This window comes from Sutcliffiella halmapala (genome assembly GCF_002019665.1).
GTDB classification, from domain to species: Bacteria; Bacillota; Bacilli; order Bacillales; family Bacillaceae_I; genus Sutcliffiella_A; species Sutcliffiella_A halmapala.
In genome coordinates, this window is record NZ_KV917375.1 from 2,317,890 (window position 1) to 2,375,560 (window position 57,671).

Genomic DNA, 57,671 nt, shown 5'->3' on the forward strand with positions numbered 1-57,671 from the left:
TAACGATAAGGGCGTGATCGTGCCCTGAACTCGAGAATATAGTGATTATGGGTAACGATAAAGGCGTGATCGTGTCCTGAACTCGAGAATATAGTGATTATGGGTAACGATAGAGACGTGATCGTGCCCTGAACTCGAGAATATAGTGATTATGGGTAACGATAGAGGCGTGATCGTGCCCTGAACTTGAGAATATAGTGATTATGGGTAACGATAGAGGCGTAATCGTGCCCTGAACTTGAGAATATAGTGATTATGGGTAACGATAGAGGCGTGATCTTACCCTAAACTCGAGAATATAGTAATTATGGGTAACGATAAGGGCGTGATCGTGCCCTGAACTCGGGAATATAGTGATTATGGGTAACGATAAAGGCGTGATCGTGTCCTGAACTCGAGAATATAGTGATTATGGGTAACGATAGAGGCGTGATCGGATAAAGTCCATATAATTGTGTAAATAGAAAGGTCACCATCATGACCCGTGGTGTTACAATGTTTTCGACCAAGAAAACTACACGCACGGAGGACATGATGATGACCCAAATCAATATTACTATAAATTTAGAAGATCTCAAAGAGAAAATCGAAAAAAGCGCTTTAGAATCACCTGTAAAAGCATCCCTTTCCCTTATTTTAAATTCTTTGATGGAAAAAGAAAGAGATGAGTACATCAACGCACTCTCTCATGAGAGAACTGAAGAACGCCGATCCTATCGGAATGGGTATTATGAGCGTGAGTTGATTACGGGAGCTGGTTCTCTAAAACTTAGAGTTCCTCGTACACGAGATGGGGAATTTTCTACCACTGTCTTTCAAAAATATGCACGCTGCGAACAGGCTCTTATTCTTTCCATGATTGAAATGGTGGTAAATGGGGTTTCTACACGAAAGGTAACGAAAATTGTAGAAGAGCTGTGTGGGAAAAGTGTGTCTAAATCTCTCGTTTCCAATTTAACCAAAACACTTGATCCTATCATCAACGAATGGAGAAACCGTCCATTAAACACGTTTTACTACCCTTATGTTTACGTGGACGCTCTATATATCAAGGTTCGGGAAAACCAAAAGGTGGTGTCTAAAAGTGTTCATATTGCTTGTGGGGTGAACCAAAACGGGCATAGAGAAATCATTGGCTTGAAAGTTAATCACTCGGAATCCACTGAAAGCTGGTCTAATTTCTTTGAGTACCTAAAATCTAGAGGACTTCAATCTCCTAAAATGGTGATCTCTGATGCCCATGCTGGTTTGGTTTCTTCCATTCAAACATCATTCTTAGGAACCTCTTGGCAGAGATGTGTGGTCCATTTCTTAAGGAACATCATGGACACCCTCCCTAAAAAGACAACAGAAGCTCGACAAGAGCTTAAAGACATGTTTCAGAACTCGGATATCAAACTTGTAAGAGAGATGAAAGCCCGTTTTGTGGAAAAGTACCAAGACACAAAGGGCTTCAGTAAAGCTATTAATAAACTAGAGGATGGGTTTGAGGACGCTATTCAATTTCATTCACAACCAGTTCAACACCATAAGAACCTACGTACCACTAACATGTTAGAACGTGTTAACAGAGAAATACGTAGAAGAGAACGAGTCATTCAGATTTTCCCTAATGAACAATCTGCCAATCGAATCATTGGAGCCGTTTTAATGAATATAGAAGCAGACTGGAATAAGCATAACATCCCCTATCTAAAAGATATCAAGCCTAATTAACCCTAAAAGATAGTGGTTAAGCCTAATTTCAAATTGACATCGAGCCTCTGTGGGCATGATGAAAAGCCAGGAAGCCAGGTTTCTTAAACCTGGCCTGCCCACGCAGGCTATCATGCCCACCTCTCGATGTAAATTCGAAATACGTATCGCTCACCTAATCTTATTTATTGTCTTGTCGAAACTCATTGTTGACACTTTTACACAATAATATGGACTTGACTCGTGATCGTGCCCTGAACTCGTGAATTCAGTGATTTCAAGCAACGATCGTAGCACGACCGTGTTCCCATTAACCATTCTCTTCTCAAATAAATGAGAACTACTATCCCCCTAACTATACCCTATACCCTCCACCAACTACACCCCCTTATTTTTTTCCATCTATTAATCTCGAAAATCGGTATTTTCTCACAACCTTGTCTATATAGTAATAGTAATGGGACTACTATCTACTTAATGAGATGAAGGTAAGGAGGGGAAAGTATTGCTTCATATTGTCGCATGTATTAAGCAGGTACCGGATACGAAGGTTATCAAAATGAATCCAAGAACAAACACAATGGACCGCTCAAGTGCACCAGCCATTTTAAATCCATATGACGCACATGCAGTAGAAGAGGCGGTACGAATTAAAGATAAATATGGTGGAACAGTATCAGTTGTAACGATGGGGCCACCTCCAGCAGTAAAGGCAATAAGAAAGTGTATCGAAATTGGAGCAGATGAGGGATATATGATTTCGGACCGCGCGTTTGCAGGTGCCGATACATTAGCTACGAGCTATGCGCTTACGAAAGCGCTTCATAAAATAGGCGAGATTAAACCAATCGATTTAATCATTTGCGGAAAAATGACGATTGACGGCGATACCGGCCAGGTTGGACCGGGAATAGCAAGACGCCTTGATATACCTCCGCTTACGTCTGTGAACAAAGTAGTAGAAATAAATAAAGAGGAAGCATATATGGTTGTCCACCGAAAATTGGAAGATGGCTATGAAGTAATCCAAACTAGCCTACCTTGTTTATTATCCGTCGAAAAGGAAATTAATGAGGTGCCATATTCCTCGTTTCCTAACATGCTAAAGGGAGCAAGATATCAGCCTCATATTTGGTCCGTTAATGATTTAGCAGATATTGATCGAAAACAACTAGGACTAAAGGGTTCGCCAACAATCGTCGCAAAGGTTTGGGCACCACCTAAACCAGAAGGAGGAAAGCTGTTAGAAGGAGATACACAAGAACAAGTAAAACAAATTCTTTCTATTGTTTTAGAAAAGAAAGAGCTTTTTGAAGAAAAGAGGGGATCGGAGTGAACTTCGAGGATTACCGGGGAGTCTGGGTATTTATTGAAGAAAAAGAGGGAAAGATTGCTCCTGTTTCGTTGGAATTACTAGGTGCTGGAAGAAAGCTTGCTGACAAACGTGGCGTAGAGCTGGCTGGGGTACTTATAGGAGAAGGGGTTATAGACTTATCAAAAACTGTTTTTGAATATGGAGCAGATATTGTTTACGTCTATGACCAACCAATCTTTAAGCTTTATCGGACAGAGTCATTTATGAAAGCGCTACTCCATTGTAGTGAGAAATTTAAGCCGGAAATGATTTTATACGGAGCAACTTCAACTGGAAAAGATTTAGCTAGTGCAGTTGCAACCGATCTCCCTACAGGACTGACTGCTGATACGACCGAATTAGATGTCGAAGAGGATACAGGTCTTTTACTAGCAAGCCGACCAGCCTTTGGTGGAAACATTATGGCAACGATATTATGTAAAAAATATCGCCCGCAAATGGCGACGGTCCGCCCGAAAGTCATGAAAGCCCTCGATCCTGTTGCGGGGAGAACGGGTAGCTTAATAGAAGAGACGATTGATTTAAAAGAAGAAGACATGCGGACAAAGGTGTTAAAAATTGTTCGAGAAGCGACGAAAAAAATTCGAATTGATGAAGCGGACATAGTGGTAGCAGGTGGTAAAGGGCTAGGGAGTGCGGATGGCTTTCAACTGATCCACCAACTAGCAGATGCATTAGGTGGAGTAGTAGGTGCTAGTCGAGATGTCGTAGAAGCAGGGTGGGTGGAACATCATTATCAAGTCGGACAAACTGGCGTAACCGTCACACCTAAGCTTTATTTTGCCATCGGAATATCGGGTGCCATCCAACACATCGTTGGGATGAAAAATTCCGGACTCATTATCGCTATCAATAAGGATCCAGAAGCAGCTATCTTTCAGTCCTGTCATTACGGGATAGTTGGAGATGCCTTTGAAATTATTCCATTACTAGTTCAAGAATTTAAGAGAGAACTAGCTAGAGAGGAGGTTAATCATGTCAGAGAAGTTTGATTGTATCGTCGTTGGAGCTGGACCTGCTGGAATCTCCTGTGCGTATGAATTAGCGAAGGGAGGTGCGAAGGTGTTGCTTTTGGAACGAGGAGAATATCCCGGGTCCAAAAATGTCATGGGTGGAGTCCTATATCGCAAAATGATGGAGGACATTGTCCCAGATTTCCACAAGGAAGCACCACTCGAGCGTCCCATCGTAGAACAACGGTTCATGATGATGGATAAGGAATCGGCGGTAACCGCGGGGTATAAGGGCTTAGAGTGGGCACAGGAACCTTATAACAATTTCACAGTACTGCGAGCAAAGTTTGATCAATGGTTTGCGGGAAAAGCAGTGGAGCAAGGGGCGTTACTTGTTAATGAGACGGTTGTTCTCGAGTGTATCGTCGAGGACGGAAAAGTGGTCGGAGTAAGGACGGACCGGCCAGATGGAGAAGTGTATGCCGATGTTGTTGTATTAGCTGATGGCGTAAATTCGCTGTTAGGAAAATCCCTAGGTTTTCATAAAGAATATCGACCAGATGAAGTCGCACTTGCTACGATGGAAATTATCAAGCTTGATAGTAAGACAATTGAAGAACGGTTTAATTTAGAAAAAAACCAAGGCTGTACGATAGAGCTTTTTGGTGATGCAACGAAAGGCATATTAGGCACGGGTTTTCTTTATACGAATAAAGATACATTAAGTATTGGTGTTGGGACACTTCTTTCTGGACTAATTGAGCATAAAATAAGACCATACGAACTTTTAGAGTATGTGAAAAATCATCCTATGGTACGGCCGTATCTTGCGGGAGGAGAGCCTGTTGAGTATTTAGCTCATCTAATTCCAGAAGGCGGACTAAAATCAATGGGGAAAATAGTTGGCAATGGCGTGGTGGTAGTTGGTGATGCCGCCCAGCTTGTAAATGCAATCCATCGTGAAGGTTCAAACCTTGCGATGACTTCAGGAAGACTTGCTGCAGAAACAATCCTCTCGGCTAAAGAACAGGAAGATTTTTCAGAAAAAACATTAGATCAGTATCGAGTTAATTTAATGAAGAGCTTCGTCGGACAGGATATGAAGAAATACAAAGATTCCACCCATCACTTTAATAAATTCCCGCAATACTTTGGCCAATACATTCCGATGGTGAACCGGGCCGCAAGTCAAATGTTCACCGTTGATGGTCAATCGAAATGGGAGAAACAAAAGAAAATCTGGAAGGATTTAGGTTCACCAAAAGAAAAACTCAAACTAGCTCGAGATGCCTATCGAGCGTGGAAGGTGATGAAGTAATGAGTGAACAAAAGAAGGGTCAGTCCATCGAAGAAAAACAGTATCTTGTTCGATTCAATGCAGATACGAAATCACATCTCCATGTCTTAGATGAAGATATCTGTTTGACGAAATGTCCAGATAAAATATGTACAATATTTTGTCCGGCGGAAATTTACAAATGGGAAGAAATTCGAATGCATGTTGGGTACGAGGGCTGTCACGAATGTGGAAGCTGTCGCATCGGCTGTCCACACCAGAATATAAAGTGGGATTACCCAAAAGGCGGGCACGGTATCGTATTCCGATTAGCTTAGTAGGCTTGGAGCTTATCATTTTGATAGGCTTTTTTTTGTGAAGAATCAAATTAAGTTTGTCCGGTACTTGAAATATCGCGGGAAAATAAAAAAAGTTAAAAGGCAAGGTGAATTAATAATGAAGCGCAGTTTAGGGGGATTTGAAGAAAGAGATCTTATATGTATTCTTTGTACACTGTTTCACATAGACCTGCAAAAAGAAAAACGGAAACTGTTTTTCTTTTTTAAGCGAATTAACCGGCAATAGTGAATAATTGACCTTGGCTGGCGATTTTTTCTACTTCTGAAGTGAAATCAATGGCTTCTTCGATAGATAAGAAAAATGAAGAGACATATAGTGGATACTTGTAATCAAAGCCCCCATTGATTTCTGCTGGAAAAACAACTACTTGCCAATGATAATAATCTTCACCTAAATTCATTTCACGTCCCTCTAAAGCAATTAACCAGTGACTATAGTGATCACAGCACTCAACCTCTGTAACCTTTTCTAAAAAAATTAACAAATCATCTTTATTAATTGGTACGAGTGACTTTGGGTAAAATTCCCCGAAATTAGGGGTGTCTCTCATGTACATCGCTCCTTTATGAATATGGGTAGTAAGCGTTTACGATAAAAGGTAGCAAAATAAGTATTTGTAGTATTAATATATGTATGAACGGTTTAAATATTTTGTATTTTTAGAAAATTAATAAAAAAATACAAAGAAAAAGTCGCATTATTAAATGCGACTTACGAGAATCTATTATTTCTGGTGGAAAAAATCAGAAAATGCCTTGATCACTTCAATACCTTGAAAGGCAAATAAACTCAATGAAGTAAATGAGAAAAAGCATATCGCAATTATTCGGAATAAAAGCATTTATTGTCTCCTCCTTTTTGTTAAATGATTAACATGTGAGGTGATCAATAAGTGAATTCATATAATTCCCCTGGTAAAATATGGTCACTAAATAATGTGAGTAGGATGGCAACTGCTCTTCCTCCACAGAATTATTAGTTGAATAGAAGGGGATTTGTACGGAAGCTGCTATGTTTGAGCTAAAGCCATGTAATGTATTATCTGAGCCGTCATTGGTACCTTTTTTTTCGTAATCGATAAAAAGGGAATTCTCTACTACAGCGAGAATCTTATAAGGATGAGAAATATCATGTAAGTGGAACGGTGTGGAAGCTATTAAAATAGCAAAAGCTAAAATATAGTTTATTAGCTTCATCTTACCACGCTCCTCTTTAAAAATATGTTATTCCTATCTTAAAGCATGAAGAACACGATGAAAAGAATAATTTTTAATCTATTTAAAAATTATAAGGAGGTATGGGTAATGAATCAAACAAAAAGGTTAAGTGAAATTGAAGTTCTCGAAAAAGAAATTATTGAAAAAAAGAAACTTCTTGCTGAGTTAAGAAAAGAGGTTGCGGGAGCACCTGTTGAAAATTATCGATTTTTATCCACAAATAACAAGCAAGTTAGTTTACTACAATTATTTGAAGAAAAAGACGAATTAATTGTTGTACATAATATGGGGAAAAGCTGCTCGTATTGTACGATGTGGGCAGATGGTTTTAACAGTGTATATCACCATATACGGAGGAAAGCAGCATTTGTTGTTTCCAGCCCTGATAGCCCAGAAGTACAAGAGGATTTTGCCGCAGAACGAAGATGGACGTTTCCCATGGTTTCCACGCAGGAAACAACATTTAAGGAGGATACTGGATTTAAGCTGGAGGGCCTATATTATCCTGGCGTTTCCGTATTTACAAAAGATGCGCAAGGGAATATTTCTCATCATACTAAAACCTTTTTTGGTCCTGGAGACGATTTTTGTTCTGTCTGGTCATTTTTTGATTTACTCCCATCTGGATACGAAGAATACCGTCCAAGTAAAAAGATAAATCTTGCATCATCATTTCAACTGACAAATAATATTGCAGTCCAAGTAAAGGATTATGAAAATGCAGTCCAATTTTATAAAGAAACGCTTGGAATGACCTTAGTACAATCCAAGGAATCTGAAACAAAATTCAGCTTGAATGGAACCAACTTTTTTATTGAGAATAGCCAAGGTCCAGAAAATAAAGTATTCTTTGAATTTGCTGTAGAGGATATCAACAAGGTAAAGGAAACGCTACTAAACAATCAATGTAAAATAACAAAGGAATATAGTGAAAAAAGCATTATGATTCAAGATCCATACGGTTTAAACTTCCATCTATTTGAAGTGAATTAATGATACTGGAAGGAGGGGCTTTTCTTAGGAATCGCTCCTTTTTTTTGTTATACTGGGCTAAATGAATATTGAATGTAAGTAATATAGAAAGCTAAGGAGTACAACTACAATATGAAATTAATCTCTTGGAATGTAAATGGAATACGGGCATGTGTGAAAAAGGGCTTTATGGAATATTTTCAACAAATGGACGCAGATATATTCTGTATTCAAGAAACAAAGTTACAAGAAGGTCAGATAGAACTTGATTTTCCAGAGTATCACCAGTATTGGAATTATGCAGTGAAAAAGGGGTATTCAGGAACAGCGGTTTTTACAAAAGTAAAGCCGCTTCATGTTACATATGGTCTGGATATGGAAGATAAAGAAAGAAGAGAGCCTGAAGGTAGAATCATAACGTTAGAGTTCGATAACTTCTTCTTAGTCAATGTGTATACCCCAAACTCACAGCGGGATTTAGCTCGATTGGATTTTAGGTTAGATTGGGAAGACCGATTTCTGGCTTATATCCAGTCATTAGATGAAGTGAAGCCTGTTATCTTATGTGGAGATTTAAATGTAGCCCATACAGAAATTGATTTGAAAAATCCTAAAGCAAATCGAAACAACTCTGGTTTCACGGAAGAAGAACGTGGAAAAATGACTCGAATGCTTGGAGCTGGTTTCATTGACACGTTTCGTCATTTTTACCCTAATCAAATTGAAAAATACACATGGTGGTCTTATATGAATAAAGTCCGTGAACGAAATATAGGGTGGCGTATTGATTATTTTATTGTATCGAAAAGTTGGCAAGATAAATTAGTTGGTGCAGCGATTCACGCTGAAATTCTTGGCAGTGATCATTGTCCGATTTTACTAGAAATTAAAAAGTAATGGTTGATGGAGGTGCTCGGATGAAAGTTTTAATAGACGAAAAAATTGTGAATCGTCATGAAGTAAGGGTGGATATTGAAGACCGAGGTTATCAATTTGGTGATGGTGTATATGAAGTAATTAATGTGTACGATGGTGTACCTTTTACATTAAGAGAGCATATCGCACGTTTGTATCGTAGTGCAACGGAGATTGGACTGTTAATAAATGTAGAGCCGGAAAAACTTATGCATGATATCCTCCGTGTTATTCAAGCTAATGATATGAAAAATGGTGGACTTTATTTGCAATTTTCACGAGGTGTAGCACCTAGAACACATCAATACCAGACAGATATTAAACCGCTTCTTGTTGCTTATCCTCTTCCATATAAAGAGATGACACACGCGCAAGCTATCGGGGTCCCTGCTATTACGAAGGAAGATCTACGTTGGCTTCGTTGTGATATAAAAAGCTTAAATCTTTTATACAATGTCATGATGAAGCAAAAGGCATTCGAAGTAGGGGCTTTTGAAGCGATATTGATACGAGATGATGTAGTAACAGAAGGGACCTCATCGAATGTTTTTATGGTGAAAAATAAAATCATATATACCCATCCTGTAAATAATCTAATTTTAAATGGAATAACAAGAACAAAGTTGTTACAGCTCTTTCAAGAGAACGGATGGGATTATAAGGAACAAACCTTTACAAAACAAGAATTGTTCGATGCAGACGAAGTATTTGTGACGTCGACTACCAGCGAAGTCGTACCGGTAATCTCTATAGATGGAGTAGCCGTAAATACAGGGAAACCTGGAAGTTTAACAAAAGAAATCCAGTTAGCATTTTCGGAAATGGTGAAAAAAGAAACAACACAAAAAGCGTAAGGGGAATTATCCCTCTTACGTTTTTTCTTTGCTATTTTATAACAGAAATTTTTCAAACCTTCACGTGCGTAGGAGCCATTCCCATCCATTTTTTAAACATCCGGTTGAAATAGGATTGATCACAATATCCTAGATACTCCGATACTTCGCGTATGGTCATGTTGGTAGTATGAAGGAGGTTCCAAGCAGTATTGATTCTTGTTTGATGTAAATATTGGATAGGAGTTACTCCTAATACTTCTTTGAAAATAACCGTTGCGTAATTTTTTGAAACATCAGCTAGATCAGCTAATTCTTCAATCGTAATATTCCTCCGATAGTTATAAAGAATATATTCTTGGATTTTGCGAACGGCTCTTTCTTTAATAGGAGAGGTATGCCATTCTTCTTTTTCTTGGGCAATGATGATTAGTAACTCTGATAAAATTGTATGGGATAACTCTTTGTAGTAGCAACGCTGACTTAACCATTGAATATATAAAAAAGCTAATCTCTGCTCATAGTAGGCTGCTTTTCTAGGTTTAAAACGAATTAATTCTTCCTTGTTATTGGAGAAAAGTGGTAGATGGTTATCCTTTGAAAAAACAACGGTATATTTTTTATGTGAAATCTCAGGGTGATTCGTCCAAGATCTTTCAAGTTCAGCTGGAATATATACCAGCTCGCCTTTGACTAAGTGGAAATGGTTCTCACCTACATGATAGATAACAGTACCTTCTGTAACAAATACCAATGTTGAGTAACCGCTTGCTCTCTCTATATCCCAGTTAGGCTCCACGTCATGAAATACCCCATTAATTGTTAGCATACTACCACTCTCCTAAAAAAATCGATGAATCATCCAAATAACGATATTTTGTCTATTTCGTTATTTTACGGTATATTTTAATATAAATATAGCATCAACATATTTGAAGTGCGAGTTGATGTGATGAATAATAATGGAAATTAACATGAACCTATCAGTGAATTGTACAAATTGGAAAATCATTTACCATGGAAGGGGTAAGAGAATGACCACTATTACGGATGTATATAATCAATTACCATTAAATGTGAAGAACTTTTTTGATCGCCAATATAAGGATTCTTATCTTTTGTTTGAAGCCTCACGTAATGAGCGTACAGGTTTGTATGCAGATGCGTATTTTACTTTAGGTGAAAACCCCGATTTTCGTTGCTCGATTGCCGCTACTGGTGTCGGATTAATAAGCCTTTGTGTCGCCGATATGGAAGGTTGGGATGACAAAGCAGCTGAAAAAGCGCTTGTTACGATGCGTGGGGTTTCTGGAGAAATTGAAGGTTGCCAAGTTGCAAGAGAAGAGAAAACCGGATTTTATGCTCATTTTGTGGACATGGAAACCGGGGAAAACCTCAATTCAGAATTCTCGACTATCGACACGACTTTATTATTAACAGGAGCTTTATTTGCTGGTCAACACTTCTCCGACAACAAACCAGAAATTGCAGAGATGGCCAACAAACTTCTAAAATCCATTGATTGGAGTATCGTGGTTGCTGATAAAGAAACAGGTGTCATTAATATGATTGCAAAGGATGGCGAGGGAATCGCGCCACTACCAGCTTATAATGAGTATGTAATGGTCTCTTATCTTGCGTTATTAGGACAACCCGAAAACGAAGATATCCAAGCACTTTGGAATAATAACTTTGCAGAAGATAAAATTAGCCAGCTACCACAAGAAGATTTCCGCGGACTTTCGGTATTGAATGATCGTCCTGGGACGTTTTTATCTTCTTTTGTACAACAGTTTCCGTTCTTTCTAGTTCCAGAATATGCAGAAAGCCCAACATACTTAGAGTACTATAAAAATGCTTGTTTGGCAGATCGATTCAAGTGGAAAGAATTACATGATGTACCTTCTTATGTATGGGGCTATGGTGCGGGTCCAAATGACGGTCTGTTTGGTGGATATCACGCTGATAAAATAAACAATGCTCCTCATGATATTGCATCTTCCTATATCATTGGAGGATTCCTACCGGTATATCCTGCAGGTATTTATGATTTATACGCTCAATATAAACTTCATATCCCATACGATGTTTACACGAACAATGCCGATAAAGAAGACGAAGCAAAATTCCGCGCGGCATATAAGTATGGCTTACACCGCTTCTCTTGGTGGCATTTGGAACAACCCAATCGTTGGTATCCAACGAAGGTTACCTTAATAGACTGGAGTTCGATGTTATATGGCTTAGCAGGATTTAAGCATGGAATGTCGTTTTTTACAGAAAGACTGCCACGGGTGACTAGTGTAGTTAAATCTAAATAAATAATCAAGAGGCTGGGACAAAAGAATATTAGTTAAAGAAAAATACGAACTATTATGCGAAATTCTAAGTAGAGTTTTGCATTAGTTCGTATTTTTTTAGTTTGATTGTTTAACAGATTCTTTATATTGAGGCTCTCTTTAGGTTAAATTGTTAGTAAATGAAGCTGGGAATTTAATTTATGTCCCAGCCTCTTTCCTTTTTTCTAGACAAAAGTTGTTGAACATGATATTTTTTGGGGATACACCTACATTTATTTTTGAAAATGCAGGTATTTGTAATCGTAAGAAGAGATTAGGAGGAATACATAATGAATACATTTAAACAGACGATGGAAAAGTATGCAGAACTAGCGGTAAAAGTTGGGGTGAATATTCAACCTGGCCAAACACTTATTGTAAACGCTGACATTGCAGCTGCACCATATGTAAGACTTGTTACCAAAAAAGCATATGAGGCTGGTGCGAAGCTTGTCCAAATTGAATGGACGGATGAAACAGTAACTAGAATTCGCTTTGATCATGCATCTGATGAATCCTTTGAATACTTTCCAACTTGGCGAGCAGAAATGCTGGAAAAAGCCTATTTAGAAGGAGCAGCATTACTTGCTATCACCTCATTAAATCCAGACCTATTAAAAGGTGTCGATGCTCAAAAGATTGCTAATCTGCAAAAGGTATCTGGAGAGGCGATGAAGAATGCACGTAAACTCACGATGGCGGATAAAGTAAGTTGGTCTATCGTTGCCGTTCCATCTAAAGGCTGGGCTGCAAAAGTATTCCCGGATTTAGAGGAAAAAGAACAAGAAGAAAAGTTATGGGAGGCAATCTTTCATGCCACACGTGCAAATTTAGAGGATCCAGTCAAAGCTTGGAATGAGCATAAAGAAAATTTAAGTGAGAAAGTTGACTTCTTAAATGGGCATCATTTTAAAGCTTTACATTATCAGGCTGAAGGAACCGATTTAACGATCGAATTGGCGGAAAAGCACGTATGGATTGGTCCAGAAAGCATCAATGACAAGGGTGTAACCTTCATCGCCAATATGCCGACAGAAGAAGTGTTTACGACCCCATTAAAAACTGGTGTCAACGGAACAGTAAAAAGCTCTAAGCCGTTGAATTATGGTGGAAACCTAATCAATAACTTTTCATTAACTTTTGAAAATGGCCGAATTGTTAGTATTGAAGCTGAAGAAGGTTATGATACGTTACAAAAGCTAATAGAAACGGATGAAGGTTCCCATTACTTAGGGGAAGTTGCCCTTGTACCGCACGATTCACCGATATCAAATACAAATCTAATTTTCTACAACACATTATTTGACGAAAACGCCTCCCATCACCTTGCGATTGGCAACGCCTATGCATTTGCTTTAAAAGGCGGAAAAGAAATGACAGACGAAGAACTTGAAGCAGCAGGAGCAAACTCGAGTATTACACATGTTGACTTTATGATTGGATCAAGCGAAATGGATATCGATGGGCTTACGAAAGACGGGGAACGAGTACCGTTATTTAGAAATGGTAACTGGGCGAAGTAATTTCTGCGAATTGACACTACATTTTTTGTAGTGTCAATTTTTTATTTGAATTATATGTAGAGGAACGTAAAAAACTTGATTTTTTTCACGAGGCAAAATTAACAAAATGAGTAGTGAAAGAACAGATAATAGGTGCAGAAAGTCCACAGAGTTATTTAATAGAAGTATCGGACCTCATAAAAAATACGATGCCTGCCCATACGTAGTACAGGTACGTTGCATAATGTGTATAGTAGTCTATGTGAAGGAGGGAATCACATGTCAGGTGGAGGATACGGTGGAGGCTTTGCGTTAATTGTTGTTCTTTTCATCATTCTAATTATCGCTGGAGCAGGTGCTTTGAGATAATAGTAGGATAGTACAAAGACGGTTGGGGAAAAATCCAACCGTCTTTTTTTGTTGAGGGGTACCCTGGTTTTGGAAATAGGTAGGTTATCTGTTAAACTCCCTGATGATTTCCGTACCAGGCGTTTGCTTTCCACGGTCACGGGTGGTCTTGGAAGCTTCCTCAGTGGGCTATGTGCATGCGAGGTTTCGGTCTAATAGCTCGAGATGAGATGATACCCTATAATCTGAAAAAGCCGAATTCTATGACTTCAGAGTGCCTGTCTGAGGACACAGAATTGGAATGAGGCGAAATGCAAGCCCTCAGAGTGTTTGTCTGAGTTTATGGAATTGGAAAGATCACGGAATTAGAAAAAGACGAAATTCATGTCGTTTGGTCAATTTATTTTATAAGCAGATAATTATTTTAATTTTCTACTTCATGATAATATGTTTTCTAAACTAACTGGTTACATAAAAAAGGAGAAATGATATGAAACAAGTAATAATAGATGCGCTTGAAGAATTAAGGGAAGATTTATATGAGATAAGTACCATTATTGGAGAAAATCCTGAATTAGGGCACGAGGAATTTAAAGCTGCTTCCATACTTACGAGAAAACTAGAAGAGTATGGATTTAATGTGAAGGTAGGGATATGTGAATTACCAACCGCTTTTGAAGCGATATTTGATAGTGGAAAACCAGGTCCTACAGTTGGAATTATGAGTGAATATGATGCTTTACCGGAGCTTGGACATGCATGTGGTCATAATCTAATTGGAACGATGGGGGTAGCAGCAGGTATTGCGGTTAGCAAAATACTTCCTACTACTGGTGGAAAAGTAGTCGTTTACGGAACACCGGCAGAAGAAACTAAAGGTGGAAAAGTTACTATGGCAGAGGAAGGCGTATTTGATCATCTTGATGTAGCGATGATGGTTCATCCTTTGCATTCTTATGTGAAAAGTGGTTCCTCGCTGGCGATGGATGCTATTCAATTTGAGTTTTTCGGCAAGCCAGCTCATGCTGCTGCAAATCCTCAAGACGGGATTAACGCTTTAGATGCAGTTCTCCAAACATTTAACGGCATTAATGCTTTACGACAACATGTAACGTCTGATACAAGAATACACGGAATTATTAAGGAAGGCGGTACAGCAGCAAATGTTGTTCCCGAATATGCCGTAGCACAATTCTATGTTAGAGCAAAGTCTAGAAGCTATGTGAATGAAGTCGTGCAAAAAGTAAGGGCTATCGCCGAGGGAGCCGCATTAATGACAGGTGCATCTATGAAAATGTCTAACTATGAATTATCCTACGATAACATGGTGACAAATAATACATTATCTGATGTTTTCACTGATTCACTTATAGAATTAGGTGTAGAAGCAAATGAAATAACAGAATCAAAAGATGGTTCTGGTTCACTGGACATGGGCAATGTTAGTCTTGTGGTTCCTTCTATCCATCCATATATAAAAATTTGTAACGAGCTGTATAGTTGCCATACAAAGGAATTTCGTGATGCTGCTCTTAGTGAGCAAGGGAAAGATGCAATGATATTAGGTGCAAAAGCAATGGGGTTAGCGTCACTTCGTATCCTAACAGAACCAGATACATTGACGAAAATTAAAGAAGAGTTTTCTTTAGTAAAATAGAGAAATCTTCAAAAGGAAGGGGCATCCATAAAAAAATGAATGATATAAATAATAATATACCGCTGTCTGTTCTAGACTTGGCACCAATAGTTGAAGGAAGCAATGCACAACAAGCATTCAAAAATAGTGTAGAACTTGCCCAACATGTAGAAAAGCTTGGCTATCAACGTTATTGGTTAGCTGAACATCATAATATGACAGGCATAGCAAGCTCAGCGACATCTGTTGTAATTGGCCATATTGCTGGAGAAACATCCACTATTCGCGTTGGTTCTGGTGGAATTATGCTACCCAATCATGCTCCATTAGTGATTGCAGAACAGTTCGGCACGTTAGAAACTATCTATCCAGGTCGAATTGATCTTGGTTTAGGTAGGGCACCCGGTAGTGATCAACTTACGGCTGCAGCCCTCCGTCGAGATAGAAAAAGTGGTGGTGAGGATTTTCCTCAACAATTGGCTGAGCTTCGTTCTTATTTTCACCCAGATGGTACCACACGTGTCCGCGCTGTACCTGGTGAAGGTCTCGATATCCCTATATGGTTATTAGGATCGAGCGGGTTTAGTGCGAAACTTTCAGCAGATCTTGGCCTACCGTTCGCTTTTGCAAGTCACTTTTCACCTGACTACACGCTACCTGCTTTACAACTTTATCGAAATCACTTTAAAGCGTCTGAGAAATTAACTAGACCATATGCAATGATTGGTGTTAATGTAATTGCTGCAGATAGTGATGATGAAGCAGCGTATTTAGCTACATCCCTACAACAACAGTTTTTATCCTTAATCCGAGGAAATCCTGGGAAATTAAAACCACCTGTAGATAACATCGACACATTGTGGAGTGCATACGAACAACAAATTGTTGCTCAACAATTACGATATACTGTTACAGGAAGTGGAGATACAGTCAAGAAAAAATTAATGCACATTCTAAAAGAAACAAAAGCAGATGAACTAATTGTCAATACCAGCGTATATGATCACCAAGCCCGCCTTAAATCATTTGAATTACTTTCGAAAGTTTGGAAGGACTAAAAAAGCAGTCTTTTCACTTAGTTGTTAATGTCTATTTTTTTCGAACTAGATAGAGTTGTTCTTTAAAGCAAGTACCGGAAAAGTACAAATTCTCACTGTTGCTGTCTTAAGGTCTGGAAACCCTCCAGCGTTAAGACAGCTTTTTTTGTTTCTAAAATTATTCTAAGGGTAGATACAAGGAATAGATAGAATAATTAAGACTGGAGGAACAAACATGAGTTTAAACGCATTATTCTTAAATGGAAGTTTGAAAACTAGTGAAGAACCTTCTAATACAGAAGGTTTAATGGATGAAGTAATCAAGCATTTCGATAGAGAAGGAATAAAATCGGAGTGTATAAGATTAGCAGATTATACGATTAAATATGGAATATCTGATGATTTGGGAGATGGGGATAAGTGGCCTTTGATTCTTGAAAAAATAAAGAAAGCAGACATTTTAATAATCGGAACCCCTATTTGGATAGGTGAAAAAAGTAGCATCACAACGTTAGCGATGGAACGAATTTATGGGGGAAGTAGCTTAACCAATGAAAAGGGGCAATGCATCTATTACAACAAAGTAGCGGGTGTAGTTGTTACTGGGAATGAAGACGGTGCAAAACATGCGGCTAGTTCAATCCTTTATGGCTTAACTCATTCAGGATTTGTCATTCCTCCTAACGTAGATACTTATTGGGTAGGAGAGGCAGGTCCAGGAGCATCATATATTGAAGCAGAAGGATATAAAAATAATTTTACGATCCAACATGCTAAAACAATGGCCTATAACCTTATACACTTTGCCAAGTTGTTAAAGGAAAATCCAATACCTGCAGAAGGTAATCTCATAGAAACTTAAAGAGAAAAATTAAGCAATTCACAAAAAATCGGGTGATTTACACTCCATTATTTTGTGGATTGCTTTTGGCTTTTAATAAGGTGGAAAATCTTGTATTCTTAAAGTATAGCTTACTTTTCAATCTAAGATGAGCAAAGAGATTAACTGAGGGGGAGAAATTTTGAAAAAAGTGGTTTTGTCTTTGTTTTTCGTTTTATTATTAAGCGGTTGCCAAGAGGAAAGAATAAGTCCTTATAACGTAATGGACAAATATATCGATACATGGCATGATTTAGAATTTCAAGAAATGTATGATACATATTTGACGGCAACTACGAAAGAGAATTTTTCATATGAAGTGTTTGTAGAAAGATATGAAAAATTATATGGGGACTTAGAAGTTGAAAATCTAAACGTGGAGTTACTTAATCGAGATCAACCATGGGAAGAAGTAAGTTCCGTAACTATTCCTGGTAAGATTACTTTTGATACTTTCGCCGGGAAGGTGGAATACGAGATAGATTTTGTTTTAGAGCAAGAAACTAATGAAGAAGAAAAAGAAACCTGGTATTTGCAATGGGATCCAAGTTTTATTTTGCCTAGTCTTACCTTAACGGATAAAGTCAGAATAGCTTCTACAATAGCAGAAAGAGGAGAAATTTTAGATAACGAAGGGAACCATTTAGCTCAAAATGGGGAGGTATTTGAAGTAGGAGTAATACCAGGAGATTTTAATGAGGAACAGTCTTTAGCTGCCCTTTCCAAAATAATTAACCTGGAAGAAGAATACATTAAAAGTCAATACACACTGAGCTGGGCACAACCGGACTATTTAATGCCGGTAAAAAAATTTTTGCTAGAAGATGAGCAAACAGTACGTGCTGCAGATGAAATACCTGGTGTTTCAGTAACTCGAGTGAAAGAAAGAATTTATCCGTATGGGGAAGCAGCTGCACATCTTATCGGATATATTGGAGAGGTTTCAGCAGAGGACCTAGAAGAATTAGAAGGTTACTCATCAGGAGATAAAGTAGGAAAACGAGGTCTGGAACAATTATTAGAAGAACGTCTCAGAGCAAAAAATGGGGAAAAGATATACTTAGAAAAAGAAGATGGCACAACGGTTGACGTGGTAGAAACAGATTCTCAAAACGGGGAAACAATTCAGCTCACAATCAATGGTAATATGCAACAAACACTCTTTGAAACATTAAGAGAGGAGTCGGGTACAGCTACTGTAATCGATCCTATTAGTGGTAAGGTAAGAAGCTTAGTAAGTCTACCTACTTTTAATCCTAATGATTATGTTTTAGGTATGTCACCAGGACAAAAGAAAGCAATTGATGATAATCCTGAAAAGCCTTCACTCAATCGTTTCTCCTATACGTACTCACCAGGATCTACAATGAAACTATTAACGGCAGTAATCGGATTAGAAAATGGTGAGCTAGATCCAGCAGATTCCTATGATATTAATGAAAAACAATGGCAAAAAGATGTATCTTGGGGAGATTACAAAGTTACGAGATATTATGAAAACGACAATAAGGTGAATTTAGAAAGTGGATTAAAGTTCTCCGATAATATTTATTTCGCCAGAGTTGGAATTGATATGGGGGCAGAAAAGTTTCAAAATGGCTTAGAAAAATTAGGAATCGGTGAAGCTTTTCCATTTATTTATCCGACGGTCAAGTCTCAAACTTCCAATTCTGAATCCATTGATAGTGAAATTCTATTAGCAGATACTGCATACGGACAGGGAGAAATCCTGTTAAACATTGTCCACTTAGCAAGTATTTATGGTGGTGTCGTTAATAATGGAAATATGATGCAACCACTTTTATTAGAGGAAGAAAAGGAAAGTGTTTGGAAAGAAGGAATAGTTTCAGAAGACCAAGCAAAACAACTACAAACCAATCTACGTAAAGTAGTTTCAGAAGGTAGTTCACAAAACGCGAATGTCTCAAACAGAGAGATAGCTGGAAAAACAGGAACAAGTGAAATGAAATTAGAACAAGGTACAACGGGTAGTGAAAATGGGTTATTCGTGGCTTATGATCAACAGGATCCAAGTCTTTTAACTGCTATGTTAATCGAAGGCGTAGAGAAAAAAGAACCAGGTGGAAGTACGTATACAGTTGGTCTGACAAAACGATTCTATGAGGCCTTGAAGAAGAATTAACAATCGTATTTTTGGATAGAAACTTAGAGCTAATTAGCTGATTAATTAGCTAATGTGGAAAGAACTGGGGAGTAGGAAAAAATCCAACACTCCCCTTCACCTGATTTTTCATGCAAGCAATTACATAAAATATAGATACAGCCCAAGTCCGCCTGCAAGAATAACAACAAGAACCACATAAATCCATGATAAGCGTGATAAATTTCCTTTTGTAGAAGAACGGTAATTCTCGTCACTTTTCCCAGCTAATGCTAACGTGCTTATCAATGCCGCAATACCGATAATTACCACTAGTGTAAATGCGATTGCCATGTATACGCCCCTTTTTATTGATGTAAGAAAACAACAAAATTTATTCCATCTATTAAGTATAAACGTTCGCAGTGAATTGGGTAAGCAGGAACATTTTTTAAATTTCACAAACATAGGAGGGGTTTTATATGTATCGTAAAGAATTCTATATCTTTGATAATAATCGTCCTGTTCAGGCAGTGATTCGAACATATGAAGAAAAGGATTTTCCCCATTTGATTCGTGTACAACAAGAAAGTTTTCCACCACCGTTTCCTGCGGAATTATGGTGGAATGAAGAACAGCTTCGAAATCATATTACTTTATTCCCTGAAGGTGCTTTGTGCTTCGAAGTAAATGGCGTGGTGGCAGGGTCAATGACTGGTCTGTTAGTGGAATATGACCCGTTACAACCAAATCACACTTGGGAGGAAATAACCGACAATGGATATATTCGGACACATAATCCGAACGGAAATACCTTATATGTAGTGGATATTAGTGTAAGTCCTAACTTTCGAAAACTAGGTGTAGGTAAATGGCTAATGCAATCTATGTACGAAATCGTAATTCACCATAACTTAGAACGTTTATTAGGTGGGGGAAGAATACCTGGTTATCAGGACCATTCCGAGAATATGACTGCTGAGCAATATATTGAATCAGTCCTCAAAGGAAATCTTAAAGACCCCGTAATTACTTTTCTACTGCGTTGTGGTAGGACGCCTGTAAAGGTTGTGGAAAATTATTTAGAAGACAAAGAATCCCTTAATTATGGTGTATTAATGGAATGGAAGAATCCTTTTAGGAGATTAACTTAGCATTATTCATCAGACGCTCTTTACTATCGTTAAAATACCTACTTAAAAAAGCAGGTATTTACGTTTTTAAAAACCTTTGTTAAAGCGTAAGATCGATTTTAAGGACTTATTTTAAGTAGACCAGCCCCCCATGCAAATAAATTCGCACCATAGTTGATGAAAAAGGGAAATGTTAAGTTTCCTCGTCTCCCCTGTAGATTGAAGTGGAAGGTGTGAGACTCCTGCGGGAAGTAGCGTTTTGTGGAGACCCCGCAGGCAAAGCCGAGGAGGCTCCACAAGCGCCCCGCGGAAAGCGAACACCTGCAACGGAGATTAACAGGGAGTTTAACAGGCAACCTACTTATCTTCAGGGGAGCCAAAAATAAAAAACGTCAAGACATTGTCGTCTTAACGTTCTAACTCAAAGAATATTAGCCCTTAGCAGCTTGAAGTTGTAATTCGATTTTAATTTGGTCACCTACAAGTACGCCACCAGCTTCCAATGGTGCGTTCCAAGTCAAACCATAGTCACTACGTTTGATTTTACCTGCAACACCAAATCCAGCTTTTTCATTTCCCCATGGATCTAAACCAGTTCCTTCAAAAGTTACAGAAAAAGTTTCAGATTTAGTTGTACCTCGCACTGTTAAATCTCCAGCTACGTCATATTCGTTATCATCTGTTTTAGAAATTTTAGTCGATTTGAAAGTCATTTTCGGATGATTATCAACATCGAAAAAGTCTGCAGAGCGTAAGTGTGCATCGCGGTCGCTACTGCGAGTATCAATACTTGCTACGTCAACTGTAAATTCAATATCAGCTGTTGTTAAATCGGTTGGATCTGCAACGATTGTTGCATCAAAATCTTGAAATCCACCCTTAACAGTTGCGAACATCATATGCTTTACGGAAAAGTCTACTGTACTATGAGCCTTGTCTACATTCCAATTTGTTTTTGCCATTTGTATTTCCTCCTAATTTCCCTCAGTTTTTATTATCTTTAATTCGAGATTTATAACTTCAAGGTAAATTATATGATGCTGAATAAATAAAGTCAATCATATTTTTCCTTAATTTTACTCAGAAATAGTAGTATAGTTATCCTAACGTGACAAGAAAATCATCTTTATGGTAAATTTACCATTAATCTAACCATATTCGAATATGAAAAGGGTGACGAGATGCGCGAAGAGAATGAGGGCTTAGAAGAAAAGAAGACAGAATCAGAAGAACCACCACTCAAGGACTTTCTATTTGATGAAGCTGATAAAGAAAGGAAAGAAAAAAACGATAAGAAACGGAAAAAAATATTTAAAATTCTGTCAGTTGTCATTATTATTGCTTTATCAGTGAATGTGTGGGGAATCTTTCCTAAACTATATAATTTGCCTTCGATTCAATTCTTATTGAAATCCAATCAATTATCAAATGATAAAGATATACAGGAATGGAAGAAGGCAGTAGTTTCGATAAATGGGAATAATAAAAAAGGGACTGGTTTTAATATAGATCCATCGGGTACGCTTATTACCAATTATCATGTTATTGAAGGAATGGATCCAATCGTCGTAACCTTTCCAGATGGGCAGTATTTTGCTGCGGATGTTATAGCCACTAGCCAGGAGTATGATGCTGCTGTCCTTAAGGTGGAAGGTGAATCATTGCCAGCCCTAAAAATACAGAAAGCGGATGACTTAGAAACCAAACAACATGTATATATTATCGGTAACCCCTTAGCACATTCTTTTATCGTAAACGACGGTGAAACTTCGGGCACAATTAATAGTGGTATTCCCGAACCAGCACTTCTACTTGATGCGCCAGTACATTCAGGGAATAGCGGTAGTCCAGTGATTAATGAGCATGGTGAAGTGATAGCTGTTGTGTATGCTACAACAGAAGATTCATCAGATAACAAGCGGTACGGATTAGCAATTCCAATTGAATATATCATTCGAGAATTAGAAATAGACTAAATTTCTTTTTACATGACCAGAGATAGATAAGAAAGGGGACACCATGTTGAATCAATTAAATATACTCTATTCTATTGCATTAGATCAGACAAAATATAAAATACAGGAAGACATCGATCAATACTTAGAAACAAAGGAAGAGTTACCAACATTCTTAGAATACGTAGAAGAACGAGGTCAATATGTTCAGCAAATTTGGCTAAATGTTTGGCTAAATAAAGTGACCAATGATATTGCTAGAAAAGAGAAAAAATCTTTTTTAAGTGAACGTGGACTTGAAGTGGAGGGAGTAGATAGAAAGCTCATCAATCGTCTGTTTCGCAATGAAATGAGAACTTACAAACCCTTTGACGCGTTAGCTTGGTTAAAGCAAGTAGCCACAGAAGATATACTCCCCTGGGAAGAAAGGTATAAGAAAGCAAGAAACCTTTTACACAAGAGAATGGAGGAAAAACGCGTTCAAGCAGAAAAAGAAGAAATTATCAGTAAGTTAGAAGAAATTACTCATAAAATTGTTGAACAAAATCAAGCTCTCTATTATTTACATGTTAGACATTTTGTCGCTAAAAAATTAGTGGAAGATTTTAAACAACGTGTAAAATATGAAGAAGTAGATTCCTTTCATCTTGAAGAGATTTTGATTGAGGCAGGAGAATTCCAGCCGGAGGAATATAGTATAATTGCTATTTTCTTTACTGAGTTAACCGGGGCTGTTCATAAAACCTATCACTATGGTGAGCGCTACTTTGAGTATGAAACGTATTATTATGCGTATGAGAAGCGAATCACAGATTACTTATTTGGTGTTGTTCCACAAATGATTTTCACGCAAATCGATTCAAGGCTCCTTGAACAATATGAAGCGGTGATTGAGGAAGGTCTATCGACATCTAAGTTAAGAAAACTACTAGCCAATGCCTTCCATTTAATCATAAATAATTATATGGAAGAAATTCAACAGGAGTATGTTTCAGACTTGCTGAAGCTGGCTGAAATACCTTTTGATGCAGTTCTACATCAAGAAATTTTCGAAAAAGATGTAAGTGCCCGTGAACTAAAAATCGCAGAGGAATTAGCCGAGATACAAAGGAAAAAAGATGAAGAAGAACGGATGCTTGACGATATTTTTGGAAGAGAATACATCCCTTCAGCTGGTAGACAGATTCGCTATGTGCTTCATGTTGGAGAAACAAATACAGGAAAAACCTTTCAAGCCTTGCAAAGAATGCAACAAGCTAAAAGTGGATTATATTTGGCCCCACTCAGACTTTTAGCACTTGAAGTGTATGATGCACTGAATGCTGAGGGCATTCCCTGTTCGTTAAAAACTGGGGAAGAAGAGAAGCTACAGGCAGACGCGATGCATATTTCATCAACAGTAGAAATGTTTCATGAAAAAGATTTTTATGAAGTCGTTGTGATAGACGAAGCGCAAATGATCGCGGATAAAGATAGAGGTTTTTCTTGGTATAAGGCAATTACAAAAGCAAATGCCAGAGAGGTACATATAATTGGAAGTTTCAATATGAAAACAATGATTCTGCAGCTTCTAGGATCTGCAGAAGTGGAAGTAATCGAGTATAGTCGAGAAATACCTTTACAAGTAGAGTCAAGAATCTTCACACTTTCTGATGCAAGAAAGGGAGATGCTCTTGTTTGTTTTTCTAGAAAGAAAGTACTTGAAACTGCTTCTGCTCTTCAAAATAGAGGGTATTCTGTGAGCATGATTTATGGGAGTATGCCTCCAGAGACAAGGAAAAAGCAAATGCAGCGATTTATCAAAGGTGAAACAACCGTAATCATTGCTACAGATGCTATTGGTATGGGTCTAAACTTACCAATTAGAAGAATTGTATTTTTGCAAAACGATAAATTTGATGGAACAAGAAGAAGACGACTAATCTCCCAGGAAGTGAAACAAATAGCGGGACGAGCAGGGAGAAAAGGTATTTATAATGTTGGAAAAGTAGCTTTTACTAATGATATCGCTGTAATGGAAAAACTACTAGATAAGAAAGATGAAGAGGTGCATACTTTTGCCATTGCGCCTACTAGCTCCGTTCTAGAGCGATTCCAAAAATATTCTAGAAGACTTGGGACTTTCTTTGAGTTATGGGAAAAGTTTGATAATCCAGAAGGAACACAAAAAGCAACCCTAGATGAAGAACAATACTTATATGAAACCATCCAAGATAGTGTAATCGAAGCACGACTTCCCGCGATAGACTTATACGGTTTTCTCCACCTACCCTTCTCAACTAAGGAGCAAGTTTTAGTGAGTCAATGGTATGATACAATGCTTGCAATTGTAGAGGGTACCGCACTTCCAGAACCATATATGAGGAAAGGAAGCTTAGAAGATGCAGAACTTTCCTACAAGTCAGTTGGTCTCCACCTCTTATTTCTATATCGATTAGATCGAAGAACAGAAGCTACTTACTGGGAAAGGATTAGAGAGAGCTTTAGCGACGAAGCACATGAAAGGTTAAATACTGATGTTAAATCATTATCTAAACAATGTAGGAATTGTGGAAAGAAGCTTGATAGCGATTTTAATTTTAATGTCTGTGATACATGTCATTATACGAAAATAAGAAAAAAGCATAAAAACTTTAACTTTAGAAAACCTTAAGTTAAAGAATTTCTCCACTTTTATTAGCAATTTTAGAATAATAAAACTAGTAGCCTAGAAGCACCTAGTGGCTTCAAAAGAATAGTAAAGGAATTTTACAAAGAGCTGAGGTAACTTAGCTCTTTTTTTGTGATTTTATTATTGAAGAATATTCTGAACAAGTTATAAAAAAACATTCGAATTTTTTATAATTTTTTTAATAAAGTATAGGAAGGGAGTATTTCGAAAGGAGTACCAGCGTAATGGCATATTGGATTTTTCTAGGTAATTCAAACCAGTTGAATGAACAGAACCAGCAAATTGTTTGGAGAATGAAACAGAGTGACTATGACCATGAATTAGAGGTAGAGGACTATGTATTTATTTGGCGGATAGATGAAAAAGCTGAAAATGGTATCATAGCATTAAGTAAAATATCATCAGAACCCTATAAAGGTAAAAACGAGATAAAGGTTCCTTTAAACATAATAGAAACACGTAAATCACTAAAAGAGAAAATGCTTATACACGACGAATTAAAGCAAGTTCATGGTGTGAAAAATCTTGAGATATTCAAAATTAAAGAAATGTGGATCTTTCGAATATCAGAGGAAGAGTTTAAAAGACTGTATACATTATGGAAATCCCCAGAAATCATCCAACGTAAATTGAAAAACACACATATTGATAAATATTTATTTCTCTTTAAACAACAAGCAGATAAATGGTTTATAAATAGTGAGAAAGAGGAAGCAAGCTATCAATTTTTTAGAGAGTTTAGTAAAAGAGAGTTTCTCGAAACAATGGAATGGAACGATATCCAGAAAATTGGAGATCATGTTAATGCATTTAATTTTTCCATCGCCAAAATTAGAGCATTGGATCAATTGACTACTCCTATTGAACATTATCGTGCTAGTTTTTTGTATCTTATTTATGGGGACGACCCCATTCGAATGCGGATAGAGGATTTTACTAAAAATGAAAAATATAAGCTCTTTGGTTTTGGTAGTCATGTAGTTAGTGAGCTATTAGCAAAACTTTTCCCTGATTATATTTGTTATATTAAACCAAAAGAAAGAACTTCCTTAAAAAGTGTATTGAAGCTTTTACCAGATGAAAGAAAAGAAGAAAATCTAGCGCTTAATTTATGGAAGGACAAAGAGTTTTTCGTAGAAAGTGGTTTAGTCGAAAAATATATTGATATAGTTGGGAAGCAAACAAAATTACCCATTTATTATGAAATATCTCAGTTCTTGTCCTATTTACATGAAACTTTTCACGATAAAAAAACTGTATATAGTAGTAAAGTGGAACCGGAGGAAAATAAGCGGAAATACTGGTTCATCTCAGGACTTGAAAATAAAGAATTAGAAGGATTTTTTCGAAATAATATTATAACATTTGAAAATGCACATCTAGGGGATCTTAGGGAGTTTAAGAACAAAAGTGAGATAACAGATGCTTTAAAAAGACTGGGACAATTCAATTCGAAGTCTAAATACGACGCTTCTATCTATTTTCAATTTTGCCATGAAATGAATCTCGGAGATTATGTATTTATCAAGCGCGGATCTAATGAGATAGTGGCAATGGGAGAAATCGATTCGGACTATATTTTTAATTCTGTTCGAAAAAAAAATAAGTCTGTTAGAAAAGTTAAGTGGCTAGTTGAGGGGAAATGGAAAGTCAAAGGAACATTTTATTTTAATAAGTGTTTAACCAATATTACAGAATATAAAGATTTTGTTACTTACTTACTTGATATTATTTCAGGAGAACAAGAATTGTCGACACTAACTACAGAAAGGATAGCGAGTGAGAGAAATGACCCTGAAAAACAATCTGAAAAACCATTATCCCATAGCAGCGATCAGGGGGAGAAAGGAGAAGAAGTAATTCCAGAAAAAAATATAATATTAGGAAATATACTTGATAATGATTTAGTACTATTACCAACTAAATATACCATGCATGATTTTTTAGAGGAAATGTTTGTTAGTGACCAAAAGGCAGAAGAAATATTTGGAGCGCTAACTTCGAAGAAAAACATCATCATCCAAGGGCCCCCAGGTGTGGGAAAAACATTTATGGCAAAAAAAATAGCCTATACACATATGAAGAGTAAAGACGATAGTAAAGTAGAGATGGTACAATTCCACTCCTCTTTTTCATATGAAGACTTTATCGGAGGAGATGTGCAGATTTCAGAAGGAAGATACACCTTAAAAGAAGGTATTTTTTTTCGGCTTTGTCAAAGAGCTATTGCAGATCAAGCTAACAATTATTACTTAATAATTGATGATATACACCGTGGCAATATTACTGAAATTTTCGGCGAGGGACTCATGTTAATAGAATCTGATAAACGTGGCCCAAAAAATGCAGTGAGACTTACGAAGGGGAAAGCAGAGCAGATCTTTTACATTCCTGAAAATGTATTCCTTATCTGCACGGAAGGTACGCTTAGTATGTCACCACCTCCAATTGATTTTTCTGTTAGAAGACGTTTTTCAACTATCTTAATAGAGCCAGCTTTTCATTCGGAAAAGTTCAAGAAATACTTACTAAATAAAGGCTTAAGTCCAAACTTTATTGAGCAGTTAACAACCAATATGACGAGTATAAATAATGAAATACAATCTGATGTTGAGAACTTTGGGAGCGGTTTTGAAATTGGTCATAGCTATTTTTGCCTAAATGGAGCAGATTCAATTGAGGATGAAAGAAAATGGTTCGAACAAATCATGCGATTAGAAATAGCTCCTTTATATAAAGGAAATTTGTTTAAAAGAAAATTGGACATAGAGAAATGGATCAACCAAATTCAAAACACTTCTGAAAATCAAAAGGTGAATGATTGAAAATAGAACACTAAGAAACTGCAGTAGTTTGGAAATATGTAGAATATGATAGAAAACTTAATAAAATACTCAATAACCTTTAGCTACAATTAAAACTAAGGGTTATTGGGAAATTCTTTAACTGAAATTCTCCAATAATAATTATCGGATACTAGTAGTATAGTGTGGAAAAACAAAAAAATAGAAATTAGTAATATTTGTTTTGATGGAAAAACATGCTATTTTTTTGATTTTTCATCTTGACAATATTATACATGTCCTATATAAACAATAGAGTAATTAATATACCTATCTAAAATAAGAGTAGAATTTATAATTTCTTCAGTAAATTCGTATTAAATAGTGTAACAAAGGGGTAAATTTTGTAATGGTTGAAATGAAAGTACTGGTTGTCGATGAAAATGAAAATGATGTAAAAACTATCGTAGAATACCTAAAGTTTTTTACGAATATTGAAATTACTGTAATCTGTAAAAAAAATATTGAAGATTTAGTTGGGCAAATTATACTGAAAAAACCAGATTTAATCATAAGTGAAACGTTGTTGTCTAATAAAGATGGGATGGATGTTATAAAAGAATGTTTATTATTTTATCCTAAATTAAAATGTATCTTTATTACCAAATATAATGAATTTGCATTAAGAGCCTTTCAACTACAGGCTATTGATTACATAATAAAACCGCTAGAAAGAAATCGTTTTTACCAAGCGATGGAAAAGGCTAGAAAGCGAATTATGTATGATAATAAGGAAATAAAAATAGAGATAGAAGAGAAAGATAAAAGTTTACAACTAAAATACCAAAACATCATTTTCTATATCCCTTATAGTGATATTCTTTTTATTGAAAAAAAAGGAAAGAAATGTTATGTTCATACGACTAATAAAATTTATGAAACTAACGAAAATATTAGTGATATCGTAAAAAAACTAGAAAATAATGTATTTATTCAAGGACATCGATCATACGTAATTAATACAAAAAAAATCACTCATATTAAACCTCATGGTGAAACATTTATAGTTCAATTCCAAGATTATGAGTTCAAAGCAAATATCTCCAAACTAAAAATTAACGAGGTTAAAGCGAAAATTTCCTCTTATTTGTTTTATAGTTAACGATTATACTATAAGTGTATTTATGCAGCTGCAGCTTATGTAAAGAAGCTGTAGTTTTTATTTGTTAATATTCTTATACTGTTCTCGTAAATTTAGTAATTTATCTAATCGCTGACTACAGTCAACAGTGATTGAAGCAGACAAACCGTGTTTACTTGCACATTCGATCATTTTTTTTCGACACTGCTCAATCTCTTTTTCTATTGTACATTTATTCATTCTATTGGATTCTCCTTTTAATATCCTAGGTTTATTTTACCTATTTTCCAATAGAACATTGATTAAAGTGAATGAAATGTCTCTTTTTCTGCCCATACGGCATGTAATTTATGGAATTTACATGAATTGCCTACTTCATAAGACTCCAAAATAAAGAAAATGATTTATAAGCAAAAAACATTTTTAAGGGGAATAATATGTTAGAAATATTAAGTGGATTTAATTTTAAATTGGTCATCCTTTCGGCAATCATCGTGATAATTGCCTATTTTAACGGTCTGGAAATTATCTCAAAGTCTACAAAACCTATTAATAATAAACTTATTTTCGGAGCGTCTGTTATTATTGGTATAGGAATTTGGACGATGCATTATGTGGGAATGCTAGCTACTCATAGTCATTTATTAATAAAATTTAATGGATTGATTATTATAATTTCCTTAGTTTTTGCTATTCTTTCTTCTTATCAGCTTTTGAATAGTATTATAAGAAGTGACTATAGTTGGAAAATGCAAATTTTGAATAGTATTTTATTTGGAGTATGCATATTAGGGATGCATTATTTTGGAATGATGTTTCGACATCTGTTTATATATAAAAATATTGATTTTGAACACTTTATCGTGTCTTTTATTATAATTTTTATTACCACGTGGATCACTTTATCTTTATCAAAGTATTGGAAAATTCCGATTAGTAAGGATAAGGGCAAATATAAAATATTTATTGCCTTTGTTTTAGGTATAGGAACTACTTTCATGCATTATGCTGCAATGATGGGAACGAATGAAATGCATAATGAAATGTTTCATGATGATAATGATAGTTTCCTTTTTTTTATCCCAGGGGAAATTACAAGAGATCTGTTAGCTTATGTTCTTGGAATAGCCACAATTTTCCTTTTTCTTGTTAATATTTTTATGGTGTACATGGATAAGAAGAGCGCAGAAAAACTAAAATCAATCACAGATGTTCATCTTCAATCACTAATTGAGCGGCACCCCTCTCCCATTCTATTCATAGATAATCAAAACTTAATCACAAAAATGAATCCGATAGGCACTGAAATTTTAGGATATTCTCAGAAAGAGATTCTGCAAAAACCATTTTTATCGTTAATTTCAGAAAAAAACAAAATAGAGTTGAAAAATAAACTAATTGAAGCACATAAAGGAATTTCCTTGGATATAGAAATTGAAATGTTATCTTCTAAAAAAAAACAAATCCCATTTAAATTAACAATTGTACCTATCATACTTGAAAACGAAGTTAATGGACTTTATGTTGTCGGAAGGGATATTACTGATATTAAGAAATCTCAAGTAAATACTCTAAAGCTCCAAAAAGAATTGTCAGATACAATTAGACAACAGCAAGGGATAACGATGAAAGCCATTAGAATAGGTGAGACGTTTATACACACTATTTGTGATGGTGAACTTTTATACAAATTGGGACTAACCCCGGAGATGGTAGTAGGAAAAGAATTATACGAGCTTTTACCTGAGGAAGTAGCAAATGAGCATATTGATTATTATAAAAGAAGCTGGGCTGGTGAGGTTGTCTGGTTTGAAACTAAGATAATTGATATCGATTGTTTTGTCAGAATAAGTCCTATATTTGTAAATGATGAAGTTGTAGAAATAATTGGTTCATGTGTGGATATTTCTGAAAGAAAGCAAGCTGAGAATGCGCTTAAGAGAGAAAAAAATTTGTATCAAGATATATTCCATACAATGTCTGAAGCTATTGCCATCTATAGTGAAGATGGAGAGTTTATCTATTTAAATGATAGGGCATTTGAATATCTATGGTTTAATTACAATAATGTTAATGAATTTAATTTTAGTTTCCATAACATTGAATATATTGATGATGACGGCAGAATGATGTCGAAAGACCGATATCCATACATGAATACCATGAAAACTGGGGAAGCAATAAAGGATCAAATAATAGGCATCAAAAAGAATAAAAAGATAACCTGGCTATCGGTAAATACAATGCTATTAAAAAATGAAATAGATTTCAAAGAAAATACTAGAAAAGTCTTGATAACAATGAAAGACATTACGCTTCAAAAGAACCATGAAAAAAGACTAGAAGAAGAATCTTTACTTAATAGTACATTATTACAACAACTCCCTATAGGGATCATAATTGTAGACAATGACTATAATGTCGTATTTTCAAATGAATACCTGTTTAAACTATTCAATATAAAACATAACTCAGGCAAAGAAATGAAAAAGAATGGTCAACGTTATTATACTAAGTTATTTAAAGAGCCAAGTCATGTAGAAAGTATAATTTCAGAGATGTTAATTAAAAAAAGCTATAAAAAAGTAGAGTTTGAAACAAAAGATGATAGAATTTTCAAAATTAAATATATTCCCTTCTTTTTAGAAGATGACATAAAGGCACATTTTTGGACTGTCGAGGATATTACAGAACGTAAACTAAAAGAGGCAAGAATCTTGACTGAAAAAGAAGAGGCGGAACAATCTAATATTGCGAAAACAGAGTTCTTATCAAAAATGAGTCACGAATTAAGAACACCTTTAAATGGAGTGCTAGGTTTCGCGCAATTATTAGAACTAGAAGAGAGACTATCAAATCAGCAGCATATATTTGTAAAAGAAATTCTAAAAGGTGGTCGCCTCTTACTAAATTTAATAAATGAAGTTCTCGACCTCTCACAAATTGAAGCTGGAAAAATAAAAGTGTCGATGCAGAATGTGAATGCGTTGTCGGTAGTGCAAGAATGTGTGAAGATGGTACAACCAGTAGCAAACAAAAATGGGATTTCTATCGAATATCATCTTAAGGCATTTGAACATTATTTCGTGTTTACGGATGAATTACGGCTTAAACAAATAATCTTAAATCTATTAGAAAATGCGATTAAATATAATACAAAAGATGGGAAAATCATTGTAACATGCAGTTCAGATCAAAGAAATATTTATATTAGAGTAAAAGATACTGGAATCGGAATTCCAGCAATTGAAACACAGAAAATCTTTGATCCATTTTACCGTGTATCTAATTTGAACTCTTTTGCAGAAGGGACTGGGATTGGATTATCAATAGTAAAGCAATTGGTAACCTTAATGGAAGGTGAAGTTGGAGTAACTAGTGAAATTGATGTAGGTAGTGAGTTTTGGATTCGTTTACCAATTGTAAATCACCCAATGATAATAAAGTCAGCTAAAGAGCAAAAGCAGCTAGTTAATAAAAGGGGAGAAGCAAACTATCGCATTCTTTATGTAGAAGATAATCCTGCAAATATCCAGTTAATGCAATATTTATTCAAGCCAGTAAAAGGAATAAATTTACACATTGAGAATGATGGGAAATCAGGTTTGAAAGCCTTTAAGCAAAATACATTCGATCTCATCTTACTAGACTTAAATCTGCCAGATATGTCAGGTTATGATATTTTAAAAGAAATTCGCGAAATAGAAGATACTTGTATACCAATCATTGCTATTAGTGCTGACGCGATGAATTCAGATATAAAAAGTGCAATAGCATTAGGTTTTACAGATTATATAACTAAACCGATAGATGTTACTTCTTTTATCAACACTCTATTAAACTATTTGGAAAATTGATTTAATCTGACGTTCACTTCATGAAGTGAACGTTTTTCTATGCGAACTTTAAGGGAAAATTATTTGTGTTAAACTTTATCAACTCTTGCAAAACGTCTGGAGCCTCGTGGACATAATCTCCTACTATTTTATTGTCTTAAAAAGTATTAATAGTGGAGTGAATTGTCGAAAGGTGCTTGATTGATGCCTATTTGAGCGTCTAAAATGCCTAATAAAAATTAGACATAAATATAGGTCTAAAGTTACACTTATTATCAAAGAACGACCAATTATATTCCAAAAAAAGGAGGGATGATTATGGATTTATATCAGATAATTAAGAATAAGAAAGTCGAACATTTGTATCAACCTATCGTTAAAATTAATAGTGGAAGCATTTATGGGTATGAAGCGTTGATCCGTTTTCCCGAATACCCAGAACTAATCATCGAAGATATCTTTCAGATGGCTAGATCTCTTAATCTATTGTTTGAACTTGATACATTATCTATACATCACGCACTAAAAATGTTCCCTTTTCACCTTACAGAAACTGAACATATTTTCATTAATATTTTCCCTTCAACTATAATACATGCAAAATTTGAGGGATTTTTGAAAAGATTAGTCTGTAGGTTTCCACAAATTAAAGGAAGAATTGTTTTCGAATTAAACGAAGCAATTGAAGAAAACCATTTATGGGATGTAAAAAAACTTAAGAAAAAAATTGATACGATTAAAGAATGCGGTTGTTTTATTGCTTTAGATGATATTGGTAAAGGCGCTGCAACCATACAAAAAATTGTAGAATTTAAGCCAGATTATATGAAATTAGATCGCTATTTTGCAGAAGATTTATCAAAATCAAAAGAAAAGCAACTTATTATTTCCCTCCTTGTGAAGTATTGCAAAGGAAGAATGGGATTAATACTAGAAGGATTAGAGTTTGAAAGTGACCTCGAAATAGCAAAGCATCTACAAGTCCCGATTGGCCAAGGTTATATCATAGGCATTCCTGGAAAAATAACCGTGAAAACATTTAGTGAGAAACAACGTTTAGAAAGAAAGCTTTAGTTAGTTTCTTTAGTTCAACTTTCTATAGCACAATTAACTACGCACAACGAAAAAATAAATCTAGATACAAATTCACCAATTTCATCAAAAGAATCGGAAGTGAAAAATAAAATAATGAATGAATTGTTTAATTCTTTCCCCAACAATATTGAGGTCTTCGATCCATCTTTCATTTTAAATGAACTTGAAGGGAAAGTATGGGTTAGAGACGGTCTCATTTATTGTAGTCCTGCTAATAATAAGTTTCCTACAATAACAGTAAATAAAAATATTAATCTCATGAAAAATGGAGAACATGTAGAAGGCACTATCGTGGTTTCAAAAACAGATCATTTCACAATAAAAGATAGTGCACCGACACCTAAAGTAAATTGGCAAGTAAACATAGATAGTACTAAAAATAGAGTAGTTTTATACATTAAACCAAGCGAAAGAAAATACTTTAAGCTTGAAGATGTGGAACCAGGTTATCATATCACCCTTAAAACTTATGAAGTAAATGAACCTTTCAATCCGCTCACTATCGATGAAATTATGACAAAATTAAACTTATTAAATATTCAATATGGAATAGATTATAGTGAAATTGTTAAGGCAGTAAATACAAAAGTAGAAGATGAATTTATCATTGCTAGAGGTTCTGATCCAACAGAAGGTGAAAATGGACGCATTGAGGTGCTAGTGGAAACAAAAGTAAAGAAAGCTTTTTTAGAAAAAGAAGATGGGTTGATAAATTATAAAGAAGTAAAGCAAATACCAACCGTAAATATAGGAGAAGTAATTGCTAAAGTCCATCCGCCTAAAGCAGGAATTGCTGGTCTTGGCGTAACTTTTCAACCGATTCATTGCAAACCCACATTTCCAATAAAATTAAAATTAGGAAACGGGGTAGCGTTATTACGTGATGGTGAAACTTTAGTTGCCACTGAAGCGGGAAGACCTTTTCTTGAACAAAATGGCTTACTCGTAAAAGTATCTATTGTATCGAAATTAACACATAAAGGTGATGTAACATTACAGACTGGAAATCTTCATTTTAAAGGAGATATAGAGATATTCGGAAATGTAGAAGATGGTATGAAAGTAGAGGCAGACGGCTCTGTAAGAGTTTCTGGAAATGCGAATTTTTCTACTATTTCTTCTAAGCAATCCTTATTTATAAATAAAAATATTTTAAGTAGTACAATTATAGTAGGAGAAAATCCTAAAGAAATTACAGAGTTGATTAAGACTCTCTCCAGGATTAATCAAGAATTAGTAACGATGTTAAAATCACTAGAAAGAATCATTCAAACTAATAAGTTCAGTAGCCAGCAACCGATAAATATCTTTCAATTTATACTCCATCTTGTAGATCATCACAGTTTAGACTTAAAGAAATTATGTAGTAAACTTTTTAATCAAAGTCAAAAACCTGCTTTTTTGGTAGATAAAGAGCTAACTTCACTTGTCGGAAGATTAAAAAATAGTTTCTTCACCTCCTTGAAAAGTGACCTACACACTATGCCGCAATTAATCATTTTAGCAAATGATATTCAAGTAGTATTAGATAAATATAAAGCAATGACAAACGAAGAAAGCAACTTACAAGTAAGCTATGTATTAAATAGCATCATATCCTGTAATGGAAATATAGAAATATTTGGGCTGGGCTGTTATAATTCCAACATTTATGCTAAAGGAAAAGTTCATATAAATGGTATTTTAAGAGGCGGAGAAGTTTTCGGTAAACTTGGAGTATTTATTAAAGAATCAGGCTCTGTTGGAGGGGTTATAACAAAAGTTATAGTTCCTTCGGATGAAGTAATTCAATTTGATTTAGTAAGGGAAGGCACCTTCATTCAAATAGGGAACAAACAATATATTTTCCAAACAGATTGGAAAAAAATTGTAGCTTCACTTAGTAAGGAAAATGAAATAGAATTTAATAGCTATTAACAATAATTCTTAAACGTAAGGAATCTTCTAATTATATCGAAATCCTCCATCCATCTAGTAACAATTACAAGTATAAAAAGAGGCTTATAGAGGGGGATCTCAATGAAAGTATACAAAATAGTTATAGCCGATGATGATCTTTCATCCAGAACGTTACTGAAGCATTTCATTGACTTGTTCCCGGAGTACGAATTGGTTGGTGATGCTCAAAGTGGGTTGGAATTCATAAAGCTCGTGCAACAGGCGGATCCAGATATTGTACTTGTTGATATTAACATGCCAGGATTATCAGGTGTTGAAGCGATCAAAGAATGTAAAAAATTCAAAAGACTTAACCCTATGCAAGTTATTTTCACAACTGGATACAGTGATTTTGCAGTGGAGGCTTTTGACGTATCTGCTATTGATTACGTAATAAAACCAATTGAAAGAACTCGACTTCTACAAGCTTTAGAAAAAGCAAAAAAAATGATGGATTTTGAACAAAATGCGTTAAATGAACTACCAACCTCCGATTATAAAGTTTCTTTTAAATCTAATAACGCTATGTTGTATATTCAGTTAAAGGATATTTTATTTTTTGAAAAAGAGGCACGGAAAACCATTTTACATTTGAAAAATGAACGATACGAAATTAGCGAATCTTTAAAAGAGCTATCCAGCCGATTACCAAATATTTTTTTCAAAACACATAAGTCATATTTAGTTCATTTAAATAAAATAAGTAGTATTGAAGCTTCTGGTGAAACATACTTAGCATACTTTTCCCAAACAAATAAAAAAGCGTTTATCTCCAAATTGAAAATTAGTGAAGTACAAAAATACTTTACCGAGTAAATTAGCTAGATTATCCTTTGTTAAATAGTTCCAAAGAAGGGGATACTCAAAAATTGGCGAATCTATTTTAGTGAAATATTCGAACACGATTCCGAGGTGGTATTTTGGAGATTACTGAAAGGTATATAGAACTCATTCAACACTTACAAGCAATTTTCAATAGAGAATTAAATATAGAGGAATTGCAATTTATCAAGCAAATTATTGTATACGAAATAAATAAAGGTGAACAATACTCTATCGAAATGCTATTTAAAGTATTCAACAGTTGGAGTTTAACATTAGCTTATTAAGAATGTTCATATTCACCATTATCACTATTTGAATTCTACAAGGGGCGAATAAGATAGAATGAAATCAAGTCTTATTTGGTTAGTATTGTTCATTTTGATTTTTACGAATGGAGTACAATACTACTCAAACCTAAAATTGGAAGCAGGTACTCAAGCCCTTAATCAAAAATTATATCCAGCACTTAGAGCATCCGATCATGTTTTAACGGGTTTAATAAGCCAACAAACTGGTATAAGAGGATACTCGATTACATCAGATACAACCTTCTTAAATGCTTATTACGAAGGTGGGAATATAGTTTCTAAGAATAGTGGAACAATTAAAGAAATTATGCAAGACTATCCTGAGTTACAGGAATTATATGATTTCAAGGTAAAGCCAATCCAGAATAGATTACAAGAGATGTTTCAGCTCGAAGAATACACACAATTTAATTCCAGAGAGTATTGGTATCGAAACAAAATGTATATGGATGACTATCAAGACGAACATGATAGGTGGATTCTTGCTGTAGAACAAAAAATGCGTGATGTTTCTTTCCAAAATGACTTTTATAGAGATTTGTCAAAGTATATGTTTATTTTTTCGTTATTTGTTTTGTTGCTATCAATTATGATTTTTTTGAGATTCTATAAACTTATCAAAGTGAAATTCCGCCAATTAAAAAAATTAGCAAATCTTGATGCGCTAACTGGGATTGGAAACCGAAGACTTTTTCAGGAAACGATAAAAAAAATGAGGAAATCAGGTACTCCTTTTCAATTAATATTAATTGATATTGATAAGTTTAAACAGTATAACGACGCTTACGGCCATAGAGCAGGAGATGCTTGCTTAAAAAAGGTAAGTGATGTAATTAAAAGCAATACTAACAAATATGGCTATTATAGCCGTATTGGGGGAGAAGAATTTGCGATTGTACTTCCCCAAATAAGCTTACAGGAATCTTTAAGAATTGCAGAAGAACTCCGAAGGAACATCGAGGCTCTTGGAATACCCCACAAAGGGAGTCCCTATAAAAAAGTTACTATTTCATTAGGAGTAGCTTCGATTTCTTCACTAAAAAATACAAGATTCGAAGATTACTATGAACAAGCAGATCAAGCCCTCTACCTAAGCAAGGAACGAGGTAGGAATCAAGTTAGTGCACATGATGTTGATTCAGCGGTTTGAAAAAAAGGAGAATAGTCGTATTACCAGCTATTCTCCAATAATAATTAAATTAGAATTCGTAATCCTCAATATTATCTTTCATAAATACTACTTAATCTGGAAGAAAAATAATTCCCCTAGCTTCTGCGATATAACCATGTCCCTGGCCGTATAGAGTTAGCTCGATTTTCACGGTAGCCAAAATAAAATATATAAAGTAATTCCGACACATTATTTACAATTCACAATTAAAATTGATGTTTACAATTTAATAAGGCAAAATATTACTAGGAATTAGAGCGTGAAGGAGTGTTATAAATGACTAATATCCTAGTAGTAGATGATGATAAGCATACAAGAAAGTTAATTTGTAATTTTTTGGGTGAAAATGGGTATGTGACAGCGGAAGCTGAAAATGGAATAGTAGCATTACAGCTACTCAGTAGAAATATTTATAACGTAGCAATTGTAGATATTATGATGCCGAAGATGAATGGATACGAGCTTACAAAAGAAATTAGAGAAGTCTATGATTTGCCTGTTATTATGCTGACAGCTAAATCGCAGCTTCAAGATAAAGAACGAGGATTTGCTGTTGGTACGGATGATTATTTAATTAAGCCATTTGAATTAAAAGAACTTCAGTTTCGAATAAAGGCTTTACTGCGTCGAACTAACCAAGAATCTGAGCAAATAATAAAAATTTCATCTATTGTAATAAATAAGGCAAGCTATGAAGTACAGGTGGGAGACCAAACCTTACTACTCCCTTTAAAAGAGTTTGAGCTTCTATTTGTGCTAGCATCTAATCAAAATCGTGTTTTGACAAGAGAACAATTAATTCAGAAAATCTGGGGCTTAGATTTTGAAGGGAATGAAAGAACTGTAGATGTTCATATTAAGCGATTACGTGAACGTATGAGACAATTGACGGAAGATGTATCGTTTAAAACCATTCGAGGAGTTGGTTATTCTCTCGAGGTTCTTTCATCATGAGATCTTTGTATTCAAAATTTGTCCTTTTTACTTTAGTTATTATGATAGTAAGTGCTTTATTGGCTTTCTTTCTGTCGAATGCTTATTATCAGCATGTATTGAAATCACAAAATGACGAAAAATACACAAACATCTCATTAAATATTGCTCAGTATATAAATACAGAAACCAATTTAGAACTTGCTAAATATTTTGAGTTACTATCTAACATTGGTTACCAATTGATGATTGTGGACACGAATGGAGAAGCTGTCTTTTATGGTACATCTTTTAGAAAAGATAATTTACAAGCAGATGTGATCGAGCCGGTTTTGAATGGTGAAATTTATCATGGGATGGCTCGATTTCCAAAGGATACATTTGTTACAGGTTTTTTTGCGAATGAAACAAAGAATAGCATTGGTGTAGCAATCGAGCATAATGATAATAAATATGCAATGTTTCTCCGCCCCAACTTAAAATTATTATTTAATGAAATGCATTTTCTCTTTGCCTGGTTATTAACACTAACCGTAGTTTTCAGTCTAATATTTGAAATTACTTTAGCTAAATATCTCATTCATCCTCTTTCAAAGCTAAATAAGGCAACAAAGTTAGTACAAATTGGTAAGTATCCTGTTGTTTTATCTGTTAATCGAAAGGATGAGATTGGAGAATTGGCGTCTAGTTTCCAAGATATGTCCAAGCAACTTGCTCAGCTAGATGATATGAGAAATGAATTTATTTCGAATATTTCACATGACATCCAATCTCCCTTATCAAATATTAAAGGGTATGCTAGCTTGCTAGAAAAAGCATCTTTAAAAAAGGAAGAGGAGGAATACTTAACCGTTATTCAACAAGAAGCAGATCGGTTATCGAGTCTTACTTCACAGTTACTAACTATTTCAAATTTAAACCAATTGAAGGAGCTACGTATAGAAGAGGAAGTGCATATTGCCCAACAACTAAAAGAATTAATGAAAAAATATCAATGGAAGCTTTCCGAAAAAGAAATCTCTATACAACTTTTACTGAAAGACGTGACTATTAAAGGTGACTCTTCCCTCCTCTTAAGTATGTGGGATAATTTATTAAGTAATGCCATTAAGTATAATAAACAAGAGGGTAGTATAGCTATTGCCATCCAAACTATAAAAGATTCTATAGAAGTAACCTTTAAAGATACCGGAATAGGATTGACTTCAGAACAAAAGGGGAAAATATTTGACCGTTTTTATCGCGCTGATGTCTCTCGATCTTCTAATGTTGAGGGATCTGGACTTGGGTTAGCTATTGTGAGGAAAATTGTTGAACTTCACCGTGGCACCATAACTATTCAATCAAAATTAAACGAAGGGACGACCATCACCGTTATTTTACCGGATAAAAAAATGTAATAGCTTATTCATCCTCCGTTCATATTCAGAGCTTAGACTTTGAATATCAACATTTGGAGGATGATTTTTTTATGGGTTCATTAGCAAGTAAGGAGATACGATTTTTTAAAACTAGATATGTTCTAATCTTCACCATTATCTTTCTAATCGCCAGCCTTATTTTTATCATTAGCGGATTAGCAAAAGGACTTTCCCATGATAATTCTTCATTCATTGAAGAAATGGAAGCAACGCATTACTTAATGACAATGGATTCAAACGGACGCTTAGATCGATCGTCTATCTTAGAATCGGAAGGGAAGGATTTCCTACAAAATCCTGTTTTCGAACCATTTTCCCTCCGATTAATTGCTATGGAAGGTGAGAAGAATAACACTTCTTTTGATGTAACGATTATTGGATTAGATAAAGAGAGCAAGGTTCTCCCTGAAATAGGGGAAGGGGTATCATTGTCAAATTCAATGCAAATCATCGTGGATTCCTCTCTTAAACAAGATGGTTTTCAACTTGGTGATACATTAATTGAACCGAGGTCAGAAGCAGAATTTACTATTGTTGGTTTTACAAAAAGTCAGAAATATAGCCATACCCCAACAGTTTTTATGGCTTTAGAAGATTATTCTGAGCTTGGGAGACAAGAGTCTCTTATCTATAATGCGATAGCAGTAAATAATATCGATTCGAAAACAATGGAAGAAGTATTAAAGCATTCATCCAATCTTCATTGGGTTACAAAAGAGGAGGTCATTCAAAATATCCCTGGTAACGCAGCAGAGCAAATGTCATTATCGATGATGATTATCTTCCTACTCATCATCTCCACTTGTATTTTAGCCGCTTTTTTCTATATATTAACGATTCAAAAAGTTCAACAGTTCGGCGTATTAAAAGCAATTGGAGCAAGTAATGGATTTCTAATTAAATCGACTCTGAGTCAAGTGATTTTACTATCTCTTACTGGAATTTTAGCTGCTTTACTGTTTATCTCAGGGTTTCAAATGATTTTACCAAAACAAATCCCTTTTCTTCTAGAAATAGAAACAATTGCTGTATACACAATTCTATTATTTATTGTGGCGTTATTTGGTGCTGGTGTATCTGTTATAAATATCGTGAAGGTTGACCCCATTATTACATTAGGAGGGAAGGAATAATGAATGCTACTTTATTAGAAATAAATCATGTAACGAAGTCATTTAAAGATGGAGAACATAATCTAACCGTTTTAAACAAGGTATCATTAAAAGTAGAAAGAGGGAATCTAATCGCGATCGTTGGTCCATCAGGCTCCGGTAAGACAACCTTACTTTCAATAGCTGGATTATTACAGAGTGTTGATGAAGGTGAAATCTGGATTAATAAGAAGCAGATTTCTCAAAATAATGAAATAGAAAAATCGCGTATCAGATTAAATGAAATAGGATTTATCTTTCAACAATCCAATCTTATCCCATATTTAACAGTGGAAGAACAGTTAAAACTAGTTCTAAAATTAGCGAAGAAGCCTTGGGAGCAGCATAAATTATATGTTGCAGAATTGCTAGAGTCGATGGGTATTCTTCATAAAAAATTCCATTTTCCTCACCAATTATCAGGAGGTCAAAAACAACGAGTAGCGATAGCACGTTCCCTTATTAATAATCCTAGTATTATTCTAGCAGATGAACCGACAGCTAGTCTTGATTCTTCCAGAAGCTTTGAAATCATGTCCCTTTTAGCTAATGAAATTAAGAAAAATCAAAAGGCTGGAATTGTCGTGACTCATGATGAAACGATTCTCCCTTTATGTGATCAAATTTATTACATGAAGGACGGAAGAATCGATCATTTAGCTGGAAAACAGGAGAGTGATAAAGCAGAAACAAAGAGCATCTTCCTTACTTAATTACGTTTGTATTAAGCATTAACAATAAGAATGAAAAAGAACTCCTTAGTTATACTAGTAAGAAATGACATAACGAAGGAGTTCTAATTATGTTCTGGTTCTTTTTTACTACCTTAATTATTTCTATCATTTTACTGTTCTATCTCTGGTCACTGAAAAAGCGATTTGATCCCCTTCAGTTAGTTCTCATATTTCTATTTACTTCGTATATTTGCCAGAACACATACTATAAATTATTTTCCCCTTATGATCGGATAAGTATTGCGGATAGTGGCTGGGCAAAACTAACCGTGAAATTACATTTCGGGATCATTTTACCTGTCCTTTTAATCGGAGTTATGTCTTTCTTTATCGTTCGAAAACGACTTATTGCTTTGATTACTAGTGCCCTATGGGTACTATTCGTGCTAGGGAGTGAAAAACTTTATCTTTTGCTAGGTGTTTTGGAATTAGGCGGAAAGAATTGGTATCCAGCTATTGATTTATGCTTTGCCATCTTGCTTGTTTTTATTTCAATTGCTGGTATGAAGTTTCTTAATCGATTGCTAGCCAATGAAAGAGTGATCTCATGAAGGAGATGTTTGCTAATGTAATGGACCCTATCTTACCAAAGAAGTTTGATGAGAATGAGGTTTACACCATAATAATTACGATTCTAGTGTTGACTGTTCTGGTTTACTTCCAGAAGCGTCAACCAGAATTAAGCAAGCTTGAATTAGGAAGCATTTATTTATTTAACTTATTACTCAGTACAACGTTGGAATCCCTTTTGGCAGATCATCCAATAGATTTGTATGATACGGTGGACCATGCGCATGCTGAAATATTTGACGTGATTTTGCAAACCTTTGCTTACCCAGCTACTATTGTTATTGCGTTGTATTTTTATTCGAGATTTAAACCGAATAATTCTCTCTATATTCTTCTTTGGGGAATAATCTTAACTATATTGGAAAGGTTCTCCTTACTTTTTAACTTATTTCAATATAAGGAATGGACTCTTTTTTACTCCTTCATTTTTTACATACTTATTATGGTGTGTAATATCATTTTCTTTAATAAAGTACGGAATTACATTAGAAGAAGGAGAAAATCGTAACTTGCTCAGTAGCGAAAAATAAAACGAAACAAATTTTTCTTTTACTTTTACCTCACATAAGTAGTTTTAGGAATGGGGAAGATAAAGTAAAACAAAAATCAGGTGGACTCTAATGAAAATACTTTGTATAGATGGTGGTGGCATTCGTGGCGTGTTTGCAGTAGCCATTTTACAAGCTATCGAAAATGAATATAAAAAACCAATCGGTGATCTATTTGATATGGTAGCAGGTACAAGTACAGGATCAATTATCGCCTCCTCTGTCAGTATAAAAGTAGAAATGACATCAGTATTAAAGAATTATAAAGAGTTTGGTGGGAAGATTTTCGACAGACAAGCAAAAGTTGGTCTTTTTAAAAGTATTTACAGTGATAAATATTTACGTCGTTTTTTTCATCAGGCATTTGGAGAACGCTCCCTTGCTGATGTCACAAAGCCTTTGTTGATTCCTGCTGTGGACGTAACACATGGGCGTCCATTTGTTCATCGATCTAATTATGGTAATAAAGATACTAAGGATTTAACAATCAAGCTTTGGGATGCGGTGTTATCCTCCTGTTCAGCACCTGTCTATTTTCCCCCAAACAATATTAATAACCACTATTTATCGATAGATGGTGGATTGTGGGCAAATAACCCTTCATTAGTATGTCTAACCGAAGCATTAGAATATTTCAAAGTTGATTTAAAGGAAATGAAGATACTGTCAATCGGAACAGGATTACAAAAGATTGATTTCACAATCCAAAAAAATAAATATTGGGGAGTGAAACAGTGGCTTCCATTTCAGTTGCCATTTATGAAAGTAACGCCAAAACTACTTGATTTAGCCTTGCAATTGTCTTCTGAGTCGGTAAGCTATCAATGTCAACATTTGCTTGGAGATAATTATCTGCGCTTAAACAAAGAACTTGGAGAAGAGGTTCCCTTTGACGACATTACATGTATGGAAGACCTAATTCAATTAGGAAGAGTAGTTTTTGATGAGCGAAAAGAAGAGATAAGTTCATTTTTGAATATAGAACCAAACAGATAATTGTTTTTTTCACAAAAGGAAAGGGTACTATAAAAATAATTGGCTCTGTTAAAGGACAGTGTTGATTTTTAGGTCCCTAGCTGTTGATTGGAGCACAAGGCGAAGACTCCTGCGGGAGGTAGCGTTTTGTGGAGACCCCACAGGCAAAGCCGAGGAGGCTCTCCTAAGCCCCGCGGAAAGCGAAGCCTAGTGCGGAAATCAACAGCGGTGTTTAATAGAGCCAAATAATTAAAAGATTTCTGTAGAAATGGAGTACAAAAATCTGTACAAGGGGGATCTTAAGATGGAAGTTACACCAGAGCAACGGATTACACTTCATGAATTCAATAACCTAACGAAATCATTAAGCTTTAATATGTACGATGTGTGTTATACAAAAACAAAAGAAGAACGCGAGGCATATATCGATTATATTGATGAGCAATATAATGCAGAACGATTGACAAAAATTTTAACGAATGTTGCTGAATTAATAGGAGCGCATGTGTTAAATGTCGCTAAACAAGATTATGTACCACAGGGAGCAAGTGTAACCGTTCTAGTATCAGAAGGGCCAGTAGTAGAGGTACCAACTGGAACTTATGAAGAATCACCTGGGCCACTACCAGATTCCGTTGTGTGCCAGCTAGATAAAAGTCACATCACCGTGCATACTTATCCTGAATATCATCCGGTAGAAGGAATTAGTACGTTTCGTGCGGATATAGACGTTTCTACTTGTGGCGAAATTTCACCACTAAAAGCATTAAATTACTTAATTCATTCCTTTGAAACAGATATTATGACAATGGATTATCGGGTTCGCGGCTTCACCCGTGATATAAACGGAAACAAGCTATTTATTGACCACGATATTAACTCTATCCAAAACTACATACCAGATGAAGTGAAAAGTCTCTATGATATGATTGATGTGAATATATATCAAGAGAATATCTTTCATACCAAATGTAGGCTAAAAGAATTTGACTTAAACAACTACCTATTTGGATTTTCAAAAGATTCCCTTGAAGATAAAGAACGCTATGAAATTACAGAAAAGCTAACAACAGAAATGGACGAAATATTTTATGGAAAGAATATTAACTTCGGCTACAAAGATAAAGATTAACCCCCAAAGCAGTCATCGCACTGCTTTTTTATTTTGAACCCTGCTAAAACTTGTAATCATCAGTGAGTATAACAGGTCATCCTAATTTTTAGAATAGATACCTATGCAAAGAAATTCGCATCATAGATGATGAAATGAAAAAGTGGACGATTAAATATCCCCGCCTCCCCTGTAGATTGTAGTGCAAGGCGAGAGACTCCTGCGGGAATGCGAGTCGAAGGGAGACCCCACAGGCGCAAGCTTGCGCCGAGGAGGCTCCCAAGACCGCCCGCGGAAAGCGAACGCCTGGCACGGAAATCTACAGGGCGTTCAAATGGGTCACCTTATAATTACAGGGTAGCTATTTAATAGAGACCTTCACCTATTTCGAACTTGAATTACATTATCTTACTATTTAACTATTGAAACTGATAATCATTATCATATATAATAAGTGTTTAATAGCAACCAAAGAAAAGGTGATCCTAAATGAAGAACATCCATATTTCGTCATCAACACTTGAAGAAGGCGAAAAATGTTCCATCCAACAAACTTTATTATACATAGCAGCCGGAACAGGGGAACTATTTTCTACTAGAAACAGTGTAAGTCGTGCACTAAAAGCTGGAAAAAGTATTTGGGTAGAAGAAGCTACTCTCCTCTCAACATCCAAAGAGTTTTTGAAAGTATATACCATAGCTTTCCCATCAACAATAAATTTAACTAAGACATCATTAGCATATATCGATCCTAATAAAATGGAACATCTGGTAGAGGAACTGCTTTTTTTACAGGATAATACAACATTCTCAGGGCAATGTAGGTTTCAAGCTAAAATTTGGAGTTTCTTGGCTACGCTCACCGATATCCAAGAAATAGATGATATAGAAGAAACAATTCAATACTTAGATCAAAACATAACAAGAAATTTAACTGTCTCAGAATTAGCAACTATGGCCAGAATGACCCCGACTTCTTTTTCAAGAGCTTTTAAAAAGAAAACTGGTCTCACACCGAAGGAATATGTCGTAGAAAAAAGAATGAAAAGAGCAAAGGAGCTCATCATTCAACATAAAGGAATGACATTGAAGGATATAGCCTATCAGCTTGGTATTCAAGATGAATTTTATTTTAGTAGAATGTTTAAAAAGAGAGTGGGGGTTGCCCCAAGTATTTATGTGAAGCGCGCGAAGGAACGTGTAGCAATTGTTAGTCAGATATTTTTACAGGACCATCTTCTGGCACTTGGTGTGCAGCCTGTCGCTGCCCCAATGTATCCATCTGTATTTCCCGCATCAAATGGGGTGCCGTCTTATATGGAAAAGGAATTGGAAGGGACACTCCTTTTAAATGCCGAAAAAGCATTTGATCCAAAAGAAATATTACAAACAAAGCCGGATAGTATAATTAAAACATTCCTTCATCATGGGGAAGAACAGTCATTGTCATGGGAAAATAGAGAAGATGTTTACTCTCTAAGCTTGCAACGTTCTTGGCAAGATTACTTAGAAGATATTTCTTCCTTAGTAGGGAAGGAAGAAAAGGTAAAACAAATTAAGCTAGAAATACAGAAATTAGAAAATGAAGCCAAGGAAAAGTTATGTCCGATTACAAGACTTGGTGGATGGGCAGTGATATGGGTTCGACCTGAAGAAATTCGATTATACGGCTATTCCGATCATGCTTGTTTAGATCTTTTATTTCAAACATTAGGCTTCGAACCTCATCCTGGTTTGCCGAAAAGTGGTTATCGAGTCATTACTCCAATGGAATTGGCTATTTTAAACCCAGACAAATTACTAATACTCTGGAGTAAAAAAGTCGATATTGGCAGATTGATGAATTCTGCAACATGGAGCCAATTAAAAGCAGTGCAAAATAAAGAAGTATATATCCCTGATAGTACAGAGTGGGACCCGTGGGGACCGCTTGGTAGAAAATATATGATTCAAAACTTAGTTAGCTTTTTCCAACAATCTGACAAATTAGCGTGAACAATAGAACCCTTTGAGCATTAGGACTAAATAACCAATTTGCTCAAAGGGTTCATTTGTCCATGCGATATGACAAAAAAGGTCATGTTCATATTATTTGATAATGGTTATCATTGAGAATGAATTTCACTTAGGGTTCATTTATTTTTTTGTTATTCATTGATAATCATTATCAATGAAAGTGGAGATTTTAGGAGAAAGGGTGGGAACATGCGGCATTCCGCTAAACAGATTGCAGAAAATGCTTCTTTTCAGGCGTTTTTAAATAGTTACATAAGGGAAGTAAATGGCGCTCACTGGATAAAGAAAGAGAAATGGTATAGAGAACAACGACCTTCTGTAATCCTAATGGGCAACGACATAGTAGAACTAAACCTTCCTCACCAAAAATTAAAATTTGTGATAGAGGTCGAATATAAATCCTTGGTTGGAAGACATACTTTCGGTTTAGCACTTAAAAATGACGAACAGCAACAAGATTGGGTAGAAGTGGAGCGACTGTTTGTCATGATTTCATTAATTCAGGAGCTCCATTTAATGGCAAAAGAGAATGGTTGCCCTGAGCTCGCTTCTCATTATGATGAACTTCTCTTACGACTAATAGAGAGTTACCATTCCATGACTACCTATATTGAAAAAAGACAAGATGAAGCAAAAAGATTATATGCAGTTGATTGTACCTTTATTGAATCAGAGCAGTCATTGTTATTCGGACATTGGATGCATCCGACTCCAAAAAGCCGACAAGGAATGGCTTCATGGCAACATGATCGTTATGCTCCTGAACTTTGTGGCAGTTTTCAGCTTCATTATTTCCGAATAGACTCAACCTACATAAAAGAAGCATCTATATTAAAAGAAAAAGCAACAGAAATAATAAAGGAAATGGTGAAGGAGTCTGCCTCTAATTTAGAAACCAAATCAGGTACGCTCATTCCTATGCACCCACTACAAGCTGAATGGTTGCTCCAACAGGAATACATTCAACAAGCGATGGATCAAGGTATAATCGAGAACTTAGGACTCCATGGTAGAACATATACAGCCACTTCGTCGGTACGAGCAGTGTACAATCCTTTGGAGAAATGGATGTTAAAGTTTTCTATTCCAGTAAAGGTTACAAACTCACTTCGAGTGAATAAACTTCATGAATTAAAGGCTGGGGTAGTCATGGCCGAACTTTTACAAAAGATAGACTTTTTAGAGGAATATCCACAATTTCGAGTAGTAGATGATCCAGCATTTATGACTGTACAACTTCCTAATAGAGTGGAGACTGGTTTTGAACTAATCATTAGATCAAATCCGTTTCAAGCTGGGGATGATAAAGGGATAATATCTATAGCAGCGCTTGTACAAGATGCACTTCCTGGATACGATTCTATGCTAAAAAACATTATAAGAAAACTTTCATTTGAAACGGGAAGGCCGATAAAAGAAGTTAGCGTAACATGGTTTAAACATTATTGGAATTGCGCAGTAGAACCAATGATTAGGCTTTATGATAAGCATGGAATGGCATTGGAGGCTCATCAGCAAAACAGTCTAGTAGACATTTCGCTAGGCTATCCAACTGCTTACTATTTCCGCGATAACCAGGGCTATTATTTAGCTTCTTCTTATTACTCACACTTAGAAGGGTTTGGCGTAGATTTGAGCCAAGCATCGGAATTATTTTATGAGGAGGATATGATTTCCAATCGTTTTTCTTATTATCTCTTTATCAATCACATTTTTTCGGTGATTCATCGTTTTGGAGTGGATGAATTGATTGAAGAAGAAGAATTAATAAATTGGATGATTCCCACATTAAGAAAGTTGGCAGAAGAGTTGACAGGAGCTGGAAAACAATTCGTGCAAAGTGTTTTAGAGCAAGGACAATTAGCTTGCAAAGGTAACTTATTAACCCGCTTTCACGATGTTGATGAGTTAATGGCTGAATTAGAACAGGCAGTATACACATTCATTCCAAACCCAATACATCAAGTCTATCAAAAAGAGCGAAGGGAGAGAGAATATGCATCTGCTTTCCCATTGTAAAACTGAAGAGCGTGTAAAGAGACAGTTAGTAGAGGCGATTCTGTTTGAAAGGCTACTCCCTTTTGAGCTAATTGAGGAGAAGGAAAGTACAATATTTCTAATAAAAGGGCGAACACATACCTTTCAATGTAAAGGTCGTATTACAGCATTTGATCGTTATCGAATAGTGGAGAGGAGTATTCTTAAAATCAATCAAGATGGCACGTCACAAGATGTCTCTTTGAATCATTTGATTGAAGAATTGACCACTGATGGAAATATTAGATCAAAAGTGTTATTGGAATTACAGCAGACCATTCTTTTGAGTAAATGGAACGAAAGAAATGTGCCAATCCTTTCAACAAGAAGGGACCTTCCCTATGAAGAACTTGAATCTGCTATAACAGAAGGTCATCCTTACCACCCTTGTTATAAAGCACGAACAGGCTTTACTTTGGCGGATCATGAAAATTACGGACCTGAAGCGAATTACTCCTTTCAGTTATGTTGGATTGCGATTCCAAGAACGACAGTTCGTTCTTCCTTTCCGAGCAACGAAATAGAATTTTGGAAAAAGGAATTAGGAGAAGAAACATATTCAATACTGATAAATCGTCTAAAGGAACAAGGGGGGGATTTTTCCATCCATACATTGTTCCCTGTTCATCCTTGGCAATGGAAGAATTTCATCCAGCAGCATACGTTGGATCTATCTATCCTATTTTTAGGATGTGTGGGAGATTCCTACCGGGCTACTCAATCAGTACGCACTTTGTGGAATGAAACAGACTTGAGAAAATCACATATAAAGCTTGCTATGAATATGGTGAACACTTCTTCTTTACGAATTTTTGAACCGCATTCAGTATGTACAGCGCCAGAAATTTCTACTTGGCTTTGCCGTGTTCAAGAAACTGATCCCTTTTTACAAGATAGACTAGTGTTATTACAAGAGTATGCAGGATCTATTGTCGATACTAAGTCTCCTACGATTCAAGGGCAGTTGGCGGTAATTTGGCGGGAAAGTGTTCGAGCAGTTTTAAAGCAAGGGGAAGAGGCAGTCCCGGTTAACGCCCTGTCCTTAATGGAACAAGATGGTAAACCATTCATCGACGATTGGTTGCAAAAATATGGAATAGAAAAGTGGCTCGTACAATTTATAGAAGTCGCTGTCTTACCTGTTTGGCATTTACTAATTGCACATGGTATTGGCGTAGAGGCCCATGCTCAAAACATGGTGCTTTTGCACGAAGATGGTTGGCCGACACGATTAATACTTCGAGATTTTCATGAAAGTGTGGAATATACAGAGAGCTTTCTTTCTGCTCCAACTCTACTACCGGATTTTAATAGCTTGCATACTGATTATCTAAACGCTCCTAATGATAAATATTATTGGATGTCCTCAGTAGAAGCATTACGGGAGTTAGTAATGGATACCTTGTTTGTCTTCCATTTAAGCGAGCTCTCTTATCTGTTAGAAATACACTATCACTACTTAGAGGAACGCTTCTGGAAACAAGTACAAGAAATACTTAACAAGCACCTACAAGCGTTTCCTGAACTTGTGGAGAGACATAAATTAGTACAGTCCGATAATTCAAAGATTGCAGTAGAATCATTATTTACAAAAAAAATAAAGCCGGGACAATCAGATTATCGTCATTTCATTCAAAATAGCTTACTTATAAATGATTAGAAGGAGAGTGGCTAAAAAGTGTTATACATAAACGACCACTACTATACAAAACAGGATTTTGAAGAACAGTATCTTCATTTCGAGCAAATGCCACTATTAGTAGGTTGCGAGAAAAAGAGAATTGCAATTTGTACGGAGAACATATTTGAATGGTTAGCACTCTGCTTTTATATCCGTAAGCATCGCGGTTCCGTGGTTCCAATTCATCCAGCTACTCCAAGGGATGCTGCTATTCGGTATGCACACAATACAGCTAGTCATCTTCTTATTTTTCAATCTTTAAACACGCCAATATTAATGATTAATGATCGTGAAGAAAAAGAAGGGGTACTTGTTCAGATGAGTTCGGGAACGACTGGGGCACCTAAGTGCATCGAGAGACCGTGGAGTTCAATAGAAGAGGAAATAACTAGTTATAATGCCAGTTTACCTGTAGAAAAGGAAAAAGTTCCGATTATTGCTTGTCCTATTACACATTCATACGGATTGATTAGCGGGGTCCTCTCAGCTATTGAAAGGGGAAATGAGCCGGTTATTATCAGTAACTTAAACCCTAAATATGTCTTGAAAATGACAAAAAAACATGAAAGACACATCCTTTATGCTGCACCTGTTTTTCTACATTTGATTGCAAGTTTCTTAAAGAGAGAGGAAAAATTAGACTCCGTGATGACTTCCGGTACGATGTTACCGGCTTTATGGCTTGAGCTACTAAAGGAAAAAGCAAATGTAGTATTACAACAATATGGATGCTCAGAAGCAGGTTGTGTGGCAATTCACCCAGCGATAAATAATGCCAATCAAATGGGGTTTCCACTTCCTCACTTATCGGTAGAGGCTGGAAACTCGGAAAGTGAACCAGGTGAGATTGTCATACATTCTCGAACGCACACAATTTATACGAAAGATCTTGGTTATTTTTCGGAAAATGGCGTCTTATGTTGTTTAGGAAGAATGGATGACATGATTAATGTTGGAGGACTTAATGTGTATCCTCAGGAAGTAGAAGATGTTTTAATGCAGGAGCCTAGAATTTCGGAAGCAGTCGCCTATAAAAAGGTAGACGTCTTTGCAGGAGAGCGGGTTTGTGTACAATTTATAGCTGATGAGATAGTTTCAGAACTGGAATTAAGAGAGTGGTGCAAACAACGTCTGGCGCCTCATCAGATTCCTTATGAATTAATACAGGTGCAAGAAATACCAAAACTACCGAATGGAAAGATTAGTAGAAAGTTGGTCGGAGGTGTACTTTTATGAAAGGGACTTTAACAAGAGAAGAAATAATAACAAGTATTTTTGAAGTGATGAAAAACAAGTTAACATTACCAATGCTTTCATCCTTTACGGAGGAAGCACGATTAAACGAAGACCTTTATATGGACTCGATTATGCTACTTCAGCTTATTCTACATTTAGAGTTGGATTTAGGGTTTACGATTCCAGATGAAATGCTCGTTCCTAAAGACTTTCATACGGTTAGCAGTCTAGCAGATTTTTTAGAACAATTGCAGCAAAATGCTGTGCTGGAGGGATAACATGATAAAGGTTCATTGTTTCGTCAGTTGTGTATGTGAAGTAATTAAGAAAACTGAGGGAGTGGATCATCGACCATATTATTTTGGCGTATGGGATGCTGATTTTGACGTGTTGGATAATGGGGTACTTACTTATCATTCAGAAAAGATTTCTCATGATTTTTTCAAGAATTGGTATGAGTTACTCTATGGAATCAAAATAAACCAATGGTATAACGAGCAGCAATCCAAAGAAGAGAATGTGAATGTTTTGTTAGAACTTATCAATAATAAGCCGAAGCATCGACACATCATGGTTATGCTTGACCTATCTATGCTCCCAGAAAGAGAAAATAAATTTCATCAGAGTCCATTTCCGCACTATTGTATGCTAGAAACGACAGAAAAGGAAGAGGAATGGTTTATGTTTGATCCAGACTTCCGCTGGGAGGGAGTTCTTCCTAAAGAAAAAATTCTAGCAGCAATTCGGAACCCAGCTGTGAAAGGTGGATATTATTTTGACGCAAATCATCTTGTCCCCTCTAGCTCCGAAACAATTGAAGCATATTTTAATACTTGTATAAAGCATGATTCTAACCCGATGACAGAAGCTGTTCGCTCCATCCTACATTTGTACACATCAGGAAAGGAACAACACAGGTTAGCGGAACTAGGGAATGCACTTAAACAACTTCCAGTTTTGGCTATTCGAAAATACGCTTATGAGCATGCCTACGCATATTTTTGGGAAGAGCTGGGACTTTCTGAGGAATGGTTTGAAGCATGGTGCGATGAAATTGAATTACTTGTAAAAGGCTACACAACCATTCAATACCGAGTAATGAAACTTGCGATGACTGGACAATTAGATTTAGTAAAAGAATTAGAGGTAAAACTAGCAGAGCAAGATGAACGAGAATATAAGATTAAAAATGGGCTACAAGCTTGCTTTGAGGAATGGTCCCAAAAAATTCATGCTCAAAAGCTGGTAGCCAATTAAAGGAGGGGAATAAGATGAAGTTATCCCTATGCACCATTTCATTTCGCCATCATTTACATTCCTTAGATCAACTTGCAAGGTGGGCACAGACGCATCAGTTCCAAGGAATCGAATTATGGGGAATTCATGCTAAACACCTTAGTGCAGAGCCACACTACAATGAGAAATGGTTAAAAACATATGGCTTACATACAAGTATGATTAGTGATTACCTTCCACTAGAAGTTCCTTTACAGGAAACGATGATCGCCACCAATTCTCTATCTGCCCTTGGGCATATTTGGGGAACGACAAAGCTGCGTACCTTTGCTGGCCAAAAAGCAAGTGCTGAAACAACCAAGGAAGAGCGAGTTCAGTTAGTTAAACGGCTGTATCAGATTTGTGATTATTTGTATAAAGAAGGTCAATATTTACTAGTAGAAACGCATCCAAACACCTTAACAGATAATCTTCCTTCCACGCTACAACTTCTAGAGGAAGTAGATCACCCAGCTCTACGAGTTAACTTTGATGTGTTACATATGTGGGAGTCAGGGACGGATCCTCTGGAGGCTGTGAAAAAGCTACAACCATTTATTTCTCATTTTCATTTTAAAAATATTGCTTCACGCAACCAGTTACATGTTTTCAACCCGCATAATGTCTATGCTGCGGCGGGCTCAAGAGAGGGGATGGTCCCTTTATTTGAAGGTGAAATTGATTATGACCAATATCTTACTTCCATTTTATCCTTGATGGAGGTCGAAGCATCGCTAGAATGGTTTGGTCGGGACGTGAAAACTATTCTAGAAATGGATGCAAAAAGAGTATGGGAAGTAACGAAAAAATTGCAGAGGGTAAAGGTTGGCTAAGGGAAATAAAAGGAATATCTACGGAATGGACTGAGCTATTTAGCTTAGTCCATTTTTTAGTTGTTTAAGAACTAATAAACCTATAGGCTTATTAAGATTACACCTTAGGTACATTCCTAGCTTACTAGTTTTCCTATATTCTTGGTAGGTATTACTAATAACAAGGAGGGCGTTCGATGAAAAGTATATTGAAAACAAATGGTAATCTTCAGGAAGGCGGGGGTTTGAATGTTTTTAGCAATTAAAGAGCTTTCTCAATCTAAGTTAAAGTATATTTTAGTAGGACTAATTATGGTAGCTATTCTATTTCTTTTATTCTTTATTAATGGCCTTGCCTCTGGATTGTCTAATGCAGATAGTTCATCTTTAAAAAACTTACCAGCAGACTATATTGTGATGAATAAGGATGCGGAAGGAAATATAACAAAGTCAGAAATTAATGAGCAGGATACGTCGGAAATAAACCAAATAATTGACCAAAAAAATGCAACCCCATTCACTATTAAACTATCCTCTGTAAAAAAAGAAAATAAAAAAGCGGATGTCGTCTATTTTGCAGTGAATACGAAGAATATTTCCTTACCTCCTGTGATTGAAGGGAAAAAGATTGAAGAGCTGAAGAATAATGAGGTAATTGTAAATGAATCCGTTAAAAATGAAGGCTACACATTATATGACGTTTTGGTAGATGAAAATTTAAATATAGAGTTTAAAATAGTCGGATTCACACAAAATCAAACCTATAGTCACCTACCAGTTATCTATACGAATTTAGCTTATTGGGAAGAAATGAATCTTTTACCTTTGAATACAAACAATGCAATTCTATATATTGGAGAAAAAGAAATAATAACAGGGTTTGACACGTTTACAAAAGATGAAGTAGTTCAGGCAATGCCTGGTTATAAGGAGACTCAAGCCTCTCTAACGATGATGAAAGTATTCCTATTTTTCATTTCTGCTTTTGTTTCGACCGTCTTCTTCTATGTAATAACTATACAAAAAACGAATCAGTTCGGAATTTTAAAAGCGATTGGAGCTAATACAGGATATATCGCAAAAAGTATTATACTGCAAGTAGTAATCATTACCATTGCCAGCCTAGGGTTAAGTCTGTTAGCAATTTTTGCAATGACACAAGTGTTACCTGCTGATATGCCTTTTGTCTTATCCGTTTCTCTTGTTGCATGGACAGGAGTAATATTTTTATTTCTTAATCTTATTGGTTCAATCATTTCTGTTTTTAAGGTGTACAAAGCAGATGCACTAGATGCAATTGGGAGGGTGGAATAATGAGTAGCGTATTAAAGCTAGAAAATGTATCGAAGGCATTCATGGATGGCGATGTTCAGATTGAGGTATTAAAAAGTATTTCACTAAAAGTAAATAGAGGAGAGTTCATTGCAATCGAAGGACCTTCCGGATCAGGAAAAAGTACCCTGTTATCCATTATCGGGGCACTATTAACTCCAACGAGCGGTTCTATTTTTATTGATAATGAAAACATATCAAAATATCAACCTGCCGAGTTAACAAAGGTTCGTTTAAACAATATTGGCTTTATTTTTCAATCTTCAAATCTGATTCCATTTTTATCAGTTAAAGATCAGCTATTGTTGGTTAGTGATATTAACAAATCACGAAATAATGAATATAAAACGAAGGCGGCACAACTCATCCATGATCTTGGACTTGCTCACAGAGAAGATAGTAAGATCCATCAGTTGTCCGGAGGGGAAAAACAACGAGTCGCGATTGCGAGGGCATTCATGAACAACCCTGATCTGATTTTGGCTGATGAGCCTACTGCAAGTCTTGATTCGGATCGAGGAAGACAGGTAGTGGAAATGTTGTCACGAGAAGTGAAAAATATGAATAAAGCTGCCATAATGGTAACTCATGATAAGCGAATGTTAGATCTATGTGACAGAGTGCTACACATTGAGGATGGCAAGCTTACAGAAAGACAAAAAAAGTAAACAAAGGAGGAGTCCATTTAGATAAGAGTGCTTATTTAAATGGACTCCTCCTTTTATATTAGAAACAATGGAAAAACACAATACTTGGTTTTTATTGATAGTTAAGGCATAATATTCTGTAGCTTAAAAAGCAAATCTATCTGAAAAGGTGTTTCATATATGCAAAAGTTAATAGTAGTAGGGGCAGGAATTCTAGGTGCTTCTACAGCGTATCATTTGGCGCGATCTGGCGCAGATGTCACATTAGTAGACCGATTTGACAAGGGCCAAGCTACGGATGCAGCAGCTGGGATTATCTGTCCATGGATATCACAGAGAAGAAACAAAGCGTGGTATACGTTAGTCAAAAATGGAGCAAGGTTTTATCCTAAATTAATCGAACAATTGCAAGCTGATGGGGAAGAGAATACAGGTTATAGTCAAGTAGGTGCATTAAGTATACATAGCGATCTAGAAAAACTTGAAAAAATGGCTGAACGAGCAAAAAATCGTAGAGAGGATGCCCCTGAAATAGGAGAAATAAAAATCTTATCGCCTTCTGAAACAAGAAACCTCTTTCCACCTTTATCCGAAGAATTCGGTTCAGTTTTTATAAGTGGTGGAGCACGTGTTAACGGTAGGGCACTAAGAACCGCCCTCATAAATGCCGCAAAAAAGCATGGGGCTACCTTTCTTGAGGGAGAAGCATCTTTAATACTTAAGGAAAGTAAAGTAACTGGAATTTTTGTAGGTGATCGCTTGATACATGCTGATAAAGTAGTCATTACTGGTGGAGCATGGGCTCAGCAAATATTAGAGCCGTTAGGGGTGCACTTTTCTGTAACACCTCAAAAAGCCCAAATTGTTCACCTTGAGCTGCCAGACACGGAAACTTCC

General features: G+C 35.9%; 48 protein-coding genes and 1 pseudogene (1 of these 49 only partly in view). 43 read left to right on the forward strand and 6 right to left on the reverse strand.

Going from position 1 to position 57,671, the window contains the following annotated elements; all coding sequences use genetic code 11:
* The first annotated feature begins 537 nt into the window (after positions 1-537).
* From BK580_RS11330 to BK580_RS11350, 5 genes are all read left to right on the forward strand, one after another.
* Positions 538-1,716, forward strand: a complete 1,179-nt coding sequence (locus BK580_RS11330; protein ID WP_078378567.1) for an IS256 family transposase — start codon at positions 538-540, stop codon at positions 1,714-1,716.
* Positions 1,717-2,200: 484 nt separating this feature from the next.
* The gene (locus BK580_RS11335) at positions 2,201-3,031 is read left to right on the forward strand and encodes an electron transfer flavoprotein subunit beta/FixA family protein (RefSeq protein ID WP_078380428.1); all 831 of its coding nucleotides are present in this window, start codon (positions 2,201-2,203) and stop codon (positions 3,029-3,031) included.
* Complete coding sequence (locus BK580_RS11340; RefSeq protein WP_078380429.1) at positions 3,028-4,062, forward strand: electron transfer flavoprotein subunit alpha/FixB family protein; 1,035 nt, start codon at positions 3,028-3,030, stop codon at positions 4,060-4,062. The genes BK580_RS11335 and BK580_RS11340 overlap by 4 nt, the downstream gene beginning before the upstream one ends.
* Complete coding sequence (locus tag BK580_RS11345) at positions 4,046-5,341, forward strand: FAD-dependent oxidoreductase (RefSeq protein ID WP_078380430.1); 1,296 nt, start codon at positions 4,046-4,048, stop codon at positions 5,339-5,341. Before BK580_RS11340 ends, BK580_RS11345 begins: the two co-directional genes overlap by 17 nt.
* Positions 5,341-5,637 carry a ferredoxin family protein gene (locus tag BK580_RS11350; RefSeq protein ID WP_078380431.1) on the forward strand — a complete coding sequence of 99 codons (297 nt, stop codon included), beginning with the start codon at positions 5,341-5,343 and terminating at the stop codon, positions 5,635-5,637. Before BK580_RS11345 ends, BK580_RS11350 begins: the two co-directional genes overlap by 1 nt.
* A 233-nt stretch (positions 5,638-5,870) precedes the next feature.
* On the opposite strand, the gene BK580_RS11355 is transcribed toward BK580_RS11350, so the two are convergent.
* The gene (locus BK580_RS11355; protein WP_078380432.1) at positions 5,871-6,209 is read right to left on the reverse strand and encodes a hypothetical protein; all 339 of its coding nucleotides are present in this window, start codon (positions 6,207-6,209) and stop codon (positions 5,871-5,873) included.
* A gap of 319 nt (positions 6,210-6,528) precedes the next feature.
* Positions 6,529-6,855, reverse strand: coding sequence for a hypothetical protein (locus tag BK580_RS11360; RefSeq protein WP_078380433.1), 327 nt, complete (start codon positions 6,853-6,855; stop codon positions 6,529-6,531).
* Positions 6,856-6,963: 108 nt separating this feature from the next.
* On the opposite strand from BK580_RS11360, the gene BK580_RS11365 reads away from it, so the two are divergent.
* The 3 genes from BK580_RS11365 (at position 6,964) to dat (ending at position 9,617) form a co-directional block, all read left to right on the forward strand.
* Complete coding sequence (locus BK580_RS11365; RefSeq protein WP_078380434.1) at positions 6,964-7,869, forward strand: DUF899 family protein; 906 nt, start codon at positions 6,964-6,966, stop codon at positions 7,867-7,869.
* Positions 7,870-7,980: 111 nt separating this feature from the next.
* On the forward strand, positions 7,981-8,745 hold the full coding sequence (locus BK580_RS11370; protein WP_078380435.1) for an exodeoxyribonuclease III: 765 nt from the start codon (positions 7,981-7,983) through the stop codon (positions 8,743-8,745).
* A 20-nt stretch (positions 8,746-8,765) separates the two neighbouring features.
* Positions 8,766-9,617, forward strand: a complete 852-nt coding sequence (gene dat / locus BK580_RS11375; protein WP_078380436.1) for a D-amino-acid transaminase — start codon at positions 8,766-8,768, stop codon at positions 9,615-9,617.
* A gap of 52 nt (positions 9,618-9,669) precedes the next feature.
* Here the strand turns inward: dat and BK580_RS11380 are convergent, their stop codons facing one another.
* Positions 9,670-10,425, reverse strand: a complete 756-nt coding sequence (locus tag BK580_RS11380; RefSeq protein ID WP_078380437.1) for a helix-turn-helix domain-containing protein — start codon at positions 10,423-10,425, stop codon at positions 9,670-9,672.
* 205 nt (positions 10,426-10,630) lie between these two features.
* Here BK580_RS11380 and BK580_RS11385 point away from each other — a divergent pair, with 205 nt between their 5' ends.
* The 7 genes from BK580_RS11385 (at position 10,631) to BK580_RS11415 (ending at position 19,481) form a co-directional block, all read left to right on the forward strand.
* Positions 10,631-11,917 carry a hypothetical protein gene (locus BK580_RS11385; RefSeq protein ID WP_078380438.1) on the forward strand — a complete coding sequence of 429 codons (1,287 nt, stop codon included), beginning with the start codon at positions 10,631-10,633 and terminating at the stop codon, positions 11,915-11,917.
* A gap of 308 nt (positions 11,918-12,225) precedes the next feature.
* Positions 12,226-13,458 (forward strand): aminopeptidase, encoded by a 1,233-nt coding sequence (locus tag BK580_RS11390; protein ID WP_078380439.1) that lies wholly within the window; start codon positions 12,226-12,228, stop codon positions 13,456-13,458.
* 258 nt (positions 13,459-13,716) lie between these two features.
* Positions 13,717-13,806 carry a YjcZ family sporulation protein gene (locus BK580_RS11395; RefSeq protein WP_078380440.1) on the forward strand — a complete coding sequence of 30 codons (90 nt, stop codon included), beginning with the start codon at positions 13,717-13,719 and terminating at the stop codon, positions 13,804-13,806.
* A gap of 469 nt (positions 13,807-14,275) precedes the next feature.
* Positions 14,276-15,442, forward strand: coding sequence for a M20 family metallopeptidase (locus BK580_RS11400; protein ID WP_078380441.1), 1,167 nt, complete (start codon positions 14,276-14,278; stop codon positions 15,440-15,442).
* Between the two features lie 35 nt (positions 15,443-15,477).
* A complete protein-coding gene (locus tag BK580_RS11405) occupies positions 15,478-16,479 on the forward strand; it encodes an LLM class flavin-dependent oxidoreductase (RefSeq protein ID WP_078380442.1) in 1,002 nt (333 codons plus the stop codon).
* 214 nt (positions 16,480-16,693) lie between these two features.
* Entirely contained in the window at positions 16,694-17,320 is a 627-nt protein-coding gene (locus BK580_RS11410; protein WP_078380443.1) for a flavodoxin family protein, read from the forward strand.
* A 169-nt stretch (positions 17,321-17,489) separates the two neighbouring features.
* On the forward strand, positions 17,490-19,481 hold the full coding sequence (locus BK580_RS11415; RefSeq protein ID WP_235864119.1) for a penicillin-binding transpeptidase domain-containing protein: 1,992 nt from the start codon (positions 17,490-17,492) through the stop codon (positions 19,479-19,481).
* A gap of 120 nt (positions 19,482-19,601) precedes the next feature.
* On the opposite strand, the gene BK580_RS11420 is transcribed toward BK580_RS11415, so the two are convergent.
* On the reverse strand, positions 19,602-19,793 hold the full coding sequence (locus BK580_RS11420) for a hypothetical protein (protein WP_078380445.1): 192 nt from the start codon (positions 19,791-19,793) through the stop codon (positions 19,602-19,604).
* A 128-nt stretch (positions 19,794-19,921) separates the two neighbouring features.
* Between BK580_RS11420 and BK580_RS11425 the strand changes: the two genes are divergently transcribed.
* Positions 19,922-20,593 (forward strand): GNAT family N-acetyltransferase, encoded by a 672-nt coding sequence (locus tag BK580_RS11425; protein WP_078380446.1) that lies wholly within the window; start codon positions 19,922-19,924, stop codon positions 20,591-20,593.
* Between the two features lie 410 nt (positions 20,594-21,003).
* On the opposite strand, the gene BK580_RS11430 is transcribed toward BK580_RS11425, so the two are convergent.
* A complete protein-coding gene (locus tag BK580_RS11430; protein ID WP_078380447.1) occupies positions 21,004-21,534 on the reverse strand; it encodes a YceI family protein in 531 nt (176 codons plus the stop codon).
* Between the two features lie 219 nt (positions 21,535-21,753).
* On the opposite strand from BK580_RS11430, the gene BK580_RS11435 reads away from it, so the two are divergent.
* The 4 genes from BK580_RS11435 (at position 21,754) to BK580_RS11450 (ending at position 29,143) form a co-directional block, all read left to right on the forward strand.
* Positions 21,754-22,548: a S1C family serine protease gene (locus BK580_RS11435; protein WP_078380448.1), complete on the forward strand. Its 795-nt coding sequence runs from the start codon at positions 21,754-21,756 to the stop codon at positions 22,546-22,548.
* A 43-nt stretch (positions 22,549-22,591) separates the two neighbouring features.
* Positions 22,592-25,180, forward strand: a complete 2,589-nt coding sequence (locus BK580_RS11440) for a helicase-related protein (protein ID WP_235864036.1) — start codon at positions 22,592-22,594, stop codon at positions 25,178-25,180.
* Positions 25,181-25,422: 242 nt separating this feature from the next.
* On the forward strand, positions 25,423-28,023 hold the full coding sequence (locus BK580_RS11445; RefSeq protein ID WP_078380449.1) for an AAA family ATPase: 2,601 nt from the start codon (positions 25,423-25,425) through the stop codon (positions 28,021-28,023).
* Between the two features lie 367 nt (positions 28,024-28,390).
* Positions 28,391-29,143: a LytR/AlgR family response regulator transcription factor gene (locus BK580_RS11450; RefSeq protein ID WP_078380450.1), complete on the forward strand. Its 753-nt coding sequence runs from the start codon at positions 28,391-28,393 to the stop codon at positions 29,141-29,143.
* A gap of 87 nt (positions 29,144-29,230) precedes the next feature.
* Here the strand turns inward: BK580_RS11450 and BK580_RS11455 are convergent.
* Positions 29,231-29,362: pseudogene (locus tag BK580_RS11455) on the reverse strand (aspartyl-phosphate phosphatase Spo0E family protein); the annotation flags it as partial.
* Between the two features lie 197 nt (positions 29,363-29,559).
* Between BK580_RS11455 and BK580_RS11460 the strand changes: the two are divergent.
* From BK580_RS11460 to BK580_RS11575, 23 genes are all read left to right on the forward strand, one after another.
* Positions 29,560-32,979, forward strand: a complete 3,420-nt coding sequence (locus BK580_RS11460) for an ATP-binding protein (RefSeq protein WP_078380452.1) — start codon at positions 29,560-29,562, stop codon at positions 32,977-32,979.
* Between the two features lie 297 nt (positions 32,980-33,276).
* Positions 33,277-34,032: an EAL domain-containing protein gene (locus tag BK580_RS11465; protein WP_078380453.1), complete on the forward strand. Its 756-nt coding sequence runs from the start codon at positions 33,277-33,279 to the stop codon at positions 34,030-34,032.
* A 99-nt stretch (positions 34,033-34,131) separates the two neighbouring features.
* Positions 34,132-35,970, forward strand: coding sequence for a flagellar assembly protein A (locus BK580_RS11470; RefSeq protein WP_139364880.1), 1,839 nt, complete (start codon positions 34,132-34,134; stop codon positions 35,968-35,970).
* Between the two features lie 102 nt (positions 35,971-36,072).
* Entirely contained in the window at positions 36,073-36,807 is a 735-nt protein-coding gene (locus tag BK580_RS11475; RefSeq protein ID WP_078380455.1) for a LytR/AlgR family response regulator transcription factor, read from the forward strand.
* A 351-nt stretch (positions 36,808-37,158) separates the two neighbouring features.
* Entirely contained in the window at positions 37,159-38,274 is a 1,116-nt protein-coding gene (locus tag BK580_RS11485) for a sensor domain-containing diguanylate cyclase (RefSeq protein ID WP_078380457.1), read from the forward strand.
* 297 nt (positions 38,275-38,571) lie between these two features.
* Positions 38,572-39,249, forward strand: a complete 678-nt coding sequence (locus tag BK580_RS11490; protein ID WP_078380458.1) for a response regulator transcription factor — start codon at positions 38,572-38,574, stop codon at positions 39,247-39,249.
* On the forward strand, positions 39,246-40,628 hold the full coding sequence (locus BK580_RS11495; RefSeq protein ID WP_078380459.1) for a sensor histidine kinase: 1,383 nt from the start codon (positions 39,246-39,248) through the stop codon (positions 40,626-40,628). Before BK580_RS11490 ends, BK580_RS11495 begins: the two co-directional genes overlap by 4 nt.
* A gap of 71 nt (positions 40,629-40,699) precedes the next feature.
* Positions 40,700-41,782 (forward strand): ABC transporter permease, encoded by a 1,083-nt coding sequence (locus BK580_RS11500; protein ID WP_078380460.1) that lies wholly within the window; start codon positions 40,700-40,702, stop codon positions 41,780-41,782.
* A complete protein-coding gene (locus BK580_RS11505) occupies positions 41,782-42,513 on the forward strand; it encodes an ABC transporter ATP-binding protein (protein ID WP_078380461.1) in 732 nt (243 codons plus the stop codon). The genes BK580_RS11500 and BK580_RS11505 overlap by 1 nt, the downstream gene beginning before the upstream one ends.
* 89 nt (positions 42,514-42,602) lie before the next feature.
* On the forward strand, positions 42,603-43,085 hold the full coding sequence (locus BK580_RS11510) for a hypothetical protein (RefSeq protein WP_078380462.1): 483 nt from the start codon (positions 42,603-42,605) through the stop codon (positions 43,083-43,085).
* Positions 43,082-43,612, forward strand: a complete 531-nt coding sequence (locus BK580_RS11515) for a CBO0543 family protein (protein WP_078380463.1) — start codon at positions 43,082-43,084, stop codon at positions 43,610-43,612. Before BK580_RS11510 ends, BK580_RS11515 begins: the two co-directional genes overlap by 4 nt.
* A gap of 112 nt (positions 43,613-43,724) precedes the next feature.
* Positions 43,725-44,648 carry a CBASS cGAMP-activated phospholipase gene (locus BK580_RS11520; RefSeq protein ID WP_078380464.1) on the forward strand — a complete coding sequence of 308 codons (924 nt, stop codon included), beginning with the start codon at positions 43,725-43,727 and terminating at the stop codon, positions 44,646-44,648.
* A 283-nt stretch (positions 44,649-44,931) separates the two neighbouring features.
* A complete protein-coding gene (speD, locus tag BK580_RS11525; RefSeq protein ID WP_078380465.1) occupies positions 44,932-45,759 on the forward strand; it encodes an adenosylmethionine decarboxylase in 828 nt (275 codons plus the stop codon).
* A gap of 468 nt (positions 45,760-46,227) precedes the next feature.
* A complete protein-coding gene (locus BK580_RS11530; protein ID WP_078380466.1) occupies positions 46,228-47,733 on the forward strand; it encodes an AraC family transcriptional regulator in 1,506 nt (501 codons plus the stop codon).
* A 210-nt stretch (positions 47,734-47,943) separates the two neighbouring features.
* The gene (locus tag BK580_RS11535) at positions 47,944-49,773 is read left to right on the forward strand and encodes an IucA/IucC family protein (protein ID WP_078380467.1); all 1,830 of its coding nucleotides are present in this window, start codon (positions 47,944-47,946) and stop codon (positions 49,771-49,773) included.
* Entirely contained in the window at positions 49,751-51,451 is a 1,701-nt protein-coding gene (locus BK580_RS11540; protein ID WP_078380468.1) for an IucA/IucC family protein, read from the forward strand. The genes BK580_RS11535 and BK580_RS11540 overlap by 23 nt, the downstream gene beginning before the upstream one ends.
* Before the next feature lie 18 nt (positions 51,452-51,469).
* Positions 51,470-52,708 carry an AMP-binding protein gene (locus BK580_RS11545; RefSeq protein ID WP_078380469.1) on the forward strand — a complete coding sequence of 413 codons (1,239 nt, stop codon included), beginning with the start codon at positions 51,470-51,472 and terminating at the stop codon, positions 52,706-52,708.
* Positions 52,705-52,986 (forward strand): petrobactin biosynthesis protein AsbD, encoded by a 282-nt coding sequence (asbD, locus tag BK580_RS11550; protein ID WP_078380470.1) that lies wholly within the window; start codon positions 52,705-52,707, stop codon positions 52,984-52,986. The genes BK580_RS11545 and asbD overlap by 4 nt, the downstream gene beginning before the upstream one ends.
* 1 nt (position 52,987) lies before the next feature.
* Positions 52,988-53,965, forward strand: a complete 978-nt coding sequence (locus tag BK580_RS11555; protein WP_078380471.1) for a DUF6005 family protein — start codon at positions 52,988-52,990, stop codon at positions 53,963-53,965.
* 14 nt (positions 53,966-53,979) lie between these two features.
* Positions 53,980-54,816, forward strand: coding sequence for a sugar phosphate isomerase/epimerase family protein (locus BK580_RS11560; RefSeq protein WP_078380472.1), 837 nt, complete (start codon positions 53,980-53,982; stop codon positions 54,814-54,816).
* 228 nt (positions 54,817-55,044) lie between these two features.
* Entirely contained in the window at positions 55,045-56,109 is a 1,065-nt protein-coding gene (locus BK580_RS11565; protein ID WP_078380473.1) for an ABC transporter permease, read from the forward strand.
* Positions 56,109-56,795 carry an ABC transporter ATP-binding protein gene (locus BK580_RS11570; RefSeq protein ID WP_078380474.1) on the forward strand — a complete coding sequence of 229 codons (687 nt, stop codon included), beginning with the start codon at positions 56,109-56,111 and terminating at the stop codon, positions 56,793-56,795. The genes BK580_RS11565 and BK580_RS11570 overlap by 1 nt, the downstream gene beginning before the upstream one ends.
* Positions 56,796-56,954: 159 nt before the next feature.
* Positions 56,955-57,671: the 5' portion of an NAD(P)/FAD-dependent oxidoreductase gene (locus BK580_RS11575; protein WP_078380475.1), read on the forward strand. 399 nt of this gene lie beyond the right edge of the window; only the first 717 of its 1,116 coding nucleotides appear in the window; the start codon lies at positions 56,955-56,957; its stop codon lies off the right edge, out of view.

Coding starts and splice junctions, on each gene's coding strand:
- BK580_RS11350 (WP_078380431.1), top strand. CDS start 5,341: ATGAGTGAACAAAAGAAGGGTCAGTCCATCGAAGAAAAACAGTATCTT.
- BK580_RS11530 (WP_078380466.1), top strand. CDS start 46,228: ATGAAGAACATCCATATTTCGTCATCAACACTTGAAGAAGGCGAAAAA.
- BK580_RS11330 (WP_078378567.1), top strand. CDS start 538: ATGACCCAAATCAATATTACTATAAATTTAGAAGATCTCAAAGAGAAA.
- BK580_RS11535 (WP_078380467.1), top strand. CDS start 47,944: ATGCGGCATTCCGCTAAACAGATTGCAGAAAATGCTTCTTTTCAGGCG.
- BK580_RS11450 (WP_078380450.1), top strand. CDS start 28,391: ATGGTTGAAATGAAAGTACTGGTTGTCGATGAAAATGAAAATGATGTA.
- BK580_RS11510 (WP_078380462.1), top strand. CDS start 42,603: ATGTTCTGGTTCTTTTTTACTACCTTAATTATTTCTATCATTTTACTG.
- BK580_RS11500 (WP_078380460.1), top strand. CDS start 40,700: ATGGGTTCATTAGCAAGTAAGGAGATACGATTTTTTAAAACTAGATAT.
- BK580_RS11490 (WP_078380458.1), top strand. CDS start 38,572: ATGACTAATATCCTAGTAGTAGATGATGATAAGCATACAAGAAAGTTA.
- BK580_RS11520 (WP_078380464.1), top strand. CDS start 43,725: ATGAAAATACTTTGTATAGATGGTGGTGGCATTCGTGGCGTGTTTGCA.
- BK580_RS11365 (WP_078380434.1), top strand. CDS start 6,964: ATGAATCAAACAAAAAGGTTAAGTGAAATTGAAGTTCTCGAAAAAGAA.
- BK580_RS11385 (WP_078380438.1), top strand. CDS start 10,631: ATGACCACTATTACGGATGTATATAATCAATTACCATTAAATGTGAAG.
- BK580_RS11370 (WP_078380435.1), top strand. CDS start 7,981: ATGAAATTAATCTCTTGGAATGTAAATGGAATACGGGCATGTGTGAAA.
- BK580_RS11465 (WP_078380453.1), top strand. CDS start 33,277: ATGGATTTATATCAGATAATTAAGAATAAGAAAGTCGAACATTTGTAT.
- BK580_RS11435 (WP_078380448.1), top strand. CDS start 21,754: ATGCGCGAAGAGAATGAGGGCTTAGAAGAAAAGAAGACAGAATCAGAA.
- BK580_RS11515 (WP_078380463.1), top strand. CDS start 43,082: ATGAAGGAGATGTTTGCTAATGTAATGGACCCTATCTTACCAAAGAAG.
- BK580_RS11565 (WP_078380473.1), top strand. CDS start 55,045: ATGTTTTTAGCAATTAAAGAGCTTTCTCAATCTAAGTTAAAGTATATT.
- BK580_RS11440 (WP_235864036.1), top strand. CDS start 22,592: ATGTTGAATCAATTAAATATACTCTATTCTATTGCATTAGATCAGACA.
- asbD (WP_078380470.1), top strand. CDS start 52,705: ATGAAAGGGACTTTAACAAGAGAAGAAATAATAACAAGTATTTTTGAA.
- BK580_RS11460 (WP_078380452.1), top strand. CDS start 29,560: ATGTTAGAAATATTAAGTGGATTTAATTTTAAATTGGTCATCCTTTCG.
- BK580_RS11400 (WP_078380441.1), top strand. CDS start 14,276: ATGAAACAAGTAATAATAGATGCGCTTGAAGAATTAAGGGAAGATTTA.
- BK580_RS11345 (WP_078380430.1), top strand. CDS start 4,046: ATGTCAGAGAAGTTTGATTGTATCGTCGTTGGAGCTGGACCTGCTGGA.
- BK580_RS11555 (WP_078380471.1), top strand. CDS start 52,988: ATGATAAAGGTTCATTGTTTCGTCAGTTGTGTATGTGAAGTAATTAAG.
- BK580_RS11360 (WP_078380433.1), bottom strand. CDS start 6,855: ATGAAGCTAATAAACTATATTTTAGCTTTTGCTATTTTAATAGCTTCC.
- speD (WP_078380465.1), top strand. CDS start 44,932: ATGGAAGTTACACCAGAGCAACGGATTACACTTCATGAATTCAATAAC.
- BK580_RS11420 (WP_078380445.1), bottom strand. CDS start 19,793: ATGGCAATCGCATTTACACTAGTGGTAATTATCGGTATTGCGGCATTG.
- BK580_RS11570 (WP_078380474.1), top strand. CDS start 56,109: ATGAGTAGCGTATTAAAGCTAGAAAATGTATCGAAGGCATTCATGGAT.
- BK580_RS11430 (WP_078380447.1), bottom strand. CDS start 21,534: ATGGCAAAAACAAATTGGAATGTAGACAAGGCTCATAGTACAGTAGAC.
- BK580_RS11485 (WP_078380457.1), top strand. CDS start 37,159: ATGAAATCAAGTCTTATTTGGTTAGTATTGTTCATTTTGATTTTTACG.
- dat (WP_078380436.1), top strand. CDS start 8,766: ATGAAAGTTTTAATAGACGAAAAAATTGTGAATCGTCATGAAGTAAGG.
- BK580_RS11560 (WP_078380472.1), top strand. CDS start 53,980: ATGAAGTTATCCCTATGCACCATTTCATTTCGCCATCATTTACATTCC.
- BK580_RS11380 (WP_078380437.1), bottom strand. CDS start 10,425: ATGCTAACAATTAATGGGGTATTTCATGACGTGGAGCCTAACTGGGAT.
- BK580_RS11425 (WP_078380446.1), top strand. CDS start 19,922: ATGTATCGTAAAGAATTCTATATCTTTGATAATAATCGTCCTGTTCAG.
- BK580_RS11410 (WP_078380443.1), top strand. CDS start 16,694: ATGAGTTTAAACGCATTATTCTTAAATGGAAGTTTGAAAACTAGTGAA.
- BK580_RS11395 (WP_078380440.1), top strand. CDS start 13,717: ATGTCAGGTGGAGGATACGGTGGAGGCTTTGCGTTAATTGTTGTTCTT.
- BK580_RS11390 (WP_078380439.1), top strand. CDS start 12,226: ATGAATACATTTAAACAGACGATGGAAAAGTATGCAGAACTAGCGGTA.
- BK580_RS11540 (WP_078380468.1), top strand. CDS start 49,751: ATGCATCTGCTTTCCCATTGTAAAACTGAAGAGCGTGTAAAGAGACAG.
- BK580_RS11475 (WP_078380455.1), top strand. CDS start 36,073: ATGAAAGTATACAAAATAGTTATAGCCGATGATGATCTTTCATCCAGA.
- BK580_RS11445 (WP_078380449.1), top strand. CDS start 25,423: ATGGCATATTGGATTTTTCTAGGTAATTCAAACCAGTTGAATGAACAG.
- BK580_RS11405 (WP_078380442.1), top strand. CDS start 15,478: ATGAATGATATAAATAATAATATACCGCTGTCTGTTCTAGACTTGGCA.
- BK580_RS11355 (WP_078380432.1), bottom strand. CDS start 6,209: ATGAGAGACACCCCTAATTTCGGGGAATTTTACCCAAAGTCACTCGTA.
- BK580_RS11495 (WP_078380459.1), top strand. CDS start 39,246: ATGAGATCTTTGTATTCAAAATTTGTCCTTTTTACTTTAGTTATTATG.
- BK580_RS11505 (WP_078380461.1), top strand. CDS start 41,782: ATGAATGCTACTTTATTAGAAATAAATCATGTAACGAAGTCATTTAAA.